Source organism: Paenibacillus agilis, assembly GCF_007786455.1.
Lineage (GTDB): Bacteria > Bacillota > Bacilli > Paenibacillales > Paenibacillaceae > Paenibacillus_B > Paenibacillus_B agilis.
Genome location: NZ_VNJK01000001.1, coordinates 2,631,436 through 2,689,106, shown reverse-complemented (window position 1 = coordinate 2,689,106; position 57,671 = coordinate 2,631,436). Strand labels below are relative to the sequence as shown.

Sequence of the window (57,671 nt, the reverse complement as noted above, 5' to 3'; positions counted from 1 at the left end):
AAACATTCCCTTTAATCAAAAAGCAGTGCAAGAACAAATCTTTGATATTGCAGGTATGCGTATTGTAACGACCTTTATCGATGATGTGTACATGATGAAGGAACATATTGAGAAGCGGGAAGATATCCGCGTTATGCGAGTGAAAGACTTTATTCAAAATCCGAAACCGAGCGGATATAAGAGTTTGCATTTGGTTGTTCAGACGAAAGTTATTTTGGCTGATGAAATATTGTGGGTCCCAGCAGAAATCCAACTGCGTACTTCATCTATGGACTTCTGGGCAGCTACTGAACATAAATTGAATTATAAATACGAAGACGGCGAAGTACCGGCAGATGCGAAGCAGCAGCTCGTTGATTTGGCTGCGTCCGCATTCCAAATGGACAAACAGATGTCATTGTTGCGCAATCAATTGCTAAAGTAATACTAGAAAAGAGAACAGGACAAAGAAAAGAAATGAACTCATTTCTAAGTCGGTAATCTCATATACTATTCGATAAATATTCGGTGAATTATGCCCCTACACATTGGAAGGGGCATTTTTGTTTTACAAAAAATGAGGAATAATGCAGTAGATTCATGTAGATATGTATAAAAAATCGTTGATATGTGTTATTTACTTCATTATTTCCTTACTTTACAATCACATTATGCTTTTAATCCATCATGGCTTTTGATCAACCAATCCCACATACTCCATCAACCTTCACAATTTACACCCAATCTTCAAAGCTCACCATTCACAACTACTAACTAGAATCATTTTGTTATCGATGAAACATTTGTAATTGTTTATAGGTACGTAGTTTCGCTTCAATATCTAACTTGTGCCTTAATTCCTAGTTTTCCAATGAAAATTTATAATTTTATGCAATAGTAAAGGAAATTTGTTTCGTTATGTGTTAACCGTATCTCAGTTAAGTCACGATGTAGAAAAGGGGGATGTTATTGGAGCATTTACCAAGTAATCAAAATATAAAAGAGGTCGTGGGCATTGGACTAGGACCGTCGAATCTAGCTTTAGCTATAGCTGTTGATGAACAGGGAGAAGATTCGAGTAACTGGTTATTTTTAGAGAAGAATGAAGAATGCATGTGGCATCCTGGCATGCTTTTAGAAGGCGCTCGTCTTCAAATTTCTTTTTTGAAAGATTTGGTTACGTTACGTAACCCGAGAAGTTTTTACTCGTTCATAAATTATCTTAAAGAAAATGGACGACTTGATGAGTTTATTAATTTATCTCATTTCAATCCAACTCGAATTGAATACGTACACTATTTGAATTGGGTCAAAAGTCATTTACCGCAGAAAATGATGCAAATGGGGGCTGAAGTTATCAGTGTAAATCCTGTTGCAAACAGTAATAGCGGTATCAATCTTCTGAAAACTGTATACCGTAATCGGGACGGTGAAGTGGCCTCGGTAATATCTAAAGATATTGTGGTGGCTGTCGGGGGTACGCCATTTATACCTGAGCTCTTTGCTAAATCCCGAATAAAACCTATCTTTCATTCCTGCAACTACCTACATGGAATCGCATCCTATTCTTCGAATAAACCGCATCAGTTTTGTGTCGTGGGCTCGGGGCAAAGTGCAGTAGAGATTATTTTGCATTTAGCCGAGCGTTTTCCTGACAGTACGATCTTGTCCATTCAAAGAAATGCCACCTTCAAGCCAGCAGACAACAGCCCTTTCGTAAATGAAATTTTCTTCCCAAGAAATGCAGACTTCATGTTCGATTTACAAAATCGTCACAACAGGAAGCGTGTTATGGACTTTTATCATGATACGAACTATTCTGCCGTTGATATCGAATTGTTAGAAACGATGTATCACAAAATGTATAACGATAAATGGCGCAATAAGCCACAAATTCAGCTATGCCCTTTTACCGATATCGTTGAAGTGAACGAGCAAGGACATAAAGTTAAACTGGTTACGCGAAATAACCTGAAAGATGAGCCGTTGTCCTATTTCGAGGCAGACGCGGTTATTTTAGCAACAGGTTATGAGCGAAAGACGCTGCCAGCCTTTATGGATAATTTGCTGCCGTATTTCGTCTACGATGAGGATGAGCTAGCTATAAACAGAAGCTATCAAGTTCAGACCAATGATGAGATGAAAGCAAGAATTTATTTGCAAGGCATGTCGGAAATGACACATGGAATCTCTGATACGTTGTTGAGCATACTGCCAATTCGTGCGAATGATATTTTACAAGACATCACAAACGATGCTGCAGCTAATAAAGAAAAAATAAAAGAGGCGGTGCTCTAGCATGTATATACAAGCTTTGAAAAAAGAATTTATTACGGAAGAATACGGCGTTCAAATGAGAAGGGTTTATCAAGTCGATACAGAGCCTTTTCATCCTCCGTTCGGGTCCGCTTGGGCCATTGTGAAACCGGGTGAAACATCCGCTCCACATGTACATCATGAACATGAAACCTTCTATATTACTGCAGGTGGAGGAACCATGATCATTGGAAATGAGGAGCAAAAGGTTCAGACAGGAGATGTTATCTACATACCGCCTCATGAAGAGCATGCGCTTCGCAATGATAGCACGAAGGATGATCTGATTTTTATTACGACTTGGTGGGAATAGAATAGGAGGCGACTACGATGTGTAAAAAATTTATTGTGACAGCGACACCCCCTACAACGAATGGGGATTTGCATTTGGGACATATGTCAGGACCTTATTTAGGCGGGGATATTTTTACTAGAGCTCAGCGGTTAATGGGTCATGAAGTGTTATATATAAGCAGTACGGATGATAATCAAAGCTATTTGCTTACAAAAGCTATTCAAGAGCAGCGCCCTCCAAAAGAAGTAGCCGAAGACTATTCTGCAAAAATTAAAAAGTCTCTGCAGCTTGCTCAAATTGGTTTGGATGAGTTTACTAGTCCAGATCATCCCGTGCATGTTCGTGAGGTTCAAAGCTATTTTATGGAGTTGTACAATCAAGGTTACTTGGTTGAAAAAGACATCGATTTCTTATACTGCGAGCCATGTCAGCAGCATCTTTACGAGGCTTTTGTTAAAGGAACATGTCCTACCTGTGCGGCTCCGTGTGGGGGCAACTTCTGTGAGGAATGTGGAAATCCTAATGATCCGACTGACATGATAGAGCCGTTATGTTTAAGATGTCAGTCAGTGCCGACGGTTCGCAGCAATCGGGTTATCATGTTCCCACTGGAAAAGCTTCGTTCTCAATTAGCGAACTATTACAACCAAAACGGGTACAAGTGGAAGCCGAGACTTAGAGAATGGTATGCTCAATTTCTTGCTCGTCCGTTGCCAGAAGTGCCTGTAACCAATGTATGTGAATGGGGCGTTCCAGTACCTTTGGAAGCTTTCAGCAATCAGGTCATCAATGTATGGTTTGAAATGCTGCCGGGTCATCTTGCTACGCTTAAAAGAAGATACGAGCATCATGCAAGCGAGCATCAGCTAGCCTGGGATGGTAATGAGGATGTAAATATTGTACAGTTTTTCGGATTTGACAATAGCTTTTATTACACAGTTCTTCATACTGCGATGATTATAGGATTAGCAGAGCAGCAGCCTGCCGATTCTTTTATCATTAATGAATTTTATTTGCTAGAAAACAAGAAGTTCTCGACCAGCCGCAAACATGCCGTATGGGCGAGTGAGTTTATTACACCCGAAAATTCGGATTTGGTTAGACTTTACTTATCGTTGACGGGACCGGAGCATAAACAGACTAATTTCACTATCGAGCAATTTAATTGTACAAGCCAATCCTTACTTAATGAATTATTCCGACCGTTTTTGTCTCCGCGTAATGACAAGGGACAAGCGGGAACCACTTCGATCGACGACGTAATCCATTCATTCAAGGGGCTATTTGAGCAGCTATATAGTGAACAGTTCTTTTCACCGAGTGGAGCTGTTCATGCGTTAAAGAGCTATACGGCGCAAGTAAATACGTATGATGACGTGAGCCAAGGAAAAGCTTTGCTAGCATTATCTTTATTCGCATATCCGATTATGCCAACGGTTTCTGCACAGCTGTGGACGGCACTAACTGGAAAATTGGAACATGAAATGAGCTGGCATGATTTCAGCCAAGTTGAAGTGAATATTCAGAACGGGTTGAATGTCATTGAGAGTCGCTTGCTCGTACAGACAAGTGTAGGTTAACGAATGCGATCCCATTCAAAAGCGAGGTGATAGGAAGAGTGTCGTATAATCAAGAATTGGAAGCCGGAGTTCAAATTCAGTCACATTCCATTGGCGTCTCACTTATGGAAAGATTCAGCAAGCAAGTTCAAGACCGACCGTTCGAGCCGGCCATTATTCACAATGATAGTGTGCTTACTTATGCATCCTTGAACACCGAAGCGAATCGCTTGGCGTACCAGCTTCGGGCCGCAGGTGTTGTGAAGGGAATGCTGATACCTTTATGCATGGAGAAGAGCCTTGAATCTGTAATCGGGATGCTTGCTATTTTGAAGCTTGGCTGCGCCTATGTTCCGCTGGACCCATCATGGCCACTTAAAAGAATTGGGGATGTTCTATCAGAGCTGGACAGCCCTGTCATACTCGTAAAGAAGCATGGGCCTAAATATACAAGCATTTCGATGGAGTCTGTTCCCGTACAGTATTCTGCCTCCAGCAAAGATTCATATGATGCAGTTGAGAATATCGATACAGAGGTTTCGCCAGAGGATCCGATGTATATATTATTTACTTCTGGCTCTACCAACACTCCAAAAGGGGTTATTGTTCCTTATCGCGGTATTCTTAATCGTCTGGATTGGATGAATGAAGAGTTTGGAGACGACACTGCTAAAGCTGTTTTGCAGCTGTCTAAGCATACATTCGATGTTTCAATTGGACAAATATTTTGGCCATTAACGACAGGTGGTACAACGATTGTGCCGCCTGATGGAATGCTGATGAATGCAGAGCGAATCGGTCAACTGCTTGATAAGTACCAAATTAAACTGATTAGTATGGTGCCGTCTCTTATGGCAGAAGTGGTAGACGATTTAACGAAAAGCGATCAGGTGCTCAATACTTGGAGGGGATTGGCATACGCATGGATTGGCGGTGAAGAAATAGTCTCGTCTGTCGTACATCAATTTCATCAGCTTCTGCCGAATGTCCAAGTATCCAATCATTATGGTCCAACGGAAACAAGTATTGCCTGCTTGTACTATAAAGTTGATCGACACAGTTCAGAAACGATAATCCCCATCGGCAAACCTATTTCTAATTTGAAAGTGTATATTATTGATCAAGCAGGACATGTTCTACCAGATGGAGAGGTTGGAGAGATTGCTGTTGCTGGTGTTGGCTTAAGTCTTGGGTACTTGCGTGATCCAGAGAAGACGGACACTGCTTTTATCCAAGTCGAATTAAACAGAAGCTCGGAACGAATTTACAAAACAGGCGATGTGGGTAGAGTTCGGTACGATGGAAATATCATGTACATGGGCCGACTTGATCATCAAATAAAGATACGAGGACAGCGTGTAGAGTTATCAGAAATTGAAACTGCGCTGCGATCTGTAGAAGGAATACGTCAAGCAGTCGTCAGTGCTTCCACAGATCGATTAGGACAAACTAGACTTATAGCTTACTATGTAACAACTCGTGCTTATGATGCGATAGAGTTGAGATCAAAACTAGCGGATCTGCTCCCGGATATTATGATACCTAGTCAATTTATTGAACTGAGTCAGTTTCCGCTGAATGCCAACGGAAAAATAGATCGCAAGCGGTTACCAGATCCGTCAGGATCAAGAGCCGAAGAGCAGGAGCTTCAATTACCACAGAATGAAACAGAGAAACAAATTGCAGCTATTTGGATGGATATTTTGTACATAGATACGGTGTCGACGACGAGCAGCTTTTTTGATCTTGGGGGCAACTCGTTAAAAGCAATGAAGCTAGCAGCTAGATTAGAAGCGCTATTTGGTGTTTCTGTGCCTGTTACCTTTGCTTTTCATTATGATCGAGTTCAGCTGCAGGCAAAGTTTATTGAACAACTGCCATCTCGACCTGCTGTTCCAGCCGTTATTCCAGCTAGAGAAGTAGGCAGCCTTTACTCGGCTTCCTCCCATCAAAAGCGACTGTTCATGATTCAGCAGCAAGAGGAAACAGCAACGACGTATAATGTGCCAGGCGCACTTTATTTGGAAGGGACGCTCAATGTAGAGAAGCTGCAGCGGGCAGCTGATATTCTTGTCGCTTCTCATGCTGCTCTTCGTACCTCGTTTTCATTAGAGGATGGGGAAGTCATTCAACATATCCATAAACAGATTCCGTTTACGATAGAGTATGAAAAGTTAAGTGATCAAACCTCAGATGAAACGATTGCTTCGTTTATTCGTCCGTTTCAATTAGGGGAAGCTCCGCTATTTCGATTTAAGCTACGGCAAGTAGATGAGAATAGGCATTTATTTTTATATGACTTCCATCATATTATCGCCGATGGGATATCGATTGGCATCTTAATGAATGAATGTTTTGAATTGTACAATGGCAGCGTAATTTCGCCTTCATCCGTGGAGTATTATGATTATTCGGAGTGGCAGCATCGCCTTCAACATTCTGAGTACTTGAAACAACAGGAGGTCTACTGGCTGAATCAGTTTAGTGATAGTGTACCTGTGCTTCAATTACCAACTGACTTTAGCAGACCACCATTGCAAAGCTTTGATGGAGGACAGGTAACGGTCACTCTAGATCTTGACTTAGGACAACGCTTGGCTCAATTTTGCTCTCAACAAGGCGTAACGATGCATATGGTTTTACTTAGTGCGTTTTATATTTTGCTGTCCAAGTACGCTCGTCAGGATGATATCGTCATTGGAACACCAGTGTCCGGCAGATCTAATGCTGCATTCGACAAAGTGGTAGGCATGTTTGTAAACACACTGCCGCTGCGTAATTATCCAGAGAAGACGAAGACATTTAACACTTTTCTGGAAGAGATTCGTCAAAGCGCACTTGATGCGTATGACAATCAGGACTTTTCGTTGGAAACGCTGCTCAATCAATTGCCATATACCCGTGATTTGAGCCGAAATCCTTTATTTGACGTCTTGTTTGTATTACAAAATATGGATGCTAGCGAGATTATGCTGATCTCTCAAAACCGCCATGTTCGAGAAGAGGAGAAGAGCGGTCTCCTCCTGCAATCTTGTGATTTTAAGCATGGCATTGCAAAGTTTGATTTGCTGCTCGAAGTAGTTGAGCATAAGAAAAATCTATTTCTTAATTTGGAATATGCTAGCCAATTGTTTGCGAAGCACACGGCAGAACGGATGCTGCAAGATTACTGTACGATTTTGCAATCGGTCCTTGTGAATCCGCATGCCACAATTGCAGAAATAAGTTTGCTGCAAGAGCAGGATCGAGCATTAGTTCTACAAACGTTTAACCAGACGGATGCAGAGTATGAGCGAAATATAACCCTTCACGAATGGTTTGAGCGTCAAGTAGAGAAGACGCCTGAACGAATTGCTGTAAGTTATGGTGCTGAGCAATTGACGTATAGAGAACTAAATGAAAGAGCAAATCAACTGGCACATGTGCTGCGTGCCATGGGTGTAGGGGCAGATGATCTTATCCCCATTATGGTTGATCGTTCCGTAGAAATGATGATTGGGCTGTACGGTATATTAAAAGCGGGTGGAGCTTATGTACCTATCTCTCCAGACTTTCCGGATGATCGCATTCAGTACATTTGCAGCGACTGTCAGGCGAAGCTTGTGCTTGTCCAGCAAACAGGGATACCTAAAGTAGCTGGCAAATGGGCATATATTGCGATTGATGACTCGCAGCTTTATGTTGGTGACGGCAGCAATTTGTCGCCTATCAATCATGCTCGTCATTTGGCCTATGTCATTTACACGTCCGGTTCAACAGGTCGTCCTAAGGGTGTGATGATCGAGCACTATTCCGTCATTAACAGGCTCGTATGGATGCAGAAGCAGTTCCCAATCACGGAAAACGATATCATACTGCAGAAGACACCATTTACGTTTGATGTATCCGTTTGGGAATTGTTCTGGTGGAGTATGGTTGGAGCCAAAGTCGTTATGCTTCCGCAAGGAGATGAAAAAGAGCCAGCGCGAATAGCTGCAACGATTGAACAAGAACAGATTAACGTCATTCATTTTGTTCCTTCTATGCTTCACTTGTTCTATGACTATTTAGATACGCATCCAAGCCATTCCAGCTTATCTTCCTTGCAATTTATCTTTACAAGCGGTGAAGCACTTCATAAACATCACGTCATCCAGTTTAATAAGCTGATTCGCGCTCATGCGTCCACAGCATTAATCAATTTGTATGGTCCGACAGAGGCTACCGTTGATGTGACCTGGTATGATTGCTCACGGAGCGATATCGGTGATTATGTTCCGATCGGTCAACCAATTGATAATACAAGAATCTACATCGTAGATGATGTTGGGAATCCAGTGCCTGTAGGACAGCCAGGTGAGCTGTGCATTGCAGGGGACGGCGTTGCACGCGGTTACTTGAAGCTGAATGCTTTGACTGCCGAGAAGTTTGTGCCGGATATCATACATCCAAGCTCACGAATGTACCGTACGGGAGATTTGGCGCAGTGGATGATGGACGGCAACATTCGATATCTAGGACGTATCGATGATCAGGTGAAGCTCAGAGGCTACCGCATCGAGCTGGGCGAGATTCAATCGGTTCTCTTGCAGTTTGAAGCTTTGAAGGAAGCGGTTGTCGTTCTGCGCGAAGATGGTGAGGATCGATACCTTTGTGCGTATTATGTTGCCGCGGAACAAGTGACAAGCGAGCAAATAAAATGCTATTTGTCCGAACGGCTGCCTATTTATATGGTGCCAAGTTATTGTATTGAACTCGATGTTATGCCGTTAACTACGTCAGGCAAAATAAATCGCAGTGCGCTACCAGTACTAGAGAACCGCACAGACGTGCAACAGCTGCAATTGCCAACCAGCAATGATGAAAAGATTCTGGTGGCGTTATTTGAGGAAGTGCTGAATAAACAGCCGCTAGGCATGAACAGCCATTTCTTTGAAGAGGGAGGGCACTCCCTTAAAGCTGCTAAATTAAGCAACGCTATTTATAAAGCATTTGGACAGCATATTCCTTTACGAGTGTTGTTCAAAAATCCTACTGTAGCAGCAATTCATCAATATGTAAGTCTCCATAATGAAGAGCAAACTGAAAAGACGAAAGCTAAAGAAGACGATCGTCCCTTGGCTTCGCCTAACCAGAAGCGATTATTCATTCTTGATAGATTGGAGAAGCTGGGCGTCACTTATAATATGCCAGCGTGCTTTGTTCTCGAAGGGACTTTGGACATCACGAGACTGAAACAAGCACTACAGCACGTAATAGACAGACATGAGTCGCTGCGTACTTCTTTTCAGATGATAGATGATGAAGTGGAATACATCGTTCATGAGTCCATAGCGCTAGACGTCCCCGTCTTGGCATTGACGGAAACAGACAAGATGCAGGCAGTATTTGATACATTCGTAAAGCCATTTGACTTAGGAACTGGAAGTTTATTCCGAGCATGCCTGTACAAGCAATCTGATACGAAGCATTACTTGCTGACCGATATTCATCATATCGTTTGCGACGGTATTTCCATGAATATTTTCATACACGATCTGTTCGAGTTATACAAGGGCGAGACGTTGCCGACATTGACGAAGCAATTCAAGCAATATGCGCATACTGCGGCACATTATTTGAGCCCTTCGCAAATCGAACAGGCCAACCAGTACTGGACGGATACATTCAAAGAAGAAATCCCTGTGTTACATCTTCCGATTGATAATGAGCGTCCGCCTATCCAGAGTCATCAAGGCGATTATCTTTTGTTTGATATCGACTCTGAACTTGCTGTAAAGGTAAGGGAAACAACAGCTCGTTATGGATGCACCATGAACATGATGATGCTCGCGGCCTATTTTGTACTCCTTCACAAATATACAGGAGAAGAAGATATCATTATTGGTTCTGCGATGAGCGAAAGAGTCAGCGACGAATATTCAGATGTCATTGGCATGTTCGTTAATACAGTTCCGATACGTGTTAGGTTGGACGGAGCTCAACCTTTTGCACGGCATCTCAACGTTGTTATGGAGGAAATGCTGCAAGCGATGGATTATCAACAGTACCCGCTTGAGCAAATCATTGAGCAAGTTGGCGTTCAGCGAGATGTAAGCCGAAATCCTTTATTCGATACGATGTTTATTTTCAATCAAGATGATGAAAGAGGTAGTCTATCTGCTGCAGAGTTAGATCGAATCTCTTTCCAGCCGATGTTTACGAAGACGGCCAAGTTTGATTTAACATTTGAAGTATACGCGTTGAGCAATGATGAGATGAGAATACGAATAGAGTATGCCTCTGTATTATTCGATAAATCGAGAATTGAGCAGATGGGCGATCATTTTGTGGCTTTGCTTCATCGTCTGTGCGACGAGGTAGAGAAACCATTATCGCAAGTTGATCTCCTCTTGGAATCGGAGAAGTCAGAACTTGTTCAACGGATAACGGAACCACTAGTGCCTTACCTAGAGCATCATACCGTACAAGATTGGTTTGCTGATCAAGCTCGGAGTAGACCTGAATGTATCGCTGTTCGATTTGAACATGAGACACTTACGTATAAGCAGCTAGACGAAAAATCGAATCAGTTGGCTCGATATTTGCGTGAGAGCGCTCATGTTCAAACAAATGATCTTGTCAGTGTCATGATGACGAAGTCCTTGAATATGGTTGTGGCATTGCTGGGAATCATTAAAGCCGGTGCAGCGTATGTGCCTATTGACCCTGCATTTCCTGAGGAGAGAAAGACACTTATCTTCCAAACTAGCGGAAGCAAGCTCGGACTATACGATACGAACCGTCAAGATGTGAACGGAAGCGAGTCCAGTGCTCAACTTATTTTATTTGATTCCATATCGCTAGAACAGTATGCTTCACATGATTTTGAAGTGTGTAATGGCCCTGAGGATTTGATGTATGTCATCTATACGTCTGGATCGACAGGCGTTCCAAAAGGAGTCATGGTTACGCACGGGAATGTGCTCAATTTTATGGCAGGTATGAATCAACGGCTGCAGCCTGCCTCAGAAGATGTCTTTTTATCTGTTACAACGATATCGTTTGATATTAGTGTATTGGAGCTGTTTTGGACATTGTCCAATGGAATGGAGGTCGTTATTCATTCCGATAAGCACTCACCATTACATTTCAATCGCTATAACCAAGGGCAGCGCTCCATTACGATGATGCAAAGTACGCCATCTCGATTAAAAGCGCTCGTGGAGGATTCGAATTCCAGTGCTTTCTTATCGGATCTGCAAGTGCTGCTTGTAGGTGGAGAAGCATTCCCGACTGATCTTGCCAATGAGCTTAAGCTCAAGACGCAGGCCAAACTGTTCAACATGTATGGACCAACGGAGACAACAATATGGTCGACGATGCATGAGATTACTTCACCTTCAGATAAGGCGATTCCAATTGGCAGCCCAATTGTAAATACGCAGATTGTCATCATTGATAAATATTTGCAGCCTGTTCCAGATGGGGTTGTCGGGGAAATATGCATCGGCGGTAAAGGTGTGACTAGAGGCTATCTAAACAATGAGCTGCTGAGTAATGAAAGATTCGTAGAGCTGGAATTGTCCGGACATAAGCTTCACGTTTACCGAACAGGTGATTTAGGACGAGTCTCCTTAGATGGCGTATTGCAGTATTTTGGGAGAATGGATCATCAAGTAAAAGTAAATGGCTATCGCATCGAACTGGGTGAGATCGAAAATATATTAACACAGCATCCAGCTGTAAAAGAGGCTGCCGTTATCGTTAGGAGCGGGAATGGCCTGGCCGACGAAAAATACATCGCAGCATATATCGTATGGAAAATCGAAATGAGCACATGGGAGCTTAGAGAGTTTCTAGGTGACAAGCTTCCCGTATATATGATTCCATCTGTATTTGTTACGCTGCAATCGATGCCTCAGACACCAAATGGCAAGTTGGATCGTAAGCTTCTACCTGATCCGATTATGGAAACAAACGAGGAGCAAGCGATTCAACCGCAAAACGAGATTGAAAAGAACATTCTTGAAATATGGGAAAAACTATTTAATCGCAATGATATTGGAGTCACTCATGATTTCTTTCATCTAGGAGGCCATTCACTGATGGCTATTCGGTTGGAAGTAGAAATGGAGAAACGCGGGCTTTATTTAGATAATTTTGATATATTCCGTTATCGAACAATAAGAGATTTGGCATTACGGGTTGAAGATTAACATCATGGAGATGTGGAACAAAGGGATCGACGTGATCTCTTTGTTCCATTTATCTTGACGGGAGGGATGATATGGCTAAAACTGTGCGGCATCATTTATGGAATTTAATGAAGAATCATATTCATTGGATATATCTTGGAGCCTTTTGCTCTGTTATTCAAGCCATTTTTGATGTCATCCGCGCCATTTTATTGGAAAAAATGCTGGATACGACACTTGTCCAAGATCGTGATTATGTCATAGGTACAGCATTAGCGTTACTTGGTATCGTAGTTGTAGGCATCGTATTAAGCTATTTTATCAAGTTCGCTTCCTATCTTTATGCGTACCGTTTTGATCGATCTGTGCGTGACAATTTGATTCATCGATTGATCCACTCTCCAATATCTACCCTGTATCGCTTCGAGAGTGGAGATCTCGTCAATCGCTTGAATGGAGATACGAGAGTCATTAAAGAATCCTTTTCCTTAAAGCTTCATGAAGCTATTTACTCGCCAATCGTATTTATACTTTCTTTTAGTTACTTGCTGTCTATTCATTGGCAGTTGACGCTCGTCAGCGTCGTGCTTATGCCTATCTCGCTTTACCTAATCAACCTGATCAGCAAACCAATTACGCGACTCATGTCTAATATTCAAGTTCATTTTGGTGTCATTCAATCGATTTCCTCGGAAGTGCTTGCTGGTGTCGAGACAATTAAGTCATTCGGACTCGTAGAGCTAGTAAGGAGTCGTTATAATAACAGCATCGAAACGATCTATGAAAAAGAAAAAGAAATTGAACAAAAAGTAGCGCGGATCGAACCTATCAATATTTTGCAGCGCTGGGGGACGTACTTAATCTGTACCGTTTACAGTGCATATTTAGCAACGATTGGCGATATTACAGCTGGGGAGCTGTTGGTCTTTTTAATACTAGTTAATTATTTGATTAATCCTGTTGCAACGTTACCAGGAATTATTGTTCAATTCCGTACAGCGAAAGCGGCAGCAGATCGAATGAAAGAAATACTTTCTTTTCTACCGGAAAATAGCGCAGATGCAGCCACGACGATTTCTACCTCACATGATACCGCTATTGAGCTCCAACATGTAACGTTCAGTTATGACACTAACAATCACGATTATACCCTTTCGGACATGAACCTTAAGATCCCAAAAAATCAAATTACAGCTGTTGTAGGGCCAAGCGGCTCAGGAAAATCAACCTTGTTCAGTCTGTTGTGTGGGTTTTATACGCCTCAAAAAGGCAGCATCAGTTACTTTGGACAGACAATGGATGAACGAAAGTATCCAACAATTCGACAGCATATTGGATTAGTTTCGCAAGAAACCTATCTGTTTCCTGGCACGATTTTAGAAAATATTACGGGCTTCGAAAAAGATATTCCATTTGCAGATGTATTAACTGCAGTTAAACAAGCGGATGCGCTTTCTTTTATCGAGCAGCAGCCGCAAGGTTTTGAAACGAGGATTGGTGAGGGAGGAATTGCGTTGTCCGGTGGGCAAAAGCAGCGTATTGCAATAGCAAGGGCCGTATTGAAGAATGCGTCTATCTTGTTATTCGACGAGCCAACCTCTGCCTTAGATTATGAAACAGAAATGAGCATACATCATGCGATGGTAAGCCTTTCGAAAGAAAAAACGATCGTTGTCATTGCTCATCGTTTGTCATCTGTAATAGATGCTAATCAAATTGTTGTCATGGAAAAAGGAAATTTGGTTCAGCAGGGTACGCATGAGCAGCTTCTGGTGGAAGATGGATTATACAGAAAGTACTTTTACTATCAGATGTCAGAGGAGGGGGAACTGCATGCTCAGTAGCCTACGTGACTCTTTTCGTCACATCCATCAGCTTCTACAGTTTCTAGCATCTGTTCGGAAAACCTATTTTGTAGGCTTAATCTTATTTTGTGCGTCTGAATCTGCCCTGCCTATTGTGGCTGCCTTTGTTTATATTGATATTTTTAACGCTGCAGCAACTAGTGATATGTCGTTATTTTGGCGGGGAACGATTTCATTTCTTGTCGCGTTAGTGTCGGTTATGGTGATCTCAACGATATGTAAATATATCTACATCATGTGTGTTAAAAAAACGATGGCTAGCATTAGACGAGTCGTAACGGATAAAGTGTCCGTATTGCCGTGCAGCTATTATGATCGTACGCACTCCGGTGATATATTATCAAGAATGACAAATGATTTGAACAATATCGAAGCGGTATACAGTTGGCATTTCCGTTCGATCATACAGACGCTGCTCTACAGTTTAGCCTCCATATCGATTATGTTATTTCTTCATTGGCAATTTGCGCTCTTTCTTTTAGGTATGTGCTTGTTTTCGACTTTTATAATTATGCGATTTTCACAGCCGATTCAAGCTATTGCTTCTGCGATTCAAACACAGCTAGGACAAATCACGGAACGGGCCGTTGATATGCTCGCAGGTGTGAAAGTGATAAAGATGTTTCAGTTAGAAGAAAAGGTTAAGAAAGTAAGTGAAGAGCAGAATAGCAACCTCAGTAAAGAAGGAATCCGCTTTGGTGTAAAAAATGGTCAATTGGAAAGCTGGAGCTACTTCTTAAATTTCATGAATTATTCCGGAGTCATTGCTGTAGGTGTGTTCCTTGTATTGAATGGTCAATTGGGACTCGGTATTTTAATTGCTTTCGCACAGCTTCAATGGAATATGTCGCAATCCATCTTGCAGCTAGGAAATACGGTGGTCAACATGATGTCATCGCTTGTTAGTGTGCATCGAGTGAAGGAATTGCTGGATGAGCCTGCCGAGCCTAAACAAATCTTGCCGCGTGAAGCGATAATGTATCCTAATGTTGGAGTTATACACGACCACGCAGCTTCCGCCGCTATTTGCTTTTCTGACGTATCCTTTTCGTATACGAGTAAAGCAACAGCTTTGCATCGTCTGAATTTTAGTATTAGCAAGGGACAGAAAGCAGTGCTGGTTGGGCCTAGTGGCTCAGGGAAAAGCACACTATTTAAATTGCTTCAAGGGTTTTACGCGCCGAATGAGGGACACATATATATGGATGGAAAATCCATCTACGAGACGCCTCTAGAGCAGTGGAGACAATCGATTTCTTATTTGTCCCAGGAGCCATGGTTATTTTCTGGAACCGTCTATGAAAATATTGCGTGTGGCAAAAGAGACGCTACAGAGGATGAAGTGATACAAGCGGCAAAATTAGCGAATATTCATGATTTCATTATGACATTGCAGGATGGTTACCAGTCTCAGGTCGGAGAAAAGGGAAGGCTGCTATCTGGAGGACAGCGTCAAAGGATAGCCATCAGTAGAGCTTTTCTGAAAGATGCTCCTGTCCTACTGCTTGATGAAGCGACATCGGCTTTGGATGCGGAGTCGGAAATACAAGTTCGTCAATCGCTAGAGCTATTGATGAAAGATCGTGCAACGATACTTATTACGCATCGACTTTCCGTGCTATCTGAGAAAGATATCATTATGGTGCTGCGTAATGGTCGTATATCCGAAATAGGCACACATCAAGAGCTAATGAATGGTGAGAATTTCTATAAAGAATTGATCGCCTCTAGTCGTGCTGCCGTTTAACGAAGAAAGGAGCAGCTATGGAAAAATTTTATGATGTAAAGCCATTTAACGATTTGTTTTATCGCAATTGTTTTTTTAGCGCCTTGTTTCCTGTTGTTCAGTACTTCGGACAGCCAATTGAGTACATATTGGCACATGATCGGATATCGTATGAGAAAAATGATAATAACGAGGTGTGGCCCGTTAATCTCCGGATGGAATCGGTGCATTCGATTGACCCAATCTTACATGAGCTCGGTCTAAAAATAGAAACATTATTTCAGAGCGAGGATATCATCGCTGACCTTACAGAAGGATTGGAGCAGGGAAAGCTGCCCCTACTAAACATTGATTGCTACGCGCTGCCGATGCGTAAGGATCTTTATCGACAAGAGCATTGGCCTCATGTGCTTCTTATAAGTGGGGTAGATACAGTCAATCGTGTATTTTACGTAATTGAGCATCGGGAACGTGAAAGTATGACGTATGAAAGAAGACTATTATCGTTTGATGATTTAGAACAAGCCTATTCGTCATTTGTTGAGCACTTTTTATCGAATTGGGAAGGGGCATCTATTTATTACATTTCGGATACAGAAACAAGCAGTACAGTGCTATCTAGTTCAGAGATATGGGTGAAGCAATTATATGAAAGTAAGCAGAAGCTTGAGGGAAGTCACTTGAGCAACGCGGCAGAATTGGTGGGCCAGCTGCACGACATTTGTATGCAGGAAGATAAGCTGCAGCAGCATACGCAGGAGCTGATTAAAGGCTTAAACGAGCTGATACTGGTCAAACAAGCGGAGCAATACCGACTTCGTCACATGATGCCTGAGGCGCAAGCTGCACTTGAACAACTTACAGCGCAATTAGATCTCTTTCAAAAATTAAGAAGAGTGATTGGCAAATTTGCAATGACTAATGTGTACCCACATAAAGCGTTTGCTGATGATTCGATATTTACGAGCATCTTGCACTTAGAACGGGAGTATGTATCTTTATTGTTCCATGCAGTGGAGGATCATCGCATGAAGGAGCGTGTGTAATGGACCCATCTCAGCAAATACGAGAATTAATCATCGAAGTAACGAAGTTAGAACAAGATACTCCTTTCTCTCCAGATCTTCCTTTAAGTGAATTAGGTCTCCATTCCATGCGAGTGGTTGAACTAATTGTAAAGCTTGAGACAGCATTTGATATTGAAATATCTGACGATGTGACCGTTGAAGACTTTCAAACGTTGCAGCACATTATCAGCTTAGTAGAAGGAATCTTAAACGAATAGAGTGATGCAGACGATGAATGAACGTAACCAAGAAAATAGACTCATTGACGCGAAGGGATTAATGGTATATTACGTAACCTCGATCATTGGAGTCGGCATTCTTATCGTTCCTGGGATCGCTTATGGGATCGCGGGGCCAGCTTCCTTACTCTCTTGGATTATTTTGGCGTTATTATCTTATCCGTTAGCTCGCTCATTCTCTAAATTAATTGTAGAACGTCCTCATTCCAGTGGGTTAATGCTAATGGTGGGGGATGTATTTGGAGTAAAAGTGGGTCAAAGTCTCAATTTGCTGCTGGCGTTCACGATGATTATCGGGAATCCTATTATGGGTATTGCCGCCGCTCGATATTTGCAAAATATTGTTGGTTATGACGATCATTTTGTTCTGCTGTACGGCTTTTTCTTTATGCTAGCATCCATTCTATTGAATATGCTCGGGGTTAAGATGAGTAACCGCATTCAGTTTATTTCTTTCCTCGTGCTTTCTATCATTTTAAGTGCGATTATAGGCGTTGCTCTTGTCCATGCTGACTTTGAACAGACGGGTTCATTTGCGCCGCATGGTTATACGGCAGTGTTTTCAGCGATAACGGTCTGCTTCTATTCCTTTCTCGGTTGGGAAAATGCGACGAACATTGCTGGTGATGTGAAGGAACCCAGATCATCGTATAAGAAGGCAGTCCCTATAGCCGTTCTTATTGTCGGTGTATTATATGTTCTGCTTGCCCTTGCCTTAATTGCAAGAATTCCGGCCGAAACCTATGAAAACACGCAAACGGTGCTGCCCCTGCTGCTTAAGGGCATTGTTGGTGAACATGTCGGGTATTTATACAATGCGTTGGCGATTTTTTTAATCATGATGGCAACCAATGCGTGGGTATTTAGTGCATCGCGTGTCATTGTGTCGCTGTCAGAGACAAACGTATTGCCTCCGTTATTTTCACAAACAAAGCGGAATCATGTGCCTCTCTATGCTTACCTTTTGTTAGCTAGTTTGTATGGTGTTATTTTACTTATATTAGCATCGTTCGAATTGGATGAAGTGTATTTGATTCAAATGACCAATTTTAATTTCTTTATTATTTACTTATTTATTTATGGTGCAGCTATTAAATTTTACAAGGCAGTTCGAGATAGGCTGTTCTATTTAGGAATGATGCTGCTCGTCTTATCGATCTTACCATTTTTTGAAGGATCAGCTATTTTCTCAATTGTTCTAGGGATACTCTCATTTGTATTAATCGCCATTAAAAGGAGTCAGGAGAAATCAGTTCCATGAAAACGATGGATGTAGTTGTTATTGGAGGCGGCATTATCGGAGCTTTCGTTGCCTGCAAGCTCAATAAAAGCGGTATCAAAAAGATTGCGTTGCTTGAGAAGCTCGAAATCGGAAACGGAGCTACAGGCCAATCAGGGGGAATTGTACGTGTGTATCATTCTGATCCGCTGCTTTCGGATTTAGCGTTGGAAGGCTTTAAGGAATATCAAGCTGAATGTGATCTGAGCGAGCAGGAATGTGCATTTACACGTACTGGATTCTTGTATATGGAATCTGTTCATGAATTTGCTGATTTGCAAAGGGAATGTTCGAGGCTTTTGACAAATGGAGCTGCTATTGAGATTCTATCGGCGCAAGAGGGGGCCAGCAGATTTCCAGAATTTAAGTGGAACGATTTGAATGGGGCAATCTATGAACCTGATGCTGGCTATATGGACCCATTGCTAGCGACCAAGGCGCTTACCAGAAAACTTGCCAACCGTGGTGTAGAGCTGTACGAAGGTATAGAGGTGTATGAAATATTACAGGAACAAGGCCAGACGATTGGAGTTAGAACTTCAGCAGAGACCATATATTGCCCCCATGTAATCATTTGCGCAGGTGCGTGGAGCAGCGCTTTATTGTCGGATTGTACTATTTCGGAGCGAATAAGAAGCAAGAGCATTCAATTTCAAATTGCCAAGCTTCAACACGCACCGCGCACCGGGTTCATTGATTCTAGCATGGATCTGTACAGTCGGCCTTATATGAATGATTTCACCTTAATAGGACTCCCAGTAGATGAATGGGATATCGATGTCGAGCATAGAACGTCGATCGATCTTGGTCAAGAGCGACGTGTCTTGCAAGCAGCTAGCCATCGCTTTAGCCATTGGGGAGAAGTTTCTACTTACGGAGGTCGCAAAAGCTTTGATGCCTATAGTGTAGGCGGATGTGGAATTGTGGAAGAAATTCCAGAGCTTAAAGGTACCATTATTGCTAGTGGTTTTAGCGGTAGCGGGGTCAAGATCGCTCCAGCAGTCGGTAATCGCGTTGTGCAGTTGTTATCATGAGAACGTATAAAAGAAGTGTGCAAGCTTCTGGATAGAAAGGGATGTTTTCAGATGGAAGTTGTATCAACCGCGCTGTTTTATAGTTTTGTCACTTGTAGGAAAGCTCAAGTATTTCGTTATTTGAATCAGCGTATGGATGTGCGTTCGCATTTTTGGAATGCCTATGAGAGCGTGGATAAAATCTACAATGAAATGATAAAAGAAGAAAAAGCCGGTTGGGATTATTCATGGGAAATTGAGCCTGACAATGAAGTGTTGGGAACTGTCGTGAAGTCAGAAAGATTCGACAGCTTTCAAGCAGCGAAGATTACAATCATTGAGCGGTTAGCAAATGGAGAGGAAGTATTTATATGGGTAAGAAATAAATATATTCCTCATATGCAGTTGACTCAATTGCATTTAGAAGGAATCCACTCGCTTGCTCTTACTGCCTATAATGATGTGGATGATTCCTTTACGATATTTGATTACCCCTTTGAGAAAATATATGAATCGGCACTGCTGGAACAAGCTTTTAATAGTGCAGAAGTGCTCATGGTAGATTGCTGCTCGATTACAGAGGCGGCAGACGAGGTCAACGAGTATATCGATCAACGATTTAGAACGACAATGCTTGAGTTAAGCAATAGTGGGTATGGCTTTGAACAAATGAAACAGGATATGACGTCAACTGATATTAAGCTGGAATCATTGCTTTCGTTTTTTGGGGTGTATACGTTATCGAGAAAAATGGTAGCTAATTATTTGCAAAAAAATCATTACTCTGAGCATCTGATTGAGCTTCTGCTCAAGTCTTCTAAGGTGTCGGAAGTCATTAAACAAAGAATAGCCAAGTTTTCCATTACATCAACGGATTTGAAGGCCTGCTGGAATCGAATTGAAGAAAAATACGCTGAAATGATTGAGCTGGAGGAGTTATTTCTAAAGGATTTGCAGCAAGAAATCATAAGTGGTGTGAAGCCCGACTTTAAACGATTACTACCAGATGCCCCAACTGAATTGAAATTATTGCATACAACGGATACGAGTGCATGGATATCATGGATAGACGAAAAAGGAGAATTGGAGTCAAATCGTTATCGTGTTTTAGTTAATGGTTCCGTGATTGCGACTTGTCCCACGACTTATTATGTGATTCCTAATCTTGAGCCAGAGACGAAGTATGAAGTAGCAATACAATCATTAAATACGAATGACGAAGTCAGTATCGAAGAATGTCGTCTCGAAATCGTTACGGAGAAGGTTGCGCTTCATGGAACGCTATCGCTATACAAACCCGTCTATACTTCATCAGATCAAAGTGAGCTGCTTAGCAGATATAATCTGGTTGACTCACAATCATCGACTAGATGGAGTAGTGATTATAATGATGATGAGTGGGCTTGTGTTGATTTGGGTATGTCCAAACCTATTAAAAGCGTGACGCTGCGTTGGGAGCATGCTTATGCAGAGGAGTATAAAATTCAATTATCCGATAACATGAAAGACTGGCACGATATCCATCATGAAGTGGAAGGATTAGGTGGGCTCGTACAAATAGAAGTAGACAATGTTGCTGGTAGATATGTTAGAGTGCTAGGATTAAAAAGAGCGACCATTTATGGTTATTCTTTATATGAATTCTCCATTTGTTCTTAGTATAAGCGTGCTGCGATTCAAGTTGGTTCACATAATAAATGGATAGTTGAAAATACGATGAAGACTATACCTGCGTGTACTGTTTAACGCATGAGGTATAGTCTTTCTTTTAGTAGAGAATGGAATATGTAATTTGAGTTTTTCTAAAATAACTATTTACAACCTTATAAGAAAGCGTTATCATACATTTACGAAGAGCAACTTGTATACAAGTATACTTGTAGTAACAGCAAGGGGGAACAAGTAGTGAAGGTAGGTATGATAGGTCTTGGCAAGATGGGATTCAATCTCGTTCGCAATATGATGCGTTACGATCATGAGGCGGTCGTATACGATGTGAATGCTGAACCAAGAGAGAAGCTAGCAGCTGAAGGGGCGGTTCCAGCGGCGACAATTGAAGAGCTTGTACATAAGCTCGATGCTCCACGTATTGTATGGATGATGGTGCCAGCAGGAGAGATCGTAGACAGCGTCGTCGATACACTGCTTCCCATATTGTCTCCAGGAGATATCGTTATTGATGGTGGCAACTCACATTATAAGCAATCGATCGCTCGTGGCGAAAAGTTGCAAGAGCAGGGCATTCATTACTTCGATGTTGGAACATCAGGTGGAACAGATGGGGCTGAGCATGGGGGCTGCTTCATGATTGGCGGCAACGCAGAAGTGTTCAACAACTTAGAGCCGTTGTTCCGCGATATGGCGGTCGATCACGGATACTTATATGCAGGTAAACTTGGAAGCGGTCACTTTTTGAAAATGATCCATAATGGTATCGAGTACGGTATGATGCAAGCGATTGCAGAAGGTTTCGAAGTACTTGAGAAGAGCGATTTTGACTTTGATTATGAGCAAGTAGCTCGCGTGTGGTCGAACGGTTCCGTAATTCGCAGTTGGCTAATGGATTTGACTCAAAATGCTTTTGCGAAAGATCCGAAGTTGGACGGCATACGAGGGGTCATGCATAGTTCTGGAGAAGGAAAGTGGACGGTAGAGACAGCGCTTGATTTGCAAGCTAGTACGCCTGTCATTGCTATGTCGTTAATGATGAGATATCGCTCACTTGATACCGATACTTTCCATGGCAAAGTTGTAGCAGCATTGCGCAATGAATTTGGTGGTCATGCTGTCGTATCGAAGTAACGAACGATAAAGCAACTGTACAGCCTATTTTCACACCAAAATGGATTGGGTAAGCCAGCATATGATAAGATAGATCTGACATGCCGTTTCGTTCGGATTTCGGCATTATCTATTTCATTAGGAAGAGTTGAATCATATGCACTATCCGTCAACATGGCTTCAGGGAGCCTCATTAGGTGAATGTATCGCATGCGAATTGCGTTTGCAAATTATTAAAGGAACGATTAAGCCAGACGAGGTTATTTCCGAGAATCGGGTAGCTGCTGACTTTGGAACAAGTCGTTCTCCAGTTAGAGAAGCGTTGAAAGCGTTATCCAATGAAGGGCTTATTCGACTTGAACGAATGGGAGCCGTTGTGATTGGGTTGACATTGGAAGATGTAAAGGAATTGTATGATGTTCGATATTTGATTGAAAGCTTTGTCCAGCAGCGTCTAGCTGATGTCGATCAGGAGCGGTTGATCACTCAACTGAATCAGATTATTGACAAGATGGAGCTTGCGGTCAAGTATAACGATGTCGTTGAATTTGCTTATCAGGATATTTCATTCCATGAAGCCATCATTGCGGCAGCAGAGCATCGTCGAATTCAACATCTTTGGAACAGTATCCGTCATATCGTATTGACAGTCCTGTTAATTACGACAGAGGAAGTATTCTCAATGGGAGAAGAGAAACTTCTAAATGTCATTGAAAAGCATAGAGAGCTGTTGCAGGGACTGCAGTCGAAGGATATAGAAGTCATTAAGCGCGGCGTCGAACAATATTTTGCTGACTCACGTCAAACCCTTGTTACAAGCCTTCCTCCCGAATAATTGGAGGTAAGGCAGTAAAAAGGTGCGGGTAAACTTGTCGACTAGTATACAATAAAATTCAGATTGAACGTACATCAAGGGAGGGCATTCTGATGAGCACGATTTTTGGTCTCAGTCATGAAGCAACATTGCTTGTTTGGACTTTTGTATCCATTGCATTCTTGATTGTCTTTATTGCGAAGTATAAGTGGAATCCTTTTGTTACTTTACTCTTGGCTGCATTAATGCTCGGCCTTCTATCTGGTATGAATCCGTTGGATGTCGTGAAGTCTGTCATCGGCGGAATGGGTGGTACGTTAGGTAAGATCGCCATTGTTATCGGTCTCGGAACAATGCTTGGTAAGATGATGGCAGAGTCCGGCGGTGCAGAACGAATTGCGACGACACTCGTTGATAAGTTTGGTGCGAAGCGCGTTCACTGGTCGATGATGTTTGTAGGCTTCATCGTTGGTATTCCGGTATTTTTCGAAGTTGGTCTTATTCTATTGATTCCAATTGTGTTCACCGTTGCACGTAAAACGAACATGTCACTATTGCAAATCGGTATTCCGATTCTTGCAGGTTTGTCTATTGTACACGGTCTTGTGCCTCCACATCCGGCACCGATGATTGCGATTGATGCTTTCAACGCTGACCTTGGTATGACAATTCTTTATTCCTTGATCGTAGGTTTACCAGCTGCGATTGTTGCTGGTCCTATCTTCGGTAAATATATTGGTAAGCGGATTCAAGTGCAGCCGCCTGCAAATTTAGAAGAGCAATTTGCTGTAAAAGGCGACATTAAGCTGCCTGGATTCGGAATTACGTTGTTTACGATTCTTTTACCCGTTATTCTAATGTTAGCTGGCTCTGCTGCACTTATTCTAGATCCAGAAGCAACAAGCAGCTGGACCGTATTCTTTGAGTTTATTGGGCACGAAGTCATTGCCTTGCTAATTTCAGTAGTATTCTCCTTCTATTCACTTGGCTTTGCACGTGGTTTCACGAAGGAAGACATTTCCCGCTTCAGCAGCGAGTGTTTGGCACCAACAGCAACGATTATTTTGATCATCGGTGGTGGCGGAGCGTTCAAGCAAGTGCTTATTGATAGTGGAGTAGGCGGTGCGATTGCTCAAATTGCAACACAAGCGAATGTAAATATTATTCTATTTGCTTGGTTAGTAGCAGCACTTATTCGTGTCGCTACTGGCTCCGCGACAGTTGCGATGACAACGGCAGCTGGAATTGTAGCTCCTGTTTTAGCAATGAACCCTGGCGTTAATGTTGAGCTTGTTGTATTGGCGACGGGCGCAGGTTCGATCGTATTATCTCACGTTAACGATGCAGGCTTCTGGATGGTTAAAGAGTTCTTTAACATGTCGGTCACACAAACGTTGAAGTCTTGGACCGTAATGGAGACGATACTATCTGTTGTAGCACTTGGCCTTATTCTTGCACTTAGTATGTTCGTTTAAATAGATGCAGTTCGAAAAGTCCGTTATAATCGGACTTTTTGAACATGCAATAAAGGTAGTGGATGGAAAGAAGGGTTATGTTATGAGCAAAGTTCTATATACGATCGGTATCGATATCGGTACAACGAGTACGAAGGCAGTTCTGTTCCAGGAAGACGGCACAGTCGTAGCAAAAGGCGGGGAAGAGTATCCTTTATTTACACCTAACGCCACGATTGCAGAGCAGAATCCGGAACAGATTTACCAAGCGGTCATTCAATCGGTTAAACAGGTGATGTCGAATAGCAACATATCGCCAGCCGATGTGCTATTCGTATCCTTTAGCTCCGCGATGCATAGTGTCATTGCTGTGGATGCGGTAGGTGATCCGTTGACGCCATGCATTACGTGGGCGGACAATCGGAGTGCTGCTTATGCCGCACGCTTGAAGCAGGAAATGAACGGGCATGAGCTGTATCGTCGTACAGGGACACCGATTCATCCGATGTCGCCGATAACGAAGCTAATGTGGCTGCGTGACGAAGAGCCGGAGCTATTTGCGAAGACAACCAAATTTATTTCAATTAAAGAATATGTATTTGCGAAGTTGTTTGGCAAATATGTCATAGATTACTCCATCGCTTCTGCGACAGGCATGTTTAATCTGCAGCAGCTCGATTGGGATGAGGAAGCGCTCCAAATAGCTGGTGTCGGCAGAGAACAGCTGTCAGAGCTCGTGCCTACGACGCATCAGATGAAGGGGTTGGATACGGCTTATGCCGGTGAGATGGGGCTTGATCCTGAAACAATCTTTATCGTGGGAGCAAGCGATGGCGTTCTGTCCAATCTCGGTGTTAATGCGATTCAGCCTGGAGTCGTAGCAGTTACAATCGGGACGAGCGGAGCGATTCGTACCGTAGTCGACCGCCCTGTTACTGACCCGAAAGGGCGTACGTTCTGCTATGCGTTAACAGACAAGCATTGGGTAGTTGGTGGTCCTGTAAATAACGGCGGCATGCTGTTCCGCTGGGTAAGGGACGAGCTTGCAGCATCCGAAGTGGAAGCTGCGAAGCGGCTTGGCATAGATCCGTATGATCTGCTCACGCAAATTGCTGAGCGCGTACGGCCTGGATCAGATGGACTGCTGTTCCATCCGTTCTTTACTGGTGAGCGTGCTCCGCTCTGGAATGCAGATGCGAGAGGCTCCTTCTTCGGCTTAACGATGCATCATCGTAAAGAGCATATGATTCGTGCGGTATTGGAAGGGATCATCTTCAATCTGTACACGGTGCTCTTAGCCATGGAAGAGCAGATCGGCAGACCTCATCGGATTCATGCGACTGGAGGCTTTGCTCGTTCAGAGCTTTGGCGTCAGATGATGGCAGACATTTTCGATCAGGAAGTGGTCATTCCAGAAAGCTATGAAAGCTCCTGCTTAGGTGCTGTCGTATTGGGTCTCTATGCAACGGGTAGAGCAGATTCGTTGGATGTTGTTTCGACGATGGTAGGCGCATCTCATGAGCATAAGCCTGTGAAGGAGCATGCGAAGTTGTATCATCAGCTGCTGCCGATCTTCATTTCCCTTCCACGCAGACTGGAAGAGGAGTATGCAGCGATGGCAAAATTCCAGCGAAATTTGTTGGAGGAGTAACCTAGCAAATTAGTAATAATGTCAGATAGATGTATCGTTAATTCAACATATATGTAAAAATAGGGCTGTCTCACATGGGATCGGTCCTCCAGAATGTTAGCCAGTTTGGATTGGTTCTAACAAATGGAGGCTCCACGCAGAGATAGCCCTTGTTATTGAGAGAAGCATGGTTCTAGATCTTGACTATAGCTTGTTAATTTGTAAGTGTCGACCAACACTTCTTCCCATAGTTCCAAATCAAACAAACGATATGCCAAGCCGCTATAGCAAGCAATCCCATCATTATTCCCAGCGTCATTCCTAAGCCAACACGAATAAAGGAAATGATAAGCGGTGTATGCAGATGAGCGAATGTGTTAACGAGAGAAATTTGACCAATGATGCTAATCGCGAAAATGATAATGCCAGCCTTCACCCTGCTTAATGCTAAATAAGCACCGAGGAAGAAGAGTGGATAGGCAAATAAAAACTCTTTTAGACGTGGGCGGACGCCCAGCGTTTGTTCTAACAAGGCACGGAACAATAACTCGATCGGTGAAACGACGCCGGAATTCCCAGTACGTATAAAATAATAAAGAAGAAATGCAGAGCAGGCTGCTGCAATTACGCACCAAAGTATGGTGATTGGCGTTAGCAAAATACGTTTAACAAATTGAGCTTTTTCTCGTAAAGACAGCTCGTTTTTATCAAAAAATAGTATATAAAGTGCGACAAAACCTATTGGAATAATACTTGCCAGCCCCACGCCTTGGAACTGATCGACTTTTAATAGAAACACGATGTCATTTAGTAAACTGACGATTACCATACCGCCGATAAGAGATATGATCGAAGTACGGATAAATAGAGTTACACCTGTTACGATTCGTTGTGCAGGAGATAGGGACAAGCTTTGCTTCTTGCGCAGTGTGCGGATGGCCAAGATGAGAGCAACTGTAGGTGCAGCGATGCACGAGCCTAACGCAATTATTTTATACAGCCACAATGGTGAAAGGACATATAATCCTGCGGATGCGACAGCTCCTAGTAGTAAACTTGGCAGCAGGAGGGCGGGATAGAAGCATCCTACCAGTAAAGCAATAATAGCAATACCGACCCCAATCATAAGCCACTTCCATAGTAACTGCATAGGAACTTCTTTCGTCTCAAATAAAGGCGCCTGTCCAACTTGAATGCTGAACTTTTCTAGTCGGGCAGTCACACTTTCTTCTCCATTCAAGATTGAATACAACGGTACTAGAGGATTGTCATAGGTTCCAGTACTTGCGCTAACAGCTGGTTTAGCGGAGATAAGGATGGTACGGATATTGCGATCCTTTACAGCTAGAACAAGTCGATCTGTAAATCTTGTCTTGAGTGCTTCAAGCTGCTTGTCATTAAGCGTGCCCATCAGTTTACCCGAATCGAAGTCGCTGAAAATATGTGTACGAATGATCTGATTATCGAGCTTGGAAGCGAGGGTCTGCAATCCGAGGGGCTCGGTTTTTTGCAATTCGGGTAGGGCCAGTTTTAGGCCGTGTTTAAGCATTAGCTCTGCTGTAAGCTTAATATTGTCATCTTGTTCTTTAATGGACTTTGTCACGCCAGGTACGCTCTCTCCATCGATCACCAATGTGTTTACTCCATAACTACGCAGCATCGATAGCGATTGGTTGAGAAAATTAGCGTCAAACGGACGGCGGTTAGATATGTAAGCAACGATGTCGAACTGCAGCTCATTTAGCATTTGCAAGGTGAGAGGATCGTAATCAAGCGGCATAATGGCCGCATCTTTTAGTGGCATTTCTAGAATGAGTCCATCTTGTTCGTTTAGTGTCCAACGATGGGTGGTAATGTTCAAACGTTGTGCTTGCTGTTCGATGAACTTGATCATTTGAGTTCGGCTATTCGGCTCCGTAAAAAGGATATAGGTGAAGTTCTCTTGAGGTGAAATCGGTTGAGAGGTCAATACGCTGACTTCGCGTGAGGAGTACATATCTATTCTGCGGCTTAAGTTCAGCTCTTGAAGTGTGCTTTCATGTACCGCAATGGCGTTAATGCCAGCCTCCTTCATGTTATTCAGCTGTTCTTGTATAAACGAAGCAGGGTGAAGTTGTGAATCTGACATTTGCAGCAGATCTCGATAATGCATAACGAATTGAACGCTGCGTGACGTGTTTTCCGTTGCTACACGTTGATAAACCAAGGGGATACTAGCCAGCATGCCAATGATGACAAAACACCATATCCATCGTTTTAACCTATCATTTCGAGATAGATTCATATTATCAACTCCAATGCATGATGAGGTTGTTCTACATTTGGATTGTAATGAATATCAGCTGAGATGTCTACATTTACCATAATTATTGTTGTTTTATATAACAGTTCGTTCTACCGCACTCATGTGGAAATTGCAGTAAATCAACTTCTGAGTAGATGTCACATTGGTGTAACAGAAGCGCATTATGATGAATGCGAGGTGAAAATATGAATTTTACTAGCAAATCAAAATGCAGCAGATTAGTATCGTCGCAAAACATGAAAAAGCACATATTCGCGCTATTAGCGATATGCCTTATGTTTACCACAGGATGTACGCCTACGGCACAGCCAACAAGGCCTGTTCCAGCACCAGACAACAACCAAATGGAAATAAACGTGAAAGAGCAGTACGGGAAAATTACTTTTTGGAACGAGCAGCGTAAAGGTACGAATTTTATGAATTCTACTTCGCTTCCGGATAATTATATGGCTGCGAAAGAAAGCAATATCGAGTTCGTTCGTCTTGCACCTGACAAATGGGGCAAGGACCCGGACATTTTCTTTAAGGACAAGCCTGACCCTGAACCAGAGAAAGATTTCCTCATTGGCAGTGCTAATGGGTACGAAGGTATTGTTGAAGAGGACTTTGCCAAATTGAAAAAAGATCTGGATGATGCGGCAGCGCGTGATATGAAAGTTATAGTTAGTGTATTAAGTCTTCCAGGTGATCGCTGGCGCCAATTCAATAATCGCTCGAATGATGATCGGATATGGCAGGATGAAAAATATCATGAGCAGGCAGCTCAGTTTTGGAAGGATCTCGCGACCCGTCTGAAGGATCACCCAGCTGTTGTCGGCTATAACTTGATTAACGAACCGCATCCAGAGACGGCAACGAAGTTCCATGATTTTTGGACGCAGGATTATAAGGCGTGGTACAGTAAAGTTGAAAATTCGACTGCGGATTTAAATAAGCTATATGATACGATTGTGAAATCCATTCGAACGGTAGATGCGGAAACGCCTATTATTTTGGACTCTGGGCTTTATGCCACACCGTGGGCATTCTCTTACTTAAAGCCAATTGATGATGACAAAGTGCTGTATGCTTTCCATATGTACGAGCCATATGAGATGACGAGCCAAAACAAACGCAAAGGATTTACTTACTCATACCCAGGAAAAGTAAAGGTAGGGGAAAATAAAGAGGAAAAAGAGTTTAACCGTGAGTCGTTGCAGCAATTTCTAGATCCCGTTGCGAAATGGGCAGCTGAGCATCAAATTCCGGCTAACCGCATCATTGCTGCTGAATTCGGTATTAACCGAATGGTAAGCGGTGCTGACCAGTACGTGGCTGATTTGATTTCTATTTTCAATGAGTACGGATGGCACTGGTCCTTCTATGCATTCCGTGAAGATACATGGGAAGGTATGGATTACGAACTTGGTACAGATAAGGCTCATTGGAAATACTGGGAGGCACAAGAAAAAGGGGAGCCCTATGTTTATGGCAACGATGATAGCCCGATATGGGACGTATTTAAAAAGGAGCTGAACAAATAGTTAGTAGACATAGAAAAGTGGAACGAATCAAGCGGTGGATAAAGTAATAGCTCTGATTGAAGCTGTGCAGCAGCAGCAGCAAAGTTGACAGAATCCTTATCTTGAATTATCTTTAATTCAAGATAATTTAAAGCGAGGAGATTTTGTTATGATATCGATAGATGCAACACAACTTACAGATAAAGATGCTTACAAGCTGTTAATTGGCAGTGTTGTGCCTAGACCAATTGCTTTTATTACGACCCTTTCTCAAGAAGGCGTATTGAATGCAGCTCCGTTTAGTTATTTCTCCATCGTATCCAGCAATCCGCCGATGCTTTCTGTATCGGTCCAACGCAAAGCGGGCGTGATGAAGGATACAGCGAGAAATGCGATTGAGTCTGGCGAGCTTGTGATCCATATCGTTGACGAAGCAATCGTAAAAGCTGTCAACGAGACTGCGGCGAATTTGCCGCCAAACGAGAGTGAAGTTGAGCGTGCTGGCTTAACTCCGATTGAGAGTGAATCGATTCGTGTTCCTGGAATTGTTGAATCTAAAATTCGCATGGAGTGTGTGCTTGAGAAGTCTATTCCACTGGGTGGTACAGATGAAACTCCTGCCAGTGATTTATTAATCGCTCGTGTCGTGCGTGCTCATATTGCGGATGATATCTACGAGGATGGACGTATTGATGCAGAGAAGCTGCAGCCTGTAAGCCGTATGGCCGGAAGCTATTATTCGTCGTTAGGGAAGCTGTTCTCGATTGAGCGTCCGCAGTGATATAATGGATGATACCTTTTAAGAGGCCAAGTGTTTGATGTACTTGGCCTTTTTTATATTCCTAAACTTAGTTATGGTATCATAGTCTAATGATGTCTAATACACAGCATACTAATTTCTAAGAGGTGGCACATGTCAATAGAGAGAAACGGTCATGTTTTAAAATACGAGGATGGGCGTTATTACATAGAAGAGGCGCCATATGCGACGGCAAAGCTTGATGAAGCAAAAATATATACGAAGTATTTCGACCTAGTGGAGGCACAAGGTGCTGCGCTTCGTCATACGGGTGAAGCAGTCAAAATTACTGCCGTCTCCTTCTATGTATGCAACATAGCTGAAAAGTAAGCTAGTACAATAAGCAAATGGCCCTTTTTATAGCTTGATATCGAATAAGAATATCCTTCTAGGAAATAGTAAAGAAATAACATTTCAGGAAGTGGGGCTTATCATGTCTAAGAAGATTGGGCTTATGTGCGGAAGCTTGCGAAAAAATTCATACAATCGCATCATTGCAAACACGATTGCGGATTTGAATGTTCCTGCTGCTTTTCATTTAATTGAGATTGGTGATCTCCCTCTATATAACGAAGATTTGGAAGCGGGCGAGCTGCCAGCATCCGTAGTGGCGTTTAATCAGGGGATCCGAGATGCGGATGGTATTGTGATCGTTACGCCGGAGTACAATTCCGGTATTCCCGGAGTGCTCAAAAATGCGCTCGATTGGGCTTCACGCCCGCCAAGATCCGGAGCTTTGCAGGGCAAGCCAGTAGGCATTGTTGGAGCGACACCTGGTGGACTAGGTACGGCATTAGCTCAAGTACAGCTACGACATACGCTGGAAGCGATGCAAGTTCCTTGTCTGCCTTTTCAAAAAGTACGTATTTCGCAGGTACATGAGAAAGTCAATGCCGAGCTGAAAGTCGTATCGGATGAACGTACGAAGCAGAACATTCAAAGCTACATCGAGCATTTTGTAACATGGATTGAACATCGCTCTAATTAAAGGCTCATATTCACAAGTAAGGCACGACTAAGACGAGACATGAAATAAGGCATCAGCTAGCATATAACATGCAGTTGATGCCTTACTTTTTTGCTCGTTTTTTTAGTATGGTCATGATCAGCAGAACCAAAGGAATGATCGTCGATGGTATAAGACTTGTGTAAGGATAGGTTGTATAGTCGAATTCAATAATACTAGCTGAGCCATTCGTAAAGCTTTTTTCACTCAATCCGAACAAGAGTAATGCTGTCGGTATATGGAGCCATTTCGTATCAGGCAAAGAAAATAAATATTGAATACACCTCATAGCCACATATAACGCGAGTATGCCTTCAAATATTACGAGCATGGTCCAAAATCCTATGGATACAATTTCAAATCGCTCAATGTCATCCCCGATTCGTACCATACTAATAGCCGTGAAAAATGGATACGTTTTAATCTCAGCTAGATAAGGGCCGATTGAGCCTATAGTTAAATAAGTGGCACTAAAGAAATAGATCCCTGCTAAAATAATGGCGATCATCGAATTTCGTGAAACAGCCTTCTTATCTTTGACGCGAGCAAATACAGCTGCGAACACAATAATTTTGCTAAATGGAAACGCGTACGTGCTAAATGATGTATAGGCAATCTGCTTACCTGAACTTTGGAACATTGGTAAGAATGGATTTATATCGATGAGGCTAGCTATTAATACACATACCGCAGTTAGTGAAATAACAGCGAGTGGCAGTATAATTTGAGCGGCTCTGCCTATCGTTTCAAGTCCTAAATAAGCAGCATAGGCTGTAACGATAAAAATGAGTAGATTAAATACATAGCTCGGTGTTTTTGGCATAATAGCCGTCGTATAGAAGACGGTTAATGCTTTACTCGTTAGCATACATAACTCAAAGCAATAGTAAAGGAAAATGATCATGAAACCTTTCCCAATCCATTTCCCAACCAATTGCTCTGTGTATTCAAATATCGTCTGTTCTGGGAATTGTCGTTGTATGTATAGCAGAATTCCTAACAATAATAAGCTTCCAAGCGTCGCAAAAAGAATAGACATCCAAGCGTCTGTGCCCAGCATTTTAATTTCCAGCATATATAGCGTAGCGAATCCTGATAAATAGGTGAAAATCAAATATCCGAGTTGCAGTGAAGAAATTTTTCCATTTTCGCCCATGAAATGTACTCCCTTGAATTAAAGTCCTAATACATGCTGTCTTATGTAGTTTGAGACAGGACGATATAGCAATCGATCGATGCTCTCTGGGGTAGGCATTGGCCAATCTGCAATGATGGCGACCGTATACATGATTCCGAATAGAGAAAGGGCTGAAAAAACAAACAGTCTGCGTTTCTCATGCCTTTTCCGTAAATGAACAATAGCCCCAACCGTATAAGGGACATATAGGATTAGCAGGATGTAAAGCATGTTCACAAACTTCGCTCCTTTCTACTACTGAACATTACCGGTATTCCATATCGTTAGATTGACTGTGACATGTACAGGCATTTCTTTAAATATAGCATTCCACTTTGGCTGTATTTGTTTCCATCTATCAGGATGATGCTGATAAATGTGGTTCCCGAAACCCAAATAATCTACATTCACTTTACTTTGTGCCGTTGTAATGACACTTTGGATTTCCTGTTGTATCGTTTTCTTGATAATATTTTCTAAAGTGGGTATGTTCATTTGATTTGCAGTTTGATTATGCTTAAGTTCATTAATCATGCAGGTAAAGTCAAAATGAATATCCATTTCTGGTTGATCACCAACAAAGTAAGAGCGAATTTTCCTCGACTTAATGGCGATCTGAGCCGTAATACTGTCAAAATCATAATCCTGATCCTTCACGACAAAGGTAGCTTGAACTTTGTCTTTGTCCGGATCCGTCAATAAACGCACGATTGCAGTTTCATCACTAGAGAGCCAGTTAACGAACGTTCCCTTATGTAAAAGAGCCGATCCATGCAATGCCAGTACGGGTTCTGACTTTTCTCTAGGTGTTCTCGTTACGACTCGCCCTGTTATATAGCCTTGTGTTGAATTTGCATTTTTGTTTATTAAATCTTTTACGGAAATACCTAAGCTGTTGCCCGTTTCATCTTGATTGCGTATCATACCAAACAGTTCATTAACGACAAGATCTTGCGTTTCGGGCTTCGTTTTCAATATTTGATCCGCATTTACGTCACTAATTAGCACAAGGCTTGTACTCCGAATTTCTCGATTGCGTTGTAAAAAATCAATAATTTCGGGCATCGAATGACGAGCCGCATCTCGACTGATGATAAATACACGATTATGGAACCAAAACAGCTTTTTACTAGCCCGATATCGCAAATGTTGGGCACTTTCCATAATCGAGTCGCCTGTAGCTGAGCCGAGCCATTCGTTGAGTGAATCTTGCTGCGTTGCGTTGGTCCCTTTACTTGTAGGCTGCAGGGTATAGACGGTAATTCGATGCTTGTTCGTGTCTTTATCCCAATCGATGCCGGTTGCCATGACGATCGAAACTTGATTCAGCTCACGAATATCTGTGGAGCAGCTAGATAACAAGATGAGCAGGCATATGCAGATGAAAGTATAGGCGGCGAAGCGGCGATCCCATAGCATAATATTACTCCTTACTTTTCGAATACTCGTCTAATTGACTCGTTTGGTATTCCGGAAGCGATGTGGTGCTGTCCTTCCATTCTCTTAATTGGTAAGGAACAATAAATATGTTCTTGAGCCAGCTTTTCCAATGCATGGGGGCAACTGGTGACAACAGAGGTGCTCCAAATGAACGCAGTGAGCTTACATGCAAAATTAGCATCAGACTGCATATGGCAATGCCAAATACTCCAGTAGCGGCCGCAATAAACATAATCGGAAAGCGCATGATTCGAAAAGCAATTGCTGCATTGAACGCAGGAATCGCGAACGAGGCAATGCCTGTTGTAGCAACGACGATAACCATTGGTCTTGATACGATGCCAGATTGAACCGCTGCTTCCCCGATAATTAACGCTCCAACAATACTAATCGTCTGTCCTACCGTACGAGGCAAGCGAATACCAGCTTCACGCAGCAATTCGAACGCAATCTCCATAATTAACGCTTCAATAAACGTTGGAAACGGGACTCCTGACTTGGCTGCACTGAAAGTTAGCAGCAGCGGTGTCGGGAGCATTTCCTGATGGAAAGTGGTAAGCGCCACGTACAAAGAAGGCCCTAATAAAGAAATGACAAGCGCAAGAATTCGTAAAGCTCTAGTTACATTTGCAAAATAAAAGCGCTCATAATAATCTTCACTTGCCTGTAAAAAGTCCGTAAACAGCGTAGGGATAATAAGGACGGAAGGTGTCCCATCTACCAAAACAACAATTCTGCCTTCATTCAACGCAGCAACAATTCGGTCAGGACGCTCTGTCATCGCGATTTGTGGGAATGGTGTAAATACATGATCTTGAATTTGTTCTTCTAATTGAGCACTTTCGATCAACGTATCCAGCTTGACTTGTCCGATTCGTTTTTCAAACTCCGCTAGCACCTTTTTATCTACAAGATGTTGTAAATAAACAGCTTGGACCTCCGTATTGCTATTGCTGCCAATCGTGTATTTTTTCGTTTTTAAATAGGGCGTTTTTAATCGTCGATAAATCATCGCAAGATTCGTTTGAATCTGCTCAGTAAAGGATTCTCTCGGTCCTCTCACAACAGGCTCTGTTTTCGATTCTTCGATGGAGCGTGTTTGGTAACCTGGGATAGGTATACCGTACGCTTCTTCTTTACCTTGTACAAAGCAAATGAAACCAGCGTTAAATAAGAAGGAAGCGATAGCTTGATGATCAGTAAATGTCTGTATGGTACCCATTGCTGACAAGCATTCCATAATCGTATCTTCGTTTATTTCGTCTATGTTCAGTTGGAGCAGCTGTGTGTTCAAATGTTTCTCGTCGATTAGAATATCCAAATAGCATATAGCCAGGGTTGATTCTATATCCGAAGCTTGCAGGATGCGATACTTAAAGTTAGAGTTGTCCGTAAAAAACGTAGACAAAGTTGCTAAATTGGTATCAACTTGTTCTACGACGACAGATCGCTCTTGTGCTGCTTGCACATTAGATTTGTTAGGCATATTTGGATCACCTCACCAAATATGGTTCTTCAAGCACAGCTGATTTATGCAAATGTAAGTTCATGTTAGCGTATTAAACAGTGGTGAATTTGTGTGAAGTGGAGAGAATCATCATTTCTTGTAGAATGAGATTCTCTATTTTTTCTTGTCGAATCGTTTAGTAGAGCAAAACTATGAAAATGCATCAGTTTACAAAAAAATTAAATAGTGACAACGAGGCGTCTATCAAATTATAATACAGGTGTTAACTAATATATGGAAATGAGGGGTATGACGTACGCTTTATCTCGTTTTTAAAAGTATTTTTGTAAGCGCTCTATTTATTGGCGATCAGAATCCTACATTCGATTTTTCAACAGATATCGCAGTTTTACGCTGTACGAAATCAACTAGAATGTGCTGAGAGAAACCAAAAATGTAGAGGAGGCTCATTATGAAATCGAAGAAACAATCATCACAACGTAAAAATATGGTGCGTAATATTAGCGCAGTACTTGGTGCGGCTATGATCGTATCCACTCCAGTTGCAGGAGCAGCAGCGTATGCAGCACCGAGCAATTCTTTCGCTGTAGCGCAAGTTACGGCACCTGCATGGAATGCGAGTACGGCTTACACTGCAGGCGCTAAAGTAAGCTATAATGGTAAAACTTATGAAGCGAAATGGTGGACGCAGGGCGAAAATCCCGAAAGCTCTAGTGCATGGAAACTGGTTACTACTGAACCAAACCCGGGCGGTGGAAATGATACAGTAGCTCCTAGCGTACCAACAGGACTTGTCTCATCTAGCCCAACCACAACATCTCTTACTTTGTCTTGGACTGCATCGACCGATAATGTTGGCGTATCCAAATACGATATTTTTAGAAATGCGGTCAAAGTAGGCTCCTCAACGACAACTTCCTATACGGATACTGGCTTGACGGCTAACACGGCTTATAGTTATACAATTAAAGCATTAGATGCGGCAGGCAATACTTCAGCTGCAAGTACAGCACTTTCTGCAACAACATCGAATACCGGAAATGGAGAAGGTCCACTCCTCCCAGTTGGTGGAAGCCGTGTCATTACGGATCAGCAAATTCAACAAACTTGGGGCGGTATTGATCCACAGTATTCTCCAGCTCAAGCGATCCAAGCTGTAAACGCTGCTCTTCCTAGAACCGAATATGAAGCGTTGTTCCCATTGCGCACTGGTACTCCAGGATGGCATCAAAAAGCGGCAGGTAAGCCTTATTACAAGCCTGGACAAACAGACTACTACTCCTATGATAATTTGATTGCGGCTGTTCGCGATGTTGCGAATATCAAATATAAAGAAGTTTACCGTGGACCTAGCAACTGGACAAAGCAAATTTGGCGTCTGGACAAGACTACAAAGACAGAAACACTCTTGTTTGAAGAAAAAGAGTTTAACGCAGAGTGGAACATCGGTAAGCCAACACGTTCTAGAATCGTTGATTTTGGTACTTTCTTAAAAGAAGGAACAGAAGTGAACCGTAAGCGTGAGCTCGCTGCCTTCCTAGCGAATATTTCGCATGAAACAGGTGGAGGCTGGCCAGGTGCTCCAGGTGGAGAACTAAGCTGGGCACTATTCTTTAACGAAGAAGTTGCCTATGTGAACGGTCAAGGCGGTATTGGATATGTGCAAAGCAACAGTGACTATCCACCAGTGGCAGGAAAATCTTATCATGGTCGCGGTCCAATCCAGTTGAGCTGGAACTACAACTATGGTTTGATCGGCTCCATTATTTTCGGTGATAAGAATGTATTGCTGAATAACCCTGAGAAAATTACAGACGATGGTCGACTTGGCTTTATGACAGCTATTTTGTTCTGGATGACGCCTCAAGATCCTAAGCCTTCTTGCCATGACATTATCGTTGGCAATTATGTGCCGACAGCAGCACAGCTTGCTAAAGGACTTGTACCTGGCTTTGGTGCAACGATTATGGTTATTAACGGAGCACAAGAAGGTAATCGCGATGAATCAGATGTTCGCGTAGGCCGCCGTGTAGCTCACTACATCGAAATTACGGGTCGTGCTGGTGTTAACATTCAAGGCGAGAAGTTGAATACACTTGGTATGCAGGCATTCTAATATCATATTCAATTAGTCGAGAGCGACGGGGAAACCCGTCGTTTTCTTTTGCTTCCATTGTTTCCATGAAGGTGCGATCATTCAACTGTAGAGAGAAGTAACAAAAAAATGAGCGAGAAAACCGTAGCTGGCTCCTCGCTCATACTTGTTTAATTAGACAGAATATAGGATCACATCGTTGCTGAAATAAAATGCGTTATGAAACTTTTGCTTTTGATGGAGCTTTTCGCAAGCCGGTCATAATATGCCCCATAGGCAGCTTGGACAGCACATAAGTTAGCATGACGGATAAGAACGAAGCAATCATAAAGGCAATTATGGTACGCAGCGTTACATTGATATAGTTAGAGAAATAGTCAGGCAGCCAGTAGGATACTCCTAGCACAAATGCATGTACGAGATAAGCACCATAAGAGTAATGACTAATAAACGTAATAACACGACGGGTACGGTTGTTCGCAACGTTGCTTACTCGCATGCAAAATAGATAAGTAGCAAATACGGAGCTTATCAAAAATATCGCCGTCACAGGCCGCAGCAGAAGCAGTTGGCTATATTCTGTTTTCAGTGCTGGAAGAAGCCCGAAGCTTGAAATCGTACGATACGCCATAATACCGCTCATTACGATAAATATGGAATATATCCAACTAGCGTGGCGATTAATCCATGCTCTCCAGTGTGTTATGGTCAGACCAGCCAATGCGCCAAGTGCAAAGTAATAGAAGAAGTTAAGTGCATTTCGATCCGCATATTTAGTCAATATAGGTGTAATCAATGGAATGTTCCAGCGTGCAGCCGTTACATGAATAGGGTATGTCATTAGCACGATATAAACGATTCCGAGTATGGCGAAAGCTGTATAAACAGCGACTGGTGTGCAAATCCATCTCCTTGCTTGCATGATGATAAAGCGAGATATAGGGAACGTAATATACAGCTGAATAATCATGATGACATACCAAAGATGGTAAGATGCTTTACCTGTCAGAAATACATCTCCAAATCTGTAGACTGCTGTAATAAGGTCCTTATTTTGAAATAGCAAATAAATAAAAGACCAAAACAAGTACGGTACGATAATATCGCTAAACCGCTTCTTAATAAATGTCCCGTAATTCAACCGACCATCGTAATTATAAAATAAAACGAGTCCTGTTACGAAAATAAACATAGGGACGGCAAACTTAGAGATAAGCAGTAAAAACGTAAAGGCAACACCGTCTGCTAAATGGGCCTCAGGGACAAAAATGTAATGCCCAATGGAGTGCTGCAGGACAACAGCGAGAAACGCAAGTGCTCTAATATAGTGAATTTCTTCGATATGTTCTTTTTTCATTGTTACATTATAACCAGAAATGATGATGGACACTAGTCGAATTTTCGTCATTAATGATTCGAGTTTTGTTGCTACAACTTGTCTGCAACGTAATAATTCGAAATTACAAGGATGCGGCGATTGCTTTTTCTTGTGAACGAAGTATCGTGAACTCTTTCTTAATCATCATAAATATCCACAGCACCATCACAGCATCTATGGCAAGTGAGCCCCAGTAAATGCCGGATACACCGATAAACTCAGGCAGAATAAGCATAATCGGAATATAGAAGATCACTTGCCTTACAATTCCGATAATAGCAGCTGGTTTGCCTTTATCAATAGAAGGGAAGTTTGCGCTTGGATGATAATTGACGAGATTTTCTTCTTTTAAGTTGAGTATGTGAGTGGATACAAATTCTGTTAAAGATTGACGAATAAGGGGCAGTATGATAGGTTAAAAACGACAATGATAATCATTATCAATTAATCGTTATACATGTGCTTATTTTATTCGTGCAATTGATCAAATTGATGGGGTGGTTCTACGTGAGTTCACAAATAGAGTTACAACTAGACAGAAGCTCAATTGCTTCAGGCGACAGCCGGAAAACCAGTTTAATAGAAGTAAAAGCATTCATCGACGAGCATTATGATGAACCAATTTCGATTGGATTGCTTGCAGAGATGGCTAATGTGTGTCCGAAATACTTTGTTGATTTATTCAAAAAGACATTTGGCCAAAGCACCATGGATTATGTAACGAATGTCCGCATTAATCATGCGAAACGATATTTAGCCGAAACAGACTGCTTGCTGCGTGATATCGCTGTCAAAGTGGGATATAAGGATGAATTCTACTTTAGTCGTAAATTTAAAAAAGAAGTCGGCGTTTCTCCATCCGATTTTTCCAAAAATACACGGAGAGTGATTGCGACTTGCTCTTCATCGATTATTGGCCAGCTGCTGCCTTTGAATGTGATGCCTGCAGTAGCACCGCTCGACGCGAAATGGACACCCTATTATTACAATGTTTACCACTCTGAAATAAAGTCCCACTTAAAGCTTACAGCTCCTTATCATGACAGTAATTTTGAAGAGAATGCTGAAAAATTATTTCAAGCCAAGCCTGATGCGATTATTGGAATGGATCATCTATCAGCAGAGGAGATCAGCAAGCTAGAGCATATTGCACCTGCGCTTGTAGTTCCAGCAGAGGCAGGATGGAGAGAGCAGCTAACGATGATTGCTGCGTTTTTAAATAAAGAAGAGCAAGCCAAACAGTGGATCGAGCAATACGAGCAACGAGTTCAATATGCACGTTCACAAATTGATCAGGTTGTCGGTAAAGAGAGTGTGTTGGCGCTGCGTATATTCGGCTCCAGTATTCATGTGTACAGCAATCGTGGTTTAGAGGAAGTGTTGTACGAAGACTTGCAGTTGGAACCTGCCTATGGAATAAGCGTCAGGAATAATCAACAGATTACGATAGCGAAGCTGCTGCAGCGTAATCCAGATCGTCTATTTATAGCGGTATGTCCGGAAGCTTCGTCTCGAAGATACTGGCTTGGATTACAGCATTCTGCCGAATGGAGAAAGCTAAAAGCAGTCGCGAATCGCAATGTATATATGATTTCTTCTGATCCGTGGTTTGAATACTCTGCCCTCGCTATTAGCAGGATGCTCGATGAAGCTTTGCTCCTTTTTACAGGAGATTGTCCAAATGCACTTCTGGATAATAGCCATGGTGTATCGTTCGCCACCTAATATATACTCGACTTAATTGAGAATTATTATCAAAGAGGAGATGAAGTATGTTGGACAGCTTTCTGAATGGAAAGAACCTTTGGAGAACACGAGTATCAGCAATCGTGTGCTCTGCAATCATAGTTGGTTTGCTGGCTGGCTGCGGAGATAGCACCAGCAAAGAAGCTGCATCTGCAAAGCAAGCGAGCTCGAATGCTTCCTCCACTGAAGTTGCTCCTGCTGGACAGCAAAGTGGTACGTCTAGTGAGCGAACGATAACCGACGAAGTTGGCAATGAAGTTAAGCTGCCAGCAGAGGTGCAGCGTGTATTCGCACCAAATATGGAGGATTCGTTAGTTGCACTGGGCGTAAAGCCTGCTGCGCAATGGTCGAATGGGAAGCTGGGCCATTTTTATTTACAAGATCAGCTGAAGGATGTACCTAAGATCGATCTTTCAGGAGGTCTTCCATCACCGGAAGTGTTAATGGCTCATAATCCCGATCTTATTATTTTGCACACGGAGTCATATGCCAAGAACGGTACATACGAGAATTATGCCAAAATTGCCCCAACGTATGTGTTCAAGAACGCCGCTGGAGATATTGAAAAGTCTCTAGTTACAATGGGGGATTTGCTTGGTAAGTCGAACGAGGCAGAGCAGGCCGTACAAGCTTATCGGCAAAAAGTGAGTGAAGCGAAAGCTAAGCTTAGCACTGTGGTAGGTGACAAAAAGGTTGCGATAATCCGATTTGCCCCTCGGGGTGTCAGTTTGATGGGCGCGCAATATTTCTGTGGGTTTGCACTGCACCAGGATTTGGGGCTGGGTATGTCTAAGCTCGTTGAAAATAAAACAGCGGCCAATATTTCATTAGAAATACTACCTGAATTGGATGCCGACTTTATATTTGTTATCAATGCTTATGATCAAGGAACGGAGCGCATGACAGAAATGATGGCAAGTGACATTTGGAAGAGCATGCCGGCTGTCAAAAATGGTCATGTATATGAAGTGAATAATCAGCATTGGCTAGGAAGCGGTCTTGTCGCGTATGAAAAAATTATTGACGACACGGTGCGATTACTAACGAGCAAATAGGGAGGATACCATGAGCAATCGTACGGTTTCAATTGATATGATGCGCCGCAAATTGGAATTGCCTCGTGCAGAGCATTGGGTCATGCGTTCGCAGGCTGAACAGCGCACATATCGGATTATTGCGGCACAACCACTGGGGGAAGCTCCACCATCAGGATACCCTGTTATTTATATGTTAGATGGAAATTGCGTGTTTAACACAATGGTAGAGGCTTTGCGTCTGCAATGCCGTCGTCCGGAAAAAACAGGTGTTGTTCCTGCAGTCATCGTTGGAATAGGGTATGAGACGGAGAGTCAGTTCTCACCTGATCGTTTCTATGACTATACGCCATTTCCGAATACGAGCATTTTGAACAAGTCGGATGGATCTCCCTTGCCTGAACAGGGCGGTGCTGAGGCTTTTCTGAAATTTGTAGAGGAAGAAGTCAAACCGCAGATCGAAAGTGAATTCAACATCGATCGCAATCGTCAGGCGCTGTTTGGCCACTCTCTGGGGGGGTTGTTCACTTTGTTTGCAATGTTTAGTAGACCGCATGCATTCCAGTACTATATCGCGGGAAGTCCCTCTATGCACTGGAATAAAGAATACTTGCATGAGTTGGAGCAAAACTTCAGTACTCGTGTGAAGGAAGAGCCGCACAACATTCGATTGATGCTTGGTGCAGGTGAGTTAGAAAAAACGCATGTGGCAGGCAATTGCGCGAATGCATGTCAGCTCTCTGAGCGGCTAGCATTTTTGTCGGAGTATGGCGTTCATGCCGAATACAAGGAATTTGAAGGTGAAGGTCATGTATCCGTACTTCCAGTTCTTATAGCACGAGCTTTGCGATTTGCTTTGCATCCTGAGCGTTAAGGAGGTTTCAGCTGTGAATTATCCATGCATGGAAGGGAAAGTTGCGCTTGTCACTGGTGCCGCTCAAGGTATTGGCGAAGCAGTGGTGCGGGCTCTTGCTGAACAAGGTGTAAGGATAGCGGCTGTGGATCGGAACGAGGCTGGATTGAACAGCCTCGTCGTTGATCTAACAAGTATTGGGGCCAAGGTGTTTCCCTATACAGTCGATGTAGGAAGTAGTGCTGAAGTTGAGGCTGCTGTCGAACAAATTGAGCGAGCTCTAGGTCCGATCGACATCTTAGTGAATGTGGCGGGCGTGCTGCGAATCGGCGCCATCGGGTCACTAAGTGATGAGGACTGGCAATCGCACTTTACGGTAAATACAAACGGTGTATTTTACGTTTCCCGAGCAGTTGTGTGTCGCATGGCAACCCGCAAAGCAGGAGCTATCGTCACGGTTAGTTCGAATGCTTCAAAAGTTCCTCGGACGCAAATGTCTGCCTATGCAGCATCCAAGGCGGCATCGACAATGTTCACGAAGTGCTTGGCACTAGAATACGCGAAGGACAACATACGCTGCAATGTAGTATCGCCTGGCTCTACGGACACAGAGATGCAGCGCCTGTTGTGGAAAGATGAGAATGGTGCACAGCCTATAATTGATGGTTCCTTGGAATCGTATAGAGTGGGCATACCGTTAGGGAAGATAGCAGCTCCTGTTGATATCGCAGATTCTGTTCTCTTTCTCCTTTCTTCGCGTGCAGGACATATTACGATGCATGACGTTTGTGTTGATGGTGGTGCTACATTAGGCTGCTGACGCAAAGTAAATTTTGAGAAGCAGCGTGATTCGTTTAAAGGCCCTCTACAATAACTCTTATCACAATTTCATATACAGGAAGGAGATTTTGATTATGTTGAATGTTGAAACGCTAACCGTAGCTGATGCCGAGCAACTGATTGAACAATATCGAACAGGCTCGTCGTTCTTCTTCTCCTCACCACGAAAAACGTTGTTAACCCAAGGCGAATATGCAAGACTATCCTATCCGACAGGTTCTGAATCCAAATTATTACCCCAACGCGTAGCAGAACTGCTTGAGGCAGCAAAACGAGCAGGCCGAACGCAATCGATCGTCGTTGGAGCTATACCTTTTCATACAGACAAGCCAGCGCATCTGTTCATACCAGGTACAGTCGAAATGTATGATGGTCTGAGATTTTTATCAGCTAGTGCACCTGAAAGGCCGCAAATATCCAACTATCAAGTACAGCCTGTTCCAGAGCCAGAACAATTTAAACAAGGCGTGAATCGATTGTTAGAGCTCTTTCAAGAAGGTGTACTGCAAAAAGCAGTGCTCTCCCGAACGCTGCATATTTCTTTACCTCAACCATTGCAAATTCCTCAATTGTTAGCTCATTTAGCTTTTTATCATTCCCATGGTTACACATTCGCAGTTCCATTAGTGCCTGAGCAGTCATCTTCATCCAAAATAGATACCGTTTCAATCGGATATGAATCATCTGAACCCTCTCGAACACTAGTTGGTGCAAGCCCAGAGCTGCTAGTGACGAAGAAGGGACTTCAAATTACGGCGAACCCTTTAGCAGGCTCTGCTGCGCGCAGTAATGATCCAATTGAAGATGAGCGGAGAGCTGCCGCATTACTGGCTTCTACCAAGGATAGATATGAGCATGCCATCGTGATTGAAGCGGTTGCAAACGCACTTGCACCGTACTGCAGCAAACTGCAGGTACCATCAGAACCATCGCTTGTTCAAACGAAGGCCATGTGGCATCTTTCTACCGAAATTAATGGGGTACTGAAGGACGAATCGATCACATCTCTTGACCTTGCTTTGGCTATGCATCCAACACCGGCTATATGCGGGACGCCTACAGACTTGGCTAGAGATGTTATTCAAGAGATCGAACCATTTGATCGTGGATTTTATACAGGTGCAGTCGGATGGACGGATGAAAATGGAGACGGTGAGTGGGCTGTGACGATTCGTTGCGCGGATACAGAAGGGCTTTCGATGAAAGTTTACGCGGGAGCGGGAATTGTCGCAGGCTCTAGTGCTGAATCTGAGCTTGCCGAGACTTCGGCTAAGTTCCGTACGATGCTGGCTGCAATGGGCTTAAGTGAATAAGAACTAAAAAGTAACTAAAAAGTACTGGTTATGACCTAGGAGGGATACATGATGCTGGCAGGGTGCCCAACATGGCCAGAAGAATTCGCAGAGCGTTATCGACAAAGTGGATGCTGGGAAGGGATCACATTCGGAGAAATGCTGAGACAGCGAGCGTTAGCGCTTGGAGAGCATATCGCTGTTGTTTGTGGTGAGCAAAAAGTGAGCTATGCGGAGCTTGATCGAAGAGTGGATCGTCTTGTCGTTGGATTTCAGCAATTAGGGATTAAGAAGCAAGATCGGGTTATCGTTCAGTTACCGAACATTGCTCCATTTTTCGATGCGATATTTGCCTTGTTTCGGATTGGAGCGCTGCCTGTCTTTGCTTTGCCCGTTCATCGTGAAAACGAAATTGTTTACTTATGTGAATTCAGTGAGGCAGCAGCCTATATCATCCCGGACAAAGACGCGGGCTATGACTATTGTGAACTTGCGAAGAAAGTGAAGACATCTGTTCCCGGACTTCGTCATGTCATCGTGGCAGGTGAGCCGAGCACGGACGAGTTCCATGCGATGCATGATTTGTATGTCGACGAAGGGGAGGAGCTCCAAGTTGAGGGGCTAGAAGGACCTCGTTCAAGTGACGTCGCATTCCTTCAGCTGTCAGGAGGAACGACCGGGCTGCCTAAGCTTATCCCTCGCACGCATGATGATTATATTTACAGTTTGCGCATGAGCGTGGAGGTCTGTGATCTTAACAAAGACAGTGCATATTTGGCCGTACTGCCAATTGCACATAACTTCCCGCTCAGTTCACCAGGTGTGCTAGGAACATTGTATGCGGGCGGAAAGGTTGTCCTCGCTCGGAGAGCAAGTCCAGATGTTGCATTTCCTCTTATAGCCAACGAGGGAGTGACGATTACGGCGCTCGTACCGCCACTCGCGATCGTATGGCTTGATGCGGCAGAATCTCGTCGTCATGAACTATTGAAGCTCCAAGTACTGCAAGTAGGCGGTGCCAAGTTCAGTTCGGAATTAGCCAAGCGAGTCAAGGCTGTAATGGGCTGCAAGCTGCAGCAGGTATATGGGATGGCAGAAGGTCTTGTTAACTATACGCGGTTGAATGATCCACACGACATTACGATAAATACGCAAGGCCGCCCTATGTCCCCTTATGATGAAGTGCGAATCGTAGATGAGGATGACAACGAAGTTGCATATGGTGAAGTAGGGGAACTGTTGACACGGGGGCCCTATACGATACGCGGTTACTACAAGGCAGAGAAACATAATGAGAAGGCCTTTACCGCAGATGGATTTTATCGTACCGGTGATCTGGCCAGCATGACTCCGGAAGGTTACTTAGTGATCGAAGGGCGGTCGAAAGATCAAATTAATCGTGGTGGCGATAAAGTAGCGGCTGAGGAAGTGGAAAATCATTTGCTTGCGCATCCAGCTGTGCATGACGCAGCTGTTGTTGCTATGCCTGATGAGTTTCTTGGCGAGCGAACTTGTGCCTTCATTATTGCTCACGATCAGGCAGTGACAAGTAACGAACTTAAGGCATTTCTTAGGCAAAGAGGTCTTGCTGCGTATAAAATACCTGATCGCGTAGAATTTATGGACGAGTTCCCTCAAACGGGGGTAGGCAAAGTGAGCAAAAAGAGTTTGCGTGAGTTCATTGCCAACAAACAAAACGTCTTAACACATTGATCCCTAGTTCGAAAATAGCTTATTAAATAACATGTTTAAAATACTGCAGAAATGAGGAGATATGATGGCTCTTCCTACTATATTGCCTTATCCAATGCCTTTAGAAAGCGAGCTGCCTAAAAACAAAGTCGCTTGGACGGTGGACCCTAATCGAGCGGTGCTGCTTATTCACGACATGCAGCAATATTTTATAGATGCTTTTACACCTGAGCAATCTCCTGTCGTGGAGCTGCTCGCGAATATCCAGAAGCTGAGAGCTTATTGTGCGGAGCAGGGAATTCCAGTTGTGTATTCGGCTCAACCGGGCGGCCAAACGATTGAGCAGCGCGGGCTACTGCAAGATTTCTGGGGCTCTGGTATTAATGATGGTCCTTATCAGAAAAAGTTTGTCGATGCAGTGGCTCCAAATGAACAAGATATTTTGCTAACGAAATGGAGATATAGTGCGTTTCAAAAGACGAATTTGTCCGAAACGATGCGTGAGCAAGGTCGCGATCAGCTTATGATATGCGGCATATATGCACATATCGGCTGCTTGCTTACCGCTTGCGAAGCATTTATGCAGGATATTCAACCGTTCTTTATTGCGGATGCACTTGCGGATTTCTCAGAAGAAAAACATCGCATGGCACTTACCTATGCTGCTGAACGCTGTGCAGTTACGATAACGACAGATCGTCTTATTGCATCTACAAGTCGAGCACAAGTTGCTGCTTCTGCTGAGTGCATGGATGCCCCAGGCGTGGGTGTGTGTACAGGTGTTAATGAACAGGCTCAAACTGCTTCCCAAGTTGAAATCAGTGTTCTTTCCGAGCAATCGTTGCAGGAAGACGTAGCAGCTCTATTGCAGGAGAAGCCCACTGATATAGGTGTGGATGACAATTTAATTGAATATTGGGGACTTGATTCCATTCGAATCATGAGCTTGGCTGAGCGGTGGAGGCGTGCTGGCATCCCTATCAGTTTTGTGGAACTAGCGGAGCAGCCTACCTTGGCAAGCTGGTGGAAGCTATTGTCGCAGAAAATGAACATGCCGCTTCCTAATTATGATTACTATACCGTCTAAAGGAGATAACTCTATGCTGGAACAGAAGAGGGAACGTTGGCCGCTGTCTGGCGCACAGGCAGGCATTTGGTTCGCACAGCAGATTGATCCGAGCAATCCGATATTCAATACTGCAGAATGTGTGGAGATTTCCGGAGCGATTGATCCGATTCGGTTCGAGGCAGCGGTACGTCAAACCGTAATGGAAGCAGAAGCATTGCATGTTCGCTTTGGGGAAGACGCGGATGGACCATGGCAGTTCATCGATTCATCTTCGGATTGGCAGTTTCATGTAATCGATGTAAGTGAGCAAGCTGATCCAGATCATGCTGCACAAGTATGGATGGAGCGCGATGTTGCAGCCCCTGTTAATTTGGGTGTCGGACCATTATTTACGGAAGCACTCTTTAAAATAGCTGTTGATCGTTATTATTGGTACCAACGCATTCATCACATTGTGACCGATGGCTTTGCTGTCTCACTCTTGATGAGAAGAGTGGCTCAAATCTATTCAGGATTAGTTAGCGGGGATTCTCTCGCTGAAGGCAGCTTTGGCTCATTCCGTGTGAGCTTGGAAGAAGATATCGCGTATCAGCAATCGGAGCAGATGGAGAAAGACCGGGCGTTTTGGCTGGATCGCTTTGCTGATGAGCCAGAGGTTGTAAGCTTGGGTGGACATGCACAATTAACCGCTCGCAGCTTCTTGCGTCGATCAGCTCAGCTTCCAGAGGCGCTGCTGCAGCGCTGGCAGGATGCCGCACAACGATCTGGGACAAGTTGGCCGGATGTCATGGTTGCAGCTGCTGCACTTTATGTACATCGTATGACGGGTACTGATGATGTTGTACTAGGATTACCCGTGATGTGCCGCTTGGGTTCTTCCTCCTTGCGTGTTCCTAGTATGGTTATGAATTTGCTCCCGCTGCGGATTAACGTGTCACCAACGATAAGTTTAGAGGGGTTACTGAAGCAAGTAACACAAGAAATACGCAGTATTAGAAGACATCAGCGATATAGACATCAGGACATACGACGTGATCTAAAACTGCTGGGTGATAATCGTAGGTTATTCGGACCACTTATTAATGTCATGCCATTTGTTGAAGAGTTGAGTTATGGAGGGTATGCAGGAGTTGTACGCAATATCGCAGCTGGCCCAGTTGATGATCTGACATTCAATGTACACGGCAGTCTGGATGGAAAAGGAATAAGCATTAGCGTAGATGCAAATCCAGCAATATACAGTGAAGTAGAAGTGCAATCGCATTTACAACGTTTCTTGCAGCTGCTTAATACTATCGCAGAAATTAATCCTGCTGATTCAGTTGGGCGTCTAACTGTCATTTTGCCCGAAGAACGGGACAAAGTCCTGTATGAGTGGAATGATACGGAACAAATCCTTTCTAAAACGAGTGTATCGGAATGGTTTGAGGAACAAGTCGCTCGCACATCGCAGGCCGCTGCTGTCATTTGCGAAGAAGCAGTGCTTACCTATGAAGAGTTGAACAAACAAGCAAATCGTCTTGCTCACATGCTTATTGACAGAGGTGTAGGCCCTGATCAAATCGTTGCGCTGTCCTTGCCACGATCGGTTGATATGATTATTTCCATTTTAGCTGTTCATAAGGCTGGGGCTGCTTATTTGCCAGTGGATCCTGATTATCCAACCGAACGGATTATGTATATGGTGGAAGATGCGAAGCCGATGTGTCTAATCACTGCACAGGAGATGGCTTCAAGCTTTGTAAATGTCATGAAATCTGATGATGTTGTGATGCTGGATGATCCTGCGATGATTTTAACACTGGCGTCGCAACCCGTTACTAATCCGGTAGATGCTGATCGTACGGCACAATTATCGCCACTTCACCCATCTTACGTTATATATACTTCGGGCTCGACAGGGAAACCAAAAGGAGTCATGTTGACGTTCGAAGGCCTCGCTAACTTGTTGTTCGACATGCGCGAGCGTATTGCGATCGGTGAACAGGATCGCTGGTTGTCGGTTACGACGATTTCATTTGATATATCGGTCATGGAAGTGTTGCTGCCGCTCATATGCGGATCGACACTTGATATCGTATTAAAGGATACGATTCTAGATACTCCTGCTTTAATAAGCAGAATCAGAGAGACAGGCACGACGATCATGCAGGCCACCCCAACATTGTGGCAGGCGATTGCTTCGAGCCAACCAGAGAAGTTCGAGCATTTGAAGGTAATTACAGGCGGTGAGGCGCTGCCAGTTGGGCTAAAGCTAGCGCTCCAAGATTTGAATTGCGAAGTGAACAATCAATATGGTCCGACAGAAACGACGATCTATTCAACAGCTGCTTTGTTAGATCACGAGCGTGAAAAGCCTTCGATTGGAGAGCCGATCGGGAATACGAAGTTGTATGTGCTCGATTCGTCGTTATCTCCTGTTCCACCGGGCGTAACAGGAGAACTATATATTGCAGGCTCCGGTTTAGGCAGAGGTTATATGGGTCGACCAGATTTGACAGCTGAGCGCTTTGTTGCCGATCCGTTCGGCGCACCTGGCTCACGTATGTATCGTACTGGAGATCTTGCTAGATGGATGAATAAAGGATGGATCGATTATTTAGGACGTGCGGATCATCAGATCAAGCTGAGAGGTTTCCGTATCGAGACAGGAGAGATTGAATCTGTCCTAATCGACCATCCTGATGTGGAGCAAGCGACTGTCATTGTACGTGAGGATCGAGTTGGTGATCGTAGACTGGTAGCTTATGTTGTACTGCATGCCAATGGTGCAAATGCTGTGGACGCGAATGAGCTTCGTCGCTTTGCTGCAGGCAAACTGGCGGAATATATGGTTCCATCCGTTATCGTCATGCTTGAAGAGCTGCCGATGACACCAAATAAGAAAGTGGATCGCAAAGCACTGCCTGCTCCTGATCTGAGCTTAATGACAGTGGGACGCACGCCACGTACTCCTCAGGAGGAGATGCTGTGCACCATTTTCCAAGAAGTGCTTGAAATACCGCGCGTCACTATTGACGATGATTTCTTCGCACTTGGCGGACACTCGCTGCTTGCTGGAAGAGTAATGCTTCGTGTACGTGAAGCATTTGGCGTAGAGATGAACATCGGAAGACTGTTTGAGGCCACAACGGTAGCTAGTTTGGTGAAGCTGCTTGATCAAGCACAAGCGGCAAGACCAGCAATACGTCCGACTGTGCGACCTGATCAGATTCCATTATCCTTCGCGCAGCAACGTTTATGGTTCTTATATCGCTTGGAAGGACCAAGTCCAACTTATAATATCCCACTCGTTGCACGTCTATCAGGCCAAATCAACTTGGATGCGCTGCAAGCGGCGCTCAGTGATGTTGTTGCTAGACATGAAGTGCTGCGAACCGTGTTCCCAGATGAAATGGGTGCTTCCAGACAGATTATATTAGATGCTAAACGGGCCATTCCTGAACTGATCGTGACTGCAACTAGTGAGGAAGAGTTGTCCGATCAATTAATGGAGGCAGTCCGATACAGCTTCCAACTGGCCACAGAAACACCGTTTCGTGTCGAGCTATTCAAGCTGAATGATACGGAGCATGTACTTCTCCTGCTGCTGCATCATATTGCAGGTGATGGCTGGTCGCTTACACCAATGACACAGGAGCTTTCCATCGCCTATGCGGCACGTTGTGAAGGCAAGGTTCCCGTATTGCCGCAGTTGTCTGTGCAATACGCTGATTATGCAATCTGGCAAGAGGAACTGCTTCGCAGCTCGGATGATGAAAGCCTTATCGCACGTCAGTTGGATTATTGGACGAACGAGCTTCGCTATTTGCCGGAGGAGCTAGAGCTTCCAATGGATTATCCACGTCCCAATGCTGCTAGCTATAAGGGAGATACGATAGCATTCCATATTGATCGCACCTTGCATCGACAGCTGAATGAACTTGCTCGCAGCAACCGGGCCACTTTATTTATGGTGTTCCAATCTGCCTTAGCGACGTTGTTCACGAACCTTGGTGCTGGAAATGACATTCCGATTGGTAGCCCAATCTCGGGACGAAATGATGACAGCTTAGACAATCTGGTTGGTTTCTTTATTAATACGCTTGTGTTCCGTGTCGATACGTCAGGTGATCCACAGTTTGATGAGCTGCTCAAACGAGTGCGTGAGATGAGCTTGTCAGCCTTTGAGCATCAAGATGTACCATTTGAACGACTCGTAGAGGCATTGAATCCACCTCGTTCTCGTTCGAGACACCCGCTATTCCAAGTGATGCTTGTCCTGCAAAATACACCAGACGCTGCGCTCAAGCTGCCTGGAGTCCAGGCAAAGTTGCAGTTGCAGAGCGTAGGTACGGCGAAGTTTGACTTGACGTTCGAGCTGACAGAGCGTCGTGATGCACAGGGGGCCCCAGATGGGGTAGACGGCTTGATCGAATTCAGCACGGACTTATTCAAGCGAGGTACGGCTGAAGCGATGACCGAGCGCTATATGCGCGTATTGCAAAGTGCAGTCAGTGAACCAAGTAAACCAATAAGTAAACTTGATATATTAACTGTTCAAGAGCGTGATGATCTGATTCAACAATGGAGTACACCACTGCCTATTTCGGAGCAGTTGACGATTCCGGAGATGTTCGAAGTTCAAGTAGAGCGTACTCCGCAAGCGATAGCTATTGTGTACGAAGGAGAATCGCTGTCTTATAAAGAGTTGAATGACCACGCTAACCGACTTGCTCGCCTCCTAATTGAGACAGGAGTACGGACGGAGCAAATTGTTGCCTTGGCATTGCCGCGATCTATTGAGATGGTCGTTGGCATACTAGCTGTACTTAAAGCTGGGGCTGCCTATTTGTCGCTAGATCCGGATTATCCGGAGGATCGGCTTATTTATATGATGGAGCATTCCTGTCCTGCTTGTCTGGTTACAAGCACTCATGTTAGTGATCAAATTCCGAATGCGGCAAGTTTGCCACGTATTGTCATTGATGACTTAGAAGTATCTGTACGTCTGCAACGTTATTCAATAGAGAATCCAACGAATAGCGAGCGCAATGGACTGCTTATGCCGTTGAGCGCTGCCTATATTATTTACACATCGGGTTCAACAGGAAAACCGAAAGGTGTGCTCGTACCTCATCAAAACGTCGTACGATTATTTATATCGACGGAAGACTGGTTCCACTTTGATGAGACGGATGTGTGGACGTTGTTCCATTCCTATGCGTTTGATTTCTCGGTATGGGAAATATGGGGACCACTGCTTTATGGCGGACGCCTTGTTGTCGTCCCTCATCGGATAAGCAGAGCACCGGATGAAATGTTGAGCTTGATGGTGCAAGAAGGTGTAACTGTACTGAATCAAACGCCGTCAGCCTTTTATCAGCTCATGCAGGCGGATCGTGAACGGCCCGATCTGGGGCAGAAGTTAAAGCTGCGGTACGTTGTATTTGGTGGAGAAGCCTTGGAACTTGGCAGATTAGAGGATTGGTACAGCCGTCATGCTGACGATGCACCGCGCCTGATCAATATGTACGGCATAACAGAGACGACCGTTCATGTTAGTTATATCGAACTAAACCAACACAGCGCGCTTCCGGGGGCAAGCAGTATTATCGGTGTGCCAATACCGGATCTTAGAGTGTATGTGCTGGATAATAAGCTTCAGCCGGTTCCTTGTGGCGTAACCGGAGAAATGTATGTGGCTGGTGCAGGTTTGGCGCGCGGATATTGGGGGCGCCCTGACTTGACAGCTGATCGATTCGTAGCGGATCCATATGGTCTGGCGGGAACAAGAATGTATCGCACTGGCGACCTAGCGAAGCGGCTCGCAGACGGTACACTGGATTATTTAGGTCGTTCGGATCATCAGGTGAAAATACGTGGTTTCCGTATTGAGCTTGGCGAGATTGAATCGGTTCTAAATCGTCATTCAGAGGTCGCTCAGGTTGCGGTCATCGTGCGAGAAGATCAGCCTGGTGACAAGCGGCTAGCTGCATATGTGGTCAGCGAGTCTAATGAGCCTATTGATACAGCAGAGTTGAGGAGATTTGCAGCTGCGTCTTTGCCGGATTACATGGTTCCGTGGGCGTTCATATTTATGGACAAGCTGCCACTAACCACGAATGGCAAGTTGGATCGTAAGGCACTGCCAGCCCCAGATGTGACGTTGGACACAGATGGTCGAAATCCAAGAACACCGCAGGAAGAAGTCATGTGCGAGCTGTTCGCTGAAATTCTTAACGTCAAGCGGGTGAGCATCGACGATAGTTTCTTCGAGCTCGGTGGACACTCCTTGTTAGCAGTCCGGCTTATTAGCCGAGTGCGTGAAGCATTGGGTAAAGAGCTGAGCATTGCTGTTCTTTTCGAAGCACCTACGGTAGCAGGTCTAATCGATAAGCTGGAAATGAGCGGTGGCAACAGTGCTTTGCAAATTCTTCTGCCGCTGCGTTCACATGGCGATCAAATACCGTTGTTCTGCGTACATCCTGCAGGTGGTCTAAGCTGGTGCTATGCAGGCTTAATGAAACATCTCGGTATGAATTATCCGATCTACGGCTTGCAAGCACGCGGTATTGCTCAAGATGAAGCACGGCCACAGTCATTGGAAGAAATGACTGCTGACTACATTGATCATATTCGCAGTATTCAGCCAAAAGGGCCATATCGAGTGCTTGGCTGGTCACTAGGCGGCAACGTAGCGCAGGCTATTGCAGTGCAGCTGCAAGAAGCGGGAGAAGAAATCGAGTTGCTCGCTATACTTGATGCCTTCCCAAGTCATTACTTGCCGATCAAAGATGTACCGGATGAAGATGAGGCACTGACTGCGCTGCTCGCTCTAGGCGGATTTGATAGAGAGCTTATTGAAGAAAAGCTTGGAGGCGAGCCGCTGACCATTACTGGTGCGCTTGAGCTATTGCGCAATGAAAGCAGTGCGCTAGCTTCGCTTGAGGTTGACACGATTTTGAATTTGAAGACGACTTATGAGAACTCCGTTCAACTGTTAAAAGCATTCGTTCCTAAAAAATTCGATGGCGATATGCTGTTCTTCCACTCTACGATCATTCCGGATTGGTTCGAACCGATTGATCCAGAAATGTGGATGCCTTATTTAGGCGGGAAAATAGAACGGCATGATATCGAGTGTCGCCATAAAGATTTGTGTCAGCCAGGGCCGCTTGATTTTATTGGAAAAGTAATTGTTAGCAAGCTGGAGGCAGCTGCACAAGCAAGACAGACAACTTCTAAAGGGAGTGAACTGATCTATGAGTAATCCTTTTGAACAAGTGGACGGTACTTATCTTGTATTAATCAATGACGAGGGGCAATATTCGCTCTGGCCAGCTTTCGCAGCCGTTCCAAATGGTTGGAGTAATGTGCTGGGGCCACAGACACGCGAGGAATGCGTTTCCTATATTAATGAGAATTGGGTAGACTTGCGGCCGCGCAGTTTGTATGCGAAGGAAGAGCAAGTTACGGGAAGCTAGCAATGAGCGCGTGGTTAAATCCACGAAAAGTAATGTGCATTGTCTATGTAGCCGCGATGTTTGTGGTAGCCATGGATGCGACTGTGTTAAATGTAGCACTGCAGACGATTAGCCAAGAGCTAAATGTACCGCCAGCTGCATCTGGGATTCTGAATGTCGGCTATTTAGTCAGCCTCGCCATCGTTCTACCGATGGCGGGTTGGCTCGGCGATAAGTGGGGGACGAAGCGCACATTTTTACTAGCGCTTACCATCTTTACTACTGCCTCTGCAATGTGCAGCTTTGCCCAAAACTTAACGACATTGACGATATTTCGCGTCATTCAAGGAATTGGGGGAGGCCTGCTTACGCCAGTAGGGATGGCGATGCTATTCCGTACCTTTCCACCGGAAGAGCGAGCAAAAGTATCTCGCTCGCTTATTCTTCCGATAGCTATTGCTCCTGCTGTAGGACCAATTGTGAGTGGGATGCTGGTTGAGCATTTTTCATGGCGTTGGATTTTCTATGTTAATTTGCCGATTGGTATCCCCGCAATATTGTTCGGGCTGTTCTGGCTAAAGGAAAATAAGCAGCCAAATGTCGGAAAGTTAGATGTGCCTGGGTTCCTATTGTCAGCACCAGGACTTGCACTTGTTATGTATGCCCTAATCCAAGGACCAATACATGGTTGGAGTTCACCGGCAGTTTGGGTATCAGGAACGATTGGAATTATTTTGCTGGCTGCATTAGTGAAGGTAGAACTCAGTGTGAAGCAACCACTGCTGGATTTACGTTTACTTGGCAATCGTTTATTCCGCACGACTGGACTCGTTTCAATGTGTGCATCTGCAGGTTTGCTAGGTATGCTGTATGTGTTTCCATTAATGTATCAAAATGCGCTGAACGCCTCTGCATTAGATACGGGATTAACGACGTTTCCGGAAGCAATAGGACTTATGATTGCCTCCCAGCTCGTACCATGGACGTATCCAAGGCTTGGACCGAAACGAGTCATGGTCATTGGGTTTGTAGTAACAGCACTCATATTTGTCACGCTTAGTATGGTAGATGCGAATACGAATCCATGGTTTATTCGAGGCTTGTTGTTCAGTGTAGGTATTTTCCTTGGCCAAACAGTTGGTTCTGTACAAATTGCTGCCTTCGCAACGATCCCTCCAGCATCGATGGGGCGTGCAACGACTTGGTTTGCGATGCAGAGCAGACTTGGGCCTGCGATGGGACTGGCTATCCTCTCTGGTACGCTTGCATTCATCGGTACAAGTACGGTGAACGCCGTAGGACAAGTTGAGCCGAATCTAATGGCATATCGCGTTGCATTGCTAGTAGCAGCTGGGTTCCTGCTCTTAGGGGCATGCATAGCGATGCTTATTCGAGATAGTGATGCGGCCGCTACGATTCGCAAGCCTGTGAAGCCACGTGAGGCAAAGGAAAAGCCCGTTGCCGCTGAAGGTTGAAATAGAGATCTAGGTTTACAGGCCGTTATATGAGACGAAGTGGCACGAATGCATACATGACCGAAATAGGGCAGAGGCTGTCTTGATCCTTGTCAAGACAGCTTCTTTCGTGCTTTTTACCAATCTCTAATGCAAAATGAAACAATGGATGCCCTGAAGTAGACATATATACGGAATAATCATTGCTTTATGATAAGAAATTCGTACACGAACACGTTTCATGCATTGTAATATTTAGGAATCCATCATAAAATAACAGATATAAATGAAAATGATAATCAATATCAAATTGGATAGGTGTGAAGGTGACAAGTATGAGTCAAAGAGCTAATTCGTATTCAGACACCGCTGTTTCGACACCAGTACATGCAACAACTATGGAACCAAATGCTATAACCACGACAACTTTAACTACAACGAAGATTCGTACCCGACCTTGGACCGCATCCTTGATTCTTATTGGCGGACTTATTGCACTCCCGCTAGGTATGGCTATCTCGATTTGCTTTGGCGCGGCGAATATTGAACTCGCTACCGTATGGAATGCTATTTTTCATTTTGATCCTAACGTAAGTCAGCATCATGTTATTCAAGATGTTCGTCTTCCTCGTATACTTGGTGCAGCGATGATCGGTGCGTGTTTTGCTGTTGCTGGAGCGATGATGCAAGGAATGACTCGCAATCCGTTAGCAGACTCTGGACTGCTCGGTTTAAATGCTGGAGCGGCCTTTATGCTGGCGATATGCTTTGCTTTTTTACCGAATTTGCCCTATATGTATCTCATCTTATTTTCCTTTATCGGTGCAGGTATAGCGGTTGGTATTGTCTACGGGATAGGCTCTCTGGCAAAAGGAGGGCTGACACCTGTACGACTTATACTGG

At 43.9% G+C, this 57,671-nt stretch carries 39 protein-coding genes (2 of these 39 only partly in view); 32 read left to right on the top strand and 7 right to left on the bottom strand.

The window, feature by feature from the left end:
- The 16 genes from FPZ44_RS11875 to gntK form a co-directional block, all read left to right on the top strand.
- On the top strand, positions 1-424 hold the 3' portion of the coding sequence (locus FPZ44_RS11875) for a GTP pyrophosphokinase (protein WP_261378297.1). 290 nt of this gene lie to the left of the window's left edge; only the last 424 of its 714 coding nucleotides appear in the window; the start codon falls outside the window, past its left edge; the stop codon is at positions 422-424.
- Positions 425-948: 524 nt separating this feature from the next.
- Positions 949-2,277, top strand: a complete 1,329-nt coding sequence (locus tag FPZ44_RS11870; protein ID WP_186786022.1) for a lysine N(6)-hydroxylase/L-ornithine N(5)-oxygenase family protein — start codon at positions 949-951, stop codon at positions 2,275-2,277.
- A gap of 1 nt (position 2,278) precedes the next feature.
- On the top strand, positions 2,279-2,608 hold the full coding sequence (locus FPZ44_RS11865) for a cupin domain-containing protein (RefSeq protein ID WP_144990423.1): 330 nt from the start codon (positions 2,279-2,281) through the stop codon (positions 2,606-2,608).
- A gap of 17 nt (positions 2,609-2,625) precedes the next feature.
- Positions 2,626-4,170, top strand: a complete 1,545-nt coding sequence (locus tag FPZ44_RS11860) for a class I tRNA ligase family protein (protein ID WP_144990421.1) — start codon at positions 2,626-2,628, stop codon at positions 4,168-4,170.
- A gap of 38 nt (positions 4,171-4,208) precedes the next feature.
- Positions 4,209-12,326: a non-ribosomal peptide synthetase gene (locus tag FPZ44_RS11855; RefSeq protein ID WP_144990419.1), complete on the top strand. Its 8,118-nt coding sequence runs from the start codon at positions 4,209-4,211 to the stop codon at positions 12,324-12,326.
- 71 nt (positions 12,327-12,397) lie between these two features.
- Complete coding sequence (locus FPZ44_RS11850; RefSeq protein WP_144990418.1) at positions 12,398-14,149, top strand: ABC transporter ATP-binding protein; 1,752 nt, start codon at positions 12,398-12,400, stop codon at positions 14,147-14,149.
- Positions 14,139-15,917, top strand: coding sequence for an ABC transporter ATP-binding protein (locus FPZ44_RS11845; protein ID WP_186786021.1), 1,779 nt, complete (start codon positions 14,139-14,141; stop codon positions 15,915-15,917). The genes FPZ44_RS11850 and FPZ44_RS11845 overlap by 11 nt, the downstream gene beginning before the upstream one ends.
- 17 nt (positions 15,918-15,934) lie before the next feature.
- Entirely contained in the window at positions 15,935-16,942 is a 1,008-nt protein-coding gene (locus FPZ44_RS11840) for a BtrH N-terminal domain-containing protein (RefSeq protein WP_144990414.1), read from the top strand.
- A complete protein-coding gene (locus tag FPZ44_RS11835; RefSeq protein ID WP_144990412.1) occupies positions 16,942-17,181 on the top strand; it encodes an acyl carrier protein in 240 nt (79 codons plus the stop codon). The genes FPZ44_RS11840 and FPZ44_RS11835 overlap by 1 nt, the downstream gene beginning before the upstream one ends.
- A 13-nt stretch (positions 17,182-17,194) precedes the next feature.
- On the top strand, positions 17,195-18,463 hold the full coding sequence (locus tag FPZ44_RS11830; protein WP_186786020.1) for an APC family permease: 1,269 nt from the start codon (positions 17,195-17,197) through the stop codon (positions 18,461-18,463).
- The gene (locus FPZ44_RS11825; RefSeq protein ID WP_144990408.1) at positions 18,460-19,515 is read left to right on the top strand and encodes an NAD(P)/FAD-dependent oxidoreductase; all 1,056 of its coding nucleotides are present in this window, start codon (positions 18,460-18,462) and stop codon (positions 19,513-19,515) included. The genes FPZ44_RS11830 and FPZ44_RS11825 overlap by 4 nt, the downstream gene beginning before the upstream one ends.
- Before the next feature lie 51 nt (positions 19,516-19,566).
- The gene (locus tag FPZ44_RS11820; protein WP_144990406.1) at positions 19,567-21,153 is read left to right on the top strand and encodes a discoidin domain-containing protein; all 1,587 of its coding nucleotides are present in this window, start codon (positions 19,567-19,569) and stop codon (positions 21,151-21,153) included.
- A 246-nt stretch (positions 21,154-21,399) separates the two neighbouring features.
- Positions 21,400-22,296 (top strand): phosphogluconate dehydrogenase (NAD(+)-dependent, decarboxylating), encoded by an 897-nt coding sequence (gene gnd / locus FPZ44_RS11815; RefSeq protein ID WP_144990404.1) that lies wholly within the window; start codon positions 21,400-21,402, stop codon positions 22,294-22,296.
- Between the two features lie 136 nt (positions 22,297-22,432).
- Complete coding sequence (locus FPZ44_RS11810; RefSeq protein WP_144990402.1) at positions 22,433-23,110, top strand: GntR family transcriptional regulator; 678 nt, start codon at positions 22,433-22,435, stop codon at positions 23,108-23,110.
- Between the two features lie 92 nt (positions 23,111-23,202).
- The gene (locus FPZ44_RS11805) at positions 23,203-24,564 is read left to right on the top strand and encodes a GntP family permease (protein ID WP_144990400.1); all 1,362 of its coding nucleotides are present in this window, start codon (positions 23,203-23,205) and stop codon (positions 24,562-24,564) included.
- Between the two features lie 82 nt (positions 24,565-24,646).
- Positions 24,647-26,194: a gluconokinase gene (gene gntK, locus FPZ44_RS11800; protein WP_144990397.1), complete on the top strand. Its 1,548-nt coding sequence runs from the start codon at positions 24,647-24,649 to the stop codon at positions 26,192-26,194.
- A 193-nt stretch (positions 26,195-26,387) separates the two neighbouring features.
- Here the strand turns inward: gntK and FPZ44_RS11795 are convergent, their stop codons facing one another.
- Positions 26,388-28,457 (bottom strand): DUF5693 family protein, encoded by a 2,070-nt coding sequence (locus FPZ44_RS11795; RefSeq protein WP_144990395.1) that lies wholly within the window; start codon positions 28,455-28,457, stop codon positions 26,388-26,390.
- A gap of 365 nt (positions 28,458-28,822) precedes the next feature.
- On the opposite strand from FPZ44_RS11795, the gene FPZ44_RS11790 reads away from it, so the two are divergent.
- The 4 genes from FPZ44_RS11790 to FPZ44_RS11775 all read left to right on the top strand — a co-directional run bounded on the left by FPZ44_RS11790 (position 28,823) and on the right by FPZ44_RS11775 (position 31,767).
- Positions 28,823-30,001 carry a glycoside hydrolase family 5 protein gene (locus tag FPZ44_RS11790; RefSeq protein WP_261378384.1) on the top strand — a complete coding sequence of 393 codons (1,179 nt, stop codon included), beginning with the start codon at positions 28,823-28,825 and terminating at the stop codon, positions 29,999-30,001.
- A gap of 148 nt (positions 30,002-30,149) precedes the next feature.
- Positions 30,150-30,761, top strand: coding sequence for a flavin reductase family protein (locus FPZ44_RS11785; RefSeq protein ID WP_144990391.1), 612 nt, complete (start codon positions 30,150-30,152; stop codon positions 30,759-30,761).
- A 132-nt stretch (positions 30,762-30,893) separates the two neighbouring features.
- Positions 30,894-31,109: a hypothetical protein gene (locus FPZ44_RS11780; protein WP_144990389.1), complete on the top strand. Its 216-nt coding sequence runs from the start codon at positions 30,894-30,896 to the stop codon at positions 31,107-31,109.
- A 103-nt stretch (positions 31,110-31,212) separates the two neighbouring features.
- Positions 31,213-31,767 (top strand): NADPH-dependent FMN reductase, encoded by a 555-nt coding sequence (locus FPZ44_RS11775; protein ID WP_144990387.1) that lies wholly within the window; start codon positions 31,213-31,215, stop codon positions 31,765-31,767.
- A gap of 82 nt (positions 31,768-31,849) precedes the next feature.
- On the opposite strand, the gene FPZ44_RS11770 is transcribed toward FPZ44_RS11775, so the two are convergent.
- From FPZ44_RS11770 to FPZ44_RS11755, 4 genes are read right to left on the bottom strand one after another with little or no spacing between them, the layout of a single operon-like run.
- Positions 31,850-32,941: a GerAB/ArcD/ProY family transporter gene (locus tag FPZ44_RS11770; protein ID WP_144990385.1), complete on the bottom strand. Its 1,092-nt coding sequence runs from the start codon at positions 32,939-32,941 to the stop codon at positions 31,850-31,852.
- Between the two features lie 18 nt (positions 32,942-32,959).
- On the bottom strand, positions 32,960-33,199 hold the full coding sequence (locus tag FPZ44_RS11765) for a hypothetical protein (RefSeq protein WP_144990383.1): 240 nt from the start codon (positions 33,197-33,199) through the stop codon (positions 32,960-32,962).
- Positions 33,200-33,217: 18 nt separating this feature from the next.
- Positions 33,218-34,381, bottom strand: coding sequence for a Ger(x)C family spore germination protein (locus FPZ44_RS11760; RefSeq protein WP_144990381.1), 1,164 nt, complete (start codon positions 34,379-34,381; stop codon positions 33,218-33,220).
- A gap of 4 nt (positions 34,382-34,385) precedes the next feature.
- Complete coding sequence (locus tag FPZ44_RS11755; protein WP_144990379.1) at positions 34,386-35,888, bottom strand: spore germination protein; 1,503 nt, start codon at positions 35,886-35,888, stop codon at positions 34,386-34,388.
- A 433-nt stretch (positions 35,889-36,321) separates the two neighbouring features.
- Between FPZ44_RS11755 and FPZ44_RS11750 the strand changes: the two genes are divergently transcribed.
- On the top strand, positions 36,322-37,986 hold the full coding sequence (locus FPZ44_RS11750; RefSeq protein ID WP_144990377.1) for a glycoside hydrolase family 19 protein: 1,665 nt from the start codon (positions 36,322-36,324) through the stop codon (positions 37,984-37,986).
- A 196-nt stretch (positions 37,987-38,182) separates the two neighbouring features.
- On the opposite strand, the gene FPZ44_RS11745 is transcribed toward FPZ44_RS11750, so the two are convergent.
- Both FPZ44_RS11745 and FPZ44_RS11740 read right to left on the bottom strand, forming a co-directional pair.
- Positions 38,183-39,322: an acyltransferase gene (locus FPZ44_RS11745; protein ID WP_186786019.1), complete on the bottom strand. Its 1,140-nt coding sequence runs from the start codon at positions 39,320-39,322 to the stop codon at positions 38,183-38,185.
- Between the two features lie 103 nt (positions 39,323-39,425).
- Entirely contained in the window at positions 39,426-39,599 is a 174-nt protein-coding gene (locus FPZ44_RS11740; RefSeq protein WP_222429802.1) for a hypothetical protein, read from the bottom strand.
- Positions 39,600-39,850: 251 nt separating this feature from the next.
- On the opposite strand from FPZ44_RS11740, the gene FPZ44_RS11735 reads away from it, so the two are divergent.
- The 11 genes from FPZ44_RS11735 to FPZ44_RS11685 all read left to right on the top strand — a co-directional run.
- Positions 39,851-41,068, top strand: coding sequence for an ABC transporter substrate-binding protein (locus FPZ44_RS11735; protein WP_144990373.1), 1,218 nt, complete (start codon positions 39,851-39,853; stop codon positions 41,066-41,068).
- 47 nt (positions 41,069-41,115) lie between these two features.
- Positions 41,116-42,144, top strand: coding sequence for an ABC transporter substrate-binding protein (locus FPZ44_RS11730; RefSeq protein ID WP_144990371.1), 1,029 nt, complete (start codon positions 41,116-41,118; stop codon positions 42,142-42,144).
- Positions 42,145-42,154: 10 nt separating this feature from the next.
- Positions 42,155-42,997, top strand: coding sequence for an alpha/beta hydrolase (locus FPZ44_RS11725; RefSeq protein ID WP_144990369.1), 843 nt, complete (start codon positions 42,155-42,157; stop codon positions 42,995-42,997).
- 28 nt (positions 42,998-43,025) lie between these two features.
- Positions 43,026-43,796 (top strand): 2,3-dihydro-2,3-dihydroxybenzoate dehydrogenase, encoded by a 771-nt coding sequence (locus FPZ44_RS11720; RefSeq protein WP_144991804.1) that lies wholly within the window; start codon positions 43,026-43,028, stop codon positions 43,794-43,796.
- A 94-nt stretch (positions 43,797-43,890) separates the two neighbouring features.
- Complete coding sequence (gene dhbC, locus FPZ44_RS11715) at positions 43,891-45,129, top strand: isochorismate synthase DhbC (RefSeq protein ID WP_144990367.1); 1,239 nt, start codon at positions 43,891-43,893, stop codon at positions 45,127-45,129.
- 51 nt (positions 45,130-45,180) lie between these two features.
- On the top strand, positions 45,181-46,821 hold the full coding sequence (locus tag FPZ44_RS11710; protein WP_144991803.1) for a (2,3-dihydroxybenzoyl)adenylate synthase: 1,641 nt from the start codon (positions 45,181-45,183) through the stop codon (positions 46,819-46,821).
- Between the two features lie 64 nt (positions 46,822-46,885).
- Entirely contained in the window at positions 46,886-47,887 is a 1,002-nt protein-coding gene (locus FPZ44_RS11705; RefSeq protein WP_144991802.1) for an isochorismatase family protein, read from the top strand.
- 13 nt (positions 47,888-47,900) lie between these two features.
- The gene (locus FPZ44_RS11700) at positions 47,901-55,121 is read left to right on the top strand and encodes an amino acid adenylation domain-containing protein (RefSeq protein WP_144990365.1); all 7,221 of its coding nucleotides are present in this window, start codon (positions 47,901-47,903) and stop codon (positions 55,119-55,121) included.
- Positions 55,114-55,335 (top strand): MbtH family protein, encoded by a 222-nt coding sequence (locus FPZ44_RS11695; RefSeq protein WP_144990363.1) that lies wholly within the window; start codon positions 55,114-55,116, stop codon positions 55,333-55,335. Before FPZ44_RS11700 ends, FPZ44_RS11695 begins: the two co-directional genes overlap by 8 nt.
- Before the next feature lie 2 nt (positions 55,336-55,337).
- Complete coding sequence (locus FPZ44_RS11690; protein WP_144990361.1) at positions 55,338-56,789, top strand: MDR family MFS transporter; 1,452 nt, start codon at positions 55,338-55,340, stop codon at positions 56,787-56,789.
- Positions 56,790-57,166: 377 nt separating this feature from the next.
- Positions 57,167-57,671 carry the beginning of a FecCD family ABC transporter permease gene (locus FPZ44_RS11685; RefSeq protein WP_144991801.1) on the top strand. 542 nt of this gene lie beyond the right edge of the window, so the window shows 505 of its 1,047 coding nt (coding positions 1-505); its start codon is at positions 57,167-57,169; the stop codon falls past the right edge of the window.

What these genes read in the sequence shown, in the direction of transcription:
- FPZ44_RS11865 (WP_144990423.1), top strand. Translation starts at nt 2,279, where the DNA reads ATGTATATACAAGCTTTGAAAAAAGAATTTATTACGGAAGAATACGGC.
- FPZ44_RS11860 (WP_144990421.1), top strand. Translation starts at nt 2,626, where the DNA reads ATGTGTAAAAAATTTATTGTGACAGCGACACCCCCTACAACGAATGGG.
- FPZ44_RS11850 (WP_144990418.1), top strand. Translation starts at nt 12,398, where the DNA reads ATGGCTAAAACTGTGCGGCATCATTTATGGAATTTAATGAAGAATCAT.
- FPZ44_RS11845 (WP_186786021.1), top strand. Translation starts at nt 14,139, where the DNA reads ATGCTCAGTAGCCTACGTGACTCTTTTCGTCACATCCATCAGCTTCTA.
- FPZ44_RS11840 (WP_144990414.1), top strand. Translation starts at nt 15,935, where the DNA reads ATGGAAAAATTTTATGATGTAAAGCCATTTAACGATTTGTTTTATCGC.
- FPZ44_RS11835 (WP_144990412.1), top strand. Translation starts at nt 16,942, where the DNA reads ATGGACCCATCTCAGCAAATACGAGAATTAATCATCGAAGTAACGAAG.
- FPZ44_RS11830 (WP_186786020.1), top strand. Translation starts at nt 17,195, where the DNA reads ATGAATGAACGTAACCAAGAAAATAGACTCATTGACGCGAAGGGATTA.
- FPZ44_RS11825 (WP_144990408.1), top strand. Translation starts at nt 18,460, where the DNA reads ATGAAAACGATGGATGTAGTTGTTATTGGAGGCGGCATTATCGGAGCT.
- FPZ44_RS11820 (WP_144990406.1), top strand. Translation starts at nt 19,567, where the DNA reads ATGGAAGTTGTATCAACCGCGCTGTTTTATAGTTTTGTCACTTGTAGG.
- FPZ44_RS11810 (WP_144990402.1), top strand. Translation starts at nt 22,433, where the DNA reads ATGCACTATCCGTCAACATGGCTTCAGGGAGCCTCATTAGGTGAATGT.
- FPZ44_RS11805 (WP_144990400.1), top strand. Translation starts at nt 23,203, where the DNA reads ATGAGCACGATTTTTGGTCTCAGTCATGAAGCAACATTGCTTGTTTGG.
- gntK (WP_144990397.1), top strand. Translation starts at nt 24,647, where the DNA reads ATGAGCAAAGTTCTATATACGATCGGTATCGATATCGGTACAACGAGT.
- FPZ44_RS11795 (WP_144990395.1), bottom strand. Translation starts at nt 28,457, where the DNA reads ATGAATCTATCTCGAAATGATAGGTTAAAACGATGGATATGGTGTTTT.
- FPZ44_RS11790 (WP_261378384.1), top strand. Translation starts at nt 28,823, where the DNA reads ATGGAAATAAACGTGAAAGAGCAGTACGGGAAAATTACTTTTTGGAAC.
- FPZ44_RS11785 (WP_144990391.1), top strand. Translation starts at nt 30,150, where the DNA reads ATGATATCGATAGATGCAACACAACTTACAGATAAAGATGCTTACAAG.
- FPZ44_RS11780 (WP_144990389.1), top strand. Translation starts at nt 30,894, where the DNA reads ATGTCAATAGAGAGAAACGGTCATGTTTTAAAATACGAGGATGGGCGT.
- FPZ44_RS11775 (WP_144990387.1), top strand. Translation starts at nt 31,213, where the DNA reads ATGTCTAAGAAGATTGGGCTTATGTGCGGAAGCTTGCGAAAAAATTCA.
- FPZ44_RS11770 (WP_144990385.1), bottom strand. Translation starts at nt 32,941, where the DNA reads ATGGGCGAAAATGGAAAAATTTCTTCACTGCAACTCGGATATTTGATT.
- FPZ44_RS11760 (WP_144990381.1), bottom strand. Translation starts at nt 34,381, where the DNA reads ATGCTATGGGATCGCCGCTTCGCCGCCTATACTTTCATCTGCATATGC.
- FPZ44_RS11755 (WP_144990379.1), bottom strand. Translation starts at nt 35,888, where the DNA reads ATGCCTAACAAATCTAATGTGCAAGCAGCACAAGAGCGATCTGTCGTC.
- FPZ44_RS11750 (WP_144990377.1), top strand. Translation starts at nt 36,322, where the DNA reads ATGAAATCGAAGAAACAATCATCACAACGTAAAAATATGGTGCGTAAT.
- FPZ44_RS11745 (WP_186786019.1), bottom strand. Translation starts at nt 39,322, where the DNA reads ATGAAAAAAGAACATATCGAAGAAATTCACTATATTAGAGCACTTGCG.
- FPZ44_RS11730 (WP_144990371.1), top strand. Translation starts at nt 41,116, where the DNA reads ATGTTGGACAGCTTTCTGAATGGAAAGAACCTTTGGAGAACACGAGTA.
- FPZ44_RS11725 (WP_144990369.1), top strand. Translation starts at nt 42,155, where the DNA reads ATGAGCAATCGTACGGTTTCAATTGATATGATGCGCCGCAAATTGGAA.
- FPZ44_RS11720 (WP_144991804.1), top strand. Translation starts at nt 43,026, where the DNA reads ATGGAAGGGAAAGTTGCGCTTGTCACTGGTGCCGCTCAAGGTATTGGC.
- dhbC (WP_144990367.1), top strand. Translation starts at nt 43,891, where the DNA reads ATGTTGAATGTTGAAACGCTAACCGTAGCTGATGCCGAGCAACTGATT.
- FPZ44_RS11710 (WP_144991803.1), top strand. Translation starts at nt 45,181, where the DNA reads ATGCTGGCAGGGTGCCCAACATGGCCAGAAGAATTCGCAGAGCGTTAT.
- FPZ44_RS11705 (WP_144991802.1), top strand. Translation starts at nt 46,886, where the DNA reads ATGGCTCTTCCTACTATATTGCCTTATCCAATGCCTTTAGAAAGCGAG.
- FPZ44_RS11700 (WP_144990365.1), top strand. Translation starts at nt 47,901, where the DNA reads ATGCTGGAACAGAAGAGGGAACGTTGGCCGCTGTCTGGCGCACAGGCA.
- FPZ44_RS11695 (WP_144990363.1), top strand. Translation starts at nt 55,114, where the DNA reads ATGAGTAATCCTTTTGAACAAGTGGACGGTACTTATCTTGTATTAATC.
- FPZ44_RS11690 (WP_144990361.1), top strand. Translation starts at nt 55,338, where the DNA reads ATGAGCGCGTGGTTAAATCCACGAAAAGTAATGTGCATTGTCTATGTA.